This is a genomic window from Polaromonas sp. OV174 (assembly GCF_900112285.1).
Classification (GTDB): Bacteria; Pseudomonadota; Gammaproteobacteria; order Burkholderiales; family Burkholderiaceae_C; genus Polaromonas.
Map to the genome: position 1 here is coordinate 55,539 of NZ_FOKZ01000006.1, position 52,959 is coordinate 108,497.

A 52,959-nucleotide genomic window follows, 5' to 3' on the forward strand; every position below is an offset into this window, starting at 1 on the left:
GGCTGGATTTTTCTGGCTGCCGCCGTGCTGGCACTGGGGCAGTTCTGGGGTGGCGTTGCCACTTATGTCGCGGCGCTGCTGTCCTGCGCGCTGACCTTCTGGGTGATACGTCTGCTGGGCGGCGATGCCTTGCGCCAGTTGCGCGGTCGGTGGGCCGGCCGGCTGCTGGCGCAGCTCGATGAGCATCCGGTGCGCAGCGTGGTGATTTTGCGAACCCTGTTCCAGACCGTGCCGGCGCTCAATTACGCCCTGGCCATGTCCGGCCTGAAGTTTCGCAACTACCTGCTGGGCAGCGCGCTGGGCCTGCCCTTGCCGATTGCCTTGTACTGCCTCTTTTTTGACTACCTGGCCAGGAGTCTGCATCTCACGACGTATTGAGCTGACGCCGTGATGGGTTTGTTTGCTATGAAATAAGTAGCTGGTAGCGACCGCTGCTATTGCGCTACAGGCCTTTTTTATGAGAATTTAAGCGAACAGGGGCGGGCGCCAGGCCCGCCCGGCTGCTTACAGTACCTTGCTCAGGAACTTGCGCGTGCGCTCTTCCTGTGGCCGGTCAAAGATGTCGGAGGGCGAGCCTTCTTCGACCACCAGGCCTTCGTCTATGAACAGCACCCGGTCGGCGACCTGGCGTGCAAAGCCCATCTCGTGGGTGACGACCACCATGGTCATGCCTTCCTCGGCCAGGTTTTGCATGACGGCCAGCACCTCGCCAACCATTTCCGGATCCAGCGCCGACGTCGGCTCATCAAACAGCATGATGCGCGGCTGCATGGCCAGGGCCCGGGCAATCGCCACGCGCTGCTGCTGTCCGCCAGACAACTGATTCGGATAGGCATCAATCTTGTCGAGCAGGCCGACCTTGGACAGCAGTTCGCTGGCGCGGGTACGGGCTTGCGCGGCCGTCAGATGGCGCACCTTGGTGGGTGCCAGCGTGATGTTTTCCAGCACGGTCTTGTGCGGAAACAGGTTGAAGCGCTGAAACACCATGCCGATTTCCGAGCGCAGGGCATCGACGTCGGTTTTGGGGTCGTGCACGGACACGCCATGCACCAGCACTTCACCGGCGGAGGCATCTTCCAGGCCATTGAGGCAGCGCAGGAAGGTGCTTTTGCCCGAGCCCGAAGGCCCGATGACGCACACCACCTCGGTGGCCTTGATGCTGCAGTCAATACCGCGCAGCACCGGCAGCAGACCAAATTGCTTGGTCAGCCTATTAACGCGAATCACCTCGTCCATAACGGGCCTCCAATTTCTTTACTCCATAGGCCAGGCCCAGCGTCAGCACCCAGTACATGAGCGAAATCGTGAGGTAGGGTTCCCAATAGCGTGAGTAGGCGCCGGCCACGGTACGCGCGGCGTAAGCCAGTTCGGCCAGGCCGATCGCTGAAATCAGCGACGAATCCTTGAGCAGCGAAATGGCGTTGTTGCCCAGCGGCGGCAGCATGCGGCGAAACGCCTGCGGCAAGATGATGTGGTACATGGTGCGCGGAAACGACATGCCCAAAGAGCGTGAGGCTTCCACCTGACCGCGATCTATCGACTGAATGCCGGCGCGGAATATCTCGGAGATATAGGCCCCCGAATTCAGCGTGAGCGCCACCACGCCAGACAGGAATGCGCCGTAGTTTTGCTTCAGGTCGCGCGCTGTTTCACCCGAAATCAACAGCCCGTCGGTCGGGTTGATGAACAGCGGCAGTACCGCGAAGTGAATCAGCAAGATCTGCACAAACAGCGGCGTGCCGCGGAAAAAGCTGACATACACCGTGGCCGGCCAGCGCAAGGCGTACTTGCAAAGCTGGCGAGCTGGGGCGTGGCGGGCTTCGGCCACACGTGCCATGCCGATCGCCAGACCCAGCGCCGTGCCCTGCACGATGCAGATCAGGGTGACCATGATGGTCATCTGCAGGCCGCGCCAGAACAGAACGGCGTATTCTGAAATGATGTCCGGGCGGAACCACCCGAACCAAAGAACGTGTTCCATAAGAAACGTGCTGCCCGCTGATTATTGGGCTGGCAGCGTTGGTGCTTCGGCCTGGAACCACTTCTTGTAGATCTGGGCGTAGCTGCCGTCGGCCTTGACGGCGGCCAGGCCGGCATTGAGCTTGTCTTGCAGCGCCTTGTTGCCCTGCTTGACGACGATGCCGAAGTATTCCTTGGCAAAGCTGGCATCGCTCACGGTTTTCAGCTGCTTGTGTTCCTGGACACGGAAGGCAATCACGCCGTTGTCGCCAATGGCGGCATCCAGGCCGTTGTTGACCAGCTCGGAAATCACCACCGGCGTGCTTTCAAAGCGGCGGATGTCGGGGTTGGTCTTGCCGAATTCGCGCGAGGCGATGTCGTCGCCGGTGCTGCCGTTGACGACGCCGATTTTCTTGCCGGCCAGGTCTTTCAGGCCTTTAATCGGGCTGTCTTTTTGCACGGCGATCAGCTGGCGGGCCTCAAAGTAGGGCGCGGTGAAGTCGTAAGACTGCTTGCGCTTGTCATTGATGGTGACGCCGGAAATCACGAGGTCCAGGTCGCCGTTGTTGAGGGCGGCGAAGATGCCGGTCCAAGGCGTGTTGACGATCTTGATCTTCAGGCCGGCCTTCTGGGCGATGGCCTTGATCATGTCCACGTCGTAGCCGACGATTTCCTTGGTGGGGCTTTCGTAGGCAAACGGGCGGTAAGTGGCGCTGGAGCCGACCACCAGCTCCTTGTTTTGAGCCTGGGCGCTGCCCAGTGCGAAGGCGAGAAAGCCGGCCGAAGCCACGATTTTGTGCAAGAGTTTCATGATGACATCCACAAAGAGTAAGTGAGAAAAAGCGCTTACAAGTCCTAAAGAAGGACAAAACTGAAGTACGCCAATGGTAACGCCTGAGCGCCTCTGTGCCGCCGCGGTGACGGGCCGGCCGGTGAGCGGCCAAAGGCAGAGCTCGCCGATAGCGGGCCGTTTTTCAGGGGCTGGGGTTAAGGCCACAAGGCCAGGCAATTGCTATGATTAACATAGCTGTCGGCGTCCATTGTACGCCGCCAAAGCCCGCTTTTCATGGTAAAAGCGCTGTTGAATGGTCGCTTTGTGATGCGGCCTGCAAGGAGTGCTGATTTGAAAATGACTAAGCTGGACCCGGCGCGTCGCCGCCTGCTGCAGTTGGCTGCGGCCAGCGCCAGCAGTTTGTGGCTGCCACGCAGCGCCTGGAGCCAGGCCAGCCTCAAGAGCGATCCCTTCACCTTGGGGGTGGCCAGCGGTTCCCCGACGCAGGACTCGGTGGTGCTGTGGACGCGGCTGCTGTCAGAACAGCTGGGGCAACGCCGGGAGCCCGTGACGGTGCGCTGGGAAGTCGCGCATGACCAGCAGTTCAGCCGCATCGTGCAAAGCGGCCAGGCGCAGGCATTGGCCGAACTGGCGCATTCGGTGCATGTGGAGGTGGCGGGCCTGGCGCCGGATCGCTGGTATTTTTACCGCTTCATGCTGGGCGATGCCGTCAGCGCCACCGGCCGCACACGCACCTTTCCGGCACCCGATGCGATGGTGGCGCGCATGCGCCTGGCCTATGCCTCATGCCAGAACTGGCAGCAGGGTTACTACAGCGCCTACCGCCACATGCAGGGCGAAAACCTGGATGCCGTGCTGTTTCTGGGCGACTACATCTATGAGTACCCCGACAGCAGCAACCCGGTGCGGCCGGTGAGTGGCGGCTGGGTGGTGACGCTGGACGACTACCGCCAGCGCTACGCCCTGCACAAGAGCGACCCGGATCTGCAGGCCATGCATCAGGCCTGCCCCTGGCTGCTGACCTGGGACGACCATGAGGTGCAAAACGACTACGCCGGCCTGCATGAGGGGCGCAGCGGCGCTGCCGTGCCCGACTTTGCCGCCCGCCGCGCCGCCGCCTACCAGGCCTATTACGAGCACATGCCGCTGCGCGCCGCTGTGCTGACACGGGCCGTTGCCGGGCTGGCCAGCGGGGCCGAGATGCGCATCTACAGCCGGCTGCACTTTGGCCGGCTGGCCTCGTTTTATTTGCTCGATGCGCGTCAGTACAAGGACCCGCAGGCCTGCACCCGGGATGGTCAGAGGGGCTCCAGTACGCTGGATCCGGCCGGATGTGCGGCGTGGACAGATCCTGGCCGCAGCATGCTGGGGGCGCAGCAGGAGCGCTGGCTGGACGCCGAGTTGGGCCGGGCCGGCCGGCAATGGAATGTGCTGGGCCAGCAATCGCTGCTGGGCCAGCGCGATTTTCGCCCGGGGCCTAGCCGGCGGCTGTGGAATGACGGCTGGGACGGCTACAGTGCCGCGCGCACCCGGCTGACGGATTCGCAGCGCAAACATGCGGTGAACAATGCGGTGGTGCTGGGCGGCGATGTGCATGAAAACTGGGTTGGCCATATCAAGGCCGACTACGGAGTGGCGGCCAGCCCTGCGGTCGGTGTCGAGTTTTGCGGCACCAGCATCACCTCGCGCTCGGGCGGCAACGAGAAAACCGCCGAGCGTCTGGCCGAGAATCCGCATTTTGTTTTTGCCGATGCCGAGCGCAAGGGCTATGGCGTGGTGGAGCTGACGCCGGGGCGGTTGACCACCAGCTTGCGCGTGGTCAGCGATGTCAGGCAGCCGCACGCGACGCTGCAAACCCTGGCGAGTTTTACGGTGCAGGCCGGGCGGCCGGTGCTTGAAAAGGAATGAAAGCGATCACTATGGAAATGCCATCATGAGCCGTCTGGGCCTGACCCGCGACAAGATTTATAAAACCGTGGCGCGCCAGCTTCACGGCCAGGTGCCCTGCTGGGTTTGCGGCCAGCATGTGATGCCGCAGGCGGCCACGCTGGAGCATATTCAAGCCTTGAGCGACGGTGGCAACAGCCACGCCGAAAACCTGGCCATCAGCCACGAGGTTTGCAATGGTCAGCGCCATGCCCAGGGCCGGGTGCCGGTGTCGGCCAGCGCGCCCGGCCAGGTCGGGCGCAAGGCCGCCGGCTAGGGCGCTGCCGCGCCCTTATTCCTCGATCTGGTCGGGTAGGAAACCGCCGCTCTGGTGGGCCCAAAGCCGCGCGTATACACCGCCGTGGGCCAGCAAGCTGCGGTGATCGCCTTCTTCCACGATGCGCCCCTGGTCCAGCACGATCAGGCGGTCCATGGCCGCGATGGTGGACAGCCGGTGCGCAATGGCAATCACGGTCTTGCCTTTCATCAGCGTGTTCAGGCTGCTCTGGATCGCCACCTCCACCTCGGAGTCCAGGGCGCTGGTGGCCTCGTCCAGCAGCAAGATGGGTGCGTCTTTGAGCATCACGCGGGCAATCGCAATGCGCTGGCGCTGACCGCCAGAGAGCTTCACGCCGCGTTCGCCGACATGGGCGTCATAGCCCTGGCGGCCCTGCAGGTCGCTCAGACCGGCAATAAAGCCGTCGGCCTCGGCGCGTTCGGCGGCGAGCTGCATGTCCTCGTCGCTGGCGCCGGGCCGGCTGTAGGTGATGTTGTCGCGCACCGAGCGGTGCAGCAGCGAGGTGTCTTGCGTCACCATGCCAATATGGCTGCGCAGGCTGTCTTGCGTGACCTCGGCAATGTTCTGTCCGTCGATCAGAATCCGCCCGGCTTCCAGGTCGTGAAAGCGCAGCAACAGATTGACCAGCGTGGATTTTCCGGCACCCGAGCGGCCTATCAGGCCGATTTTTTCGCCGGGTTTGACCGTCAGATTGAGTCTGTCGATCACCGGTTTTCCCTGGCCGTAGCTGAAGCTCACGTCCTCAAAGCGCACTTCACCGTGCGGCACCTTGAGCGTGCTGGCCTGCGGCTTGTCTTCAATCACGCGGGGCCGGGACAGGGTGTTGATGCCGTCCTGCACCGTGCCCACGCTTTCGAACAGGCTGGTCATTTCCCACATGATCCAGTGCGACATGCCCTGCAGTCTGAGCGCCATGGCGGTGGCCGCAGCGACCGCGCCCAGGCCGACCTGGCCAAGCTGCCACAGCCACAGGGAGGTTCCGGCCATGCCCAGGATCAGGCCCATGCTCAGTGCATGGTTGACGATTTCAAATGAGCTGACCAGCCGCATCTGGCGATAGCCGGTGTTCATGAACTCCTGCATGGCCGAGCGGGCAAAAGCGGCTTCGCGGTGGGTGTGGGAAAACAGCTTGACGGTGGTGATGTTGGTATAGGCGTCGGTGATGCGGCCCGTCATCAGCGAGCGGGCATCGGCCTGCTGTTTGCCTATATGACCCAAGCGGGGCACGAAGAAAAAGAGCGAAGCCAGGTAGAGCGCCAGCCAGACCAGAAAGGGCAGAACCAGCTTGATGTCAAAGGCGCCCGCCAGCACCGTCATGGTGGCGATGTAAACCACCATGGCCACCAGCACGTCGGCCAGCACAAACAACGTATCACGCACCGCCAGGGCGGTCTGCATGACCTTGGTGGTCAGGCGTCCGGCAAACTCATCCTGGTAAAAAGCCATGCTCTGGCCCAGCATCAGGCGGTGAAAGTTCCAGCGCAAACGCATGGGAAAGTTGATGGCCAGGGTCTGGTGCTTGATGATGGTTTGAAAGGCCACCACCGCAATGCTGGCCACCACAATACCGGCCAGCACCTTAAGCGTGGTGCCCTGTTCAATCCACAGGCGCTCCGGTTGTGTGCGGCCCAGCCAGTCCACCACGCGTCCCAGCATGGCGAACAGCATGGCCTCGAAAGCGGCCAGCAGACCTGACAGCAGAGCCATCAGCAAAATGTAGCCGCGCGCCCCTCGGCTGCAGGCCCAGATAAAGGCGACAAAGCCCTTGGGTGGCAGTGCTGGCTCGGCGTCGGGGTAGGGGTGTAGCCGGGTTTCGAAGGTCTTGAATAAGGCCATGGGGGGCGTCACTCTTCGCCTCAGCGAAGCAGCTCCAGCAGGCGATCCAGCCCGCCCTGGTTGATGGCGACCATGGCTTGTTCGCGCACCTTGGGCTTGGCGTGATAGGCCACCGAGAGGCCGGCCACGCCCATCATGGGCAGGTCGTTGGCGCCGTCGCCCACGGCAATCGCCTGCAGTGGGTTGATGCCGAGTTGGCCGCAGGTCTGTAGCAGCATCTTGCGTTTTTCCTCGCCGTCGCAGATGTCACCCCAGGGCTGATCCACCAAGCGCCCGGTCAGCACGCCGTTCTCGATGTCCAGCACATTGGCGCGCAGGTAGTCTATGCCCAGCTCGTCACGCACGCGGTCGGCAAAAAAGGTGAAGCCGCCGCTGACCAGCAAGACCTTCATGCCAGCAGCCTTGCAGGCATGCACCAGCTCGGCCGCGCCCGGGTTGAGCTTGAGGCGCTCGTGATAGACCTGGTCCATGCTGGCCACGCTCACGCCCTTGAGCAGGGCCACGCGGCGGCGCAGGCTTTCCTTGAAATCCGCGATTTCACCGCGCATGGTGGCCTCTGTGATGGCCGCCACTTCGGCCTTGCGGCCGGCAGCATCGGCAATTTCGTCCACGCACTCGATGTTGATGAGGGTGGAGTCCATGTCAAAGGCGATCAGCTTGAAGTCGCCGAGTTTGAGGTCTGGCGTGGCGATGTTGGTGACAAGGCCGGGGGAGATTTCTGCAGCAGTCATGCGGGAGTCGTTTCTGTTTTGGGTTGTCCGAGCGAGCGCAGCACGTCGCGCACCATTTGCGCGCGGTCTTTGGGGTTTTCGAGTGCGCGCTCAATGCGCAGCTTGTCGTTGCCGGCCAGCTTGATGTGTTTGTTTTTCTGGATCAGGTGGATGATGGCCATCGAGTCTATGGGCGGGTCTTTCTTGAAGGTGATCGCGATGGCGCCAGGCGCGGCATCGACCTTGACCACCCCATAGGGCTTGGCAATTACGCGCAGGCGGTGCACGTCAATCAGCGTCTGCGCCTGGGCCGGCAGCTTGCCGAATCGGTCGACGATTTCTTCCAGTAGGGCGTCGATCTGGTCGGTCTTTTTGGCGGTGGCCAGCTTTTTGTAAAAGGACAGGCGCAAATGCACGTCGCCGCAGTAGTCGTTGGGCAAGAGCGCCGGAGCGTGCAGATTGATTTCGGTGGTCACGCTGAGGGGCGACAGCAGGTCGGGCTCGCGGCCGGCCTTGAGCGAGGCCACGGCCTCACCCAGCATCTCGTTATAGAGCTGAAAGCCGATCTCCAGCATGTTGCCGCTCTGGTTTTCGCCCAGCACCTCGCCGGTGCCGCGAATTTCCAGGTCATGCATGGCCAGGTAAAAGCCCGAACCCAGTTCCTCCATTTGCTGGATCGCGTCCAGGCGCTGGTTGGCCTGCTTGGTCAGGCCCTCTATGTCGGGCACCATCAGGTAGGCATAGGCTTGGTGGTGGCTGCGGCCGACGCGGCCGCGCAGCTGATGCAGCTGGGCCAGGCCGAACTTGTCGGCGCGGCTGATCAAGATGGTGTTGGCGCTGGGCACATCAATACCGGTTTCAATGATGGTTGAGCACAGCAAGATGTTGTAGCGCTGGGCCACGAAGTCCTTCATCACGCGTTCCAGCTCGCGCTCGGGCATCTGGCCGTGGGCCACGGCAATGCGCGCCTCGGGTAGCAGCTCTTCAAGCTTCTCGCGGCGGTTTTGTATGGTTTCGACTTCGTTGTGCAGAAAGTAAACCTGGCCGCCGCGCTTGAGCTCACGCAGTACGGCCTCGCGAATGACGCCGTTGTTTTCGCTGCGCACAAAGGTTTTGATGGCCAGGCGACGCTGCGGCGCGGTGGCAATCACGCTCAGGTCGCGCAGGCCTTCCAGCGCCATGCCCAGGGTGCGCGGAATCGGCGTGGCGGTCAGCGTGAGCACATCGACCTCGGCGCGCATGGCCTTCATGGCCTCCTTGTGGCGCACGCCGAAACGGTGTTCCTCGTCAATGATCAAGAGGCCCAGGCGCTCGAATTTCACGTCCTGGCTCAGCAGCTTGTGGGTGCCGACGACGATATCCACCGTGCCGTCGGCCAGGCCCTTGATGGCGGCGGTAATTTCCTTGCCCGACCTGAAGCGGCTCATCTCGGCGACCTTGACCGGCCACTTGGCGAAGCGGTCCACCAGCGTCTGGTAGTGCTGCTCGGCCAGCAAGGTGGTGGGCGCCAGCAGGGCCACCTGCTTGCCGCCCGTGATGGCGATGAAGGCGGCGCGCAGCGCGACTTCGGTTTTGCCAAAGCCGACGTCGCCGCAGACCAGCCGGTCCATGGGGCGCGGGCTGATCATGTCCTGGATCACGGCATGGATGGCGGCGCGCTGGTCGGGCGTTTCGTCAAAGCCGAAATCGTTGGCGAACACCTCATAGTCACCGGGAGAGTAACGGAAGGCGTGGCCTTCCCTGGCCGCACGGCGGGCGTAGATGTTGAGCAGCTCGGCGGCGGAGTCGCGGATTTGCTCGGCGGCCTTACGCTTGGCTTTTTCCCATTGGCCGCTGCCCAGCTTGTGCAAGGGCGCCTCTTCGGCGCTGACGCCGGTGTAGCGGCTGATATGGTGCAACTGGCTGACCGGCACATAAAGCGTGGCCTTGTCGGCATATTCCAGGTGCAAAAATTCCTGCAGTGCGGGTGATCCGTCGGGGTTTTTCTCACCCAGGTCCAGATTGATCAGGCCCCGATAGCGGCCAATCCCGTGGGCGCTGTGCACCACCGGATCACCGACGTTCAACTCGGAAAGATCCTTGATCAGCGCTTCCACATCGCTGACCTGTTCCTGCTTTTTATTGCGCCTTCGCGTGGTCATGCCGGCGGCAAACAGCTCGGTCTCGGTGACGAGATCGATGCTTTCTTCCAGCCAGCTGAAACCGGTATTGAGCGCCGCCGTGGCAATGCCCAGCTTTTCGTCGCTGCTCAGGAAATCTTCCAGCGAGTCAAAAGCCGGCGGGCTGACATGGCTGGCACGCAGGAAGTCCAGCAGGCTTTCGCGCCGGCCGGCACTTTCGGCCAGCACCAGCACGCGGTGGGCGGTATTGCGGGCATGCTCCTTGAAGCGCGCCAGCGGGTCTTCGGCGCCGCGCACCACGGCCATTTCGCCGAGTTTCTGGAACTGAGCGTTGTCGGCCACGTCTTCGACCGTGCCGCGCAGCGCCAGCTGGGCGTAGTCATTGGCGCGCGCGTAAAACTGTTCGCTGCTCAGGAACAGCGACTCGGGCGGCAGCGCCGGGCGGTCGGGGGCGTCCTTGACGAGGCGGTAGCGGTCCTTGGTGTCTTGCCAGAAGCGCTGAAAGGCTGGCTCCAGGTCGCCATGCAGCACTATCGTCGCGTTCTTGCCCAGATAGTCAAAGACCGTCGCCGTGTCTTCAAAGAAGAGCGGCAGGTAGTACTCGATGCCGGCGGTGGCGACACCATTGCCCATGTCCTTGTAGATGCGGCTTTTGGTCGGGTCACCGTCGAGCAGCTCGCGCCAGCGGTTGCGAAATTTGGCACGCGCGTCGTCGTCCATCGGAAATTCGCGGCCCGGCAGCAGCCGCACCTCGGGCACCGGGTAGAGGCTGCGCTGGCTGTCCGGGTCAAAGGTGCGGATGCTGTCGATCTCGTCGTCAAACAGGTCCACCCGAAACGGCACCAGCGAGCCCATGGGAAACAGGTCAATCAGGCCGCCGCGCACGGCATATTCGCCCGGGCTGACCACCTGCGAGACATGGCTGTAGCCGGCCAGCGTGAGTTGGGCCTTGAGCCGCGCCTCATCAAGCTTTTGCTTGACCTTGAACTCAAAGGTGTAGCCGGCCAGAAATGCCGGCGGCGCCAGCCGGTAGAGCGCGGTGGTGGCGGGAACGATGACCACGTCGGCACCGGTTTCCTTGTCGCGTTGCGAGATGCGCCACAGCGTGGCCAGGCGCTCACTGATCAAATCCTGGTGCGGCGAAAAGGTGTCGTAAGGCAGGGTTTCCCAGTCCGGGAACATCGCGCAACGCAGATCGGGCGCAAAAAATGCGATCTCTTCCATCAGGCGCTGGGCCGTGCTGGCGTCCGAGGTGACGATGGCGCTAAGTTTGCCGGCGGCTTTCTCGCGTTGCCCCAGGCGGGCCAGTAGCAATGCATCGGCGGAACCGACAGGCTGGGGCAGGGTGTAGCGCTTGCCGGTAACAAGTGAGGGAAGGTGCATCGGCCCGATTTTAGAATCTATGATGAAGCGATGATGACCAAGAGCGCCAATATCCGTTCCAATGACCGTTTTTTTGCCCTGATTCCCTGCGCCGGACAGGGTAGCCGTGCCGGCACCCGGCCCGATGGGCTGGCCAAGCAATACCAGCCAGTTGGCGGGCAAGCCATGGTGCTGCACACGCTGGCGGCTTTTGCTGCGCTGGAGCAGCTCTCACTGACGCTGGTGGTGGTGGCGCCTGGCGATGGTTTTTTTGATCAGTTGCCGGACAAGCCCTTCAGTGTGGCGGCCTGCGGCGGTGCCAACCGGGCCGACAGCGTGCGTAACGGGCTTGACGCGCTGCTCAAGGCCGGCGCCAGCGCCCAGGATTGGGTGTTGGTGCACGATGCCGCACGCTGCCTGATTACCCCGGCGCAGGTCCGCCAGCTCATGGCGGCCTGCGAGAACGACGAGGTGGGCGGCCTGCTGGCCCACAAACTGCCGGATACCTTGAAGAGCGAAACCGGCGGGCGCGTTGGCGGCACGGTTGACCGCAGCGACAAATGGCTGGCTCAGACGCCGCAGATGTTTCGCATCGGCATCCTGATGCAGGCACTGGCAGCGGCGGGCGCCGGCGTCACCGATGAGTCCAGTGCCATCGAGGCCCTGGGCCTAGCGCCCAAGCTGGTGGCCGGCAGCGCACAAAATTTCAAGGTGACTTACCCGGAAGACTTTGCGCTGGCCGAGGCGATTCTTCTGCACCGGCGTCAGCTGAGTTGATGCCGGCAACCCTTAATTTTTTTACACGCGAAAGCCCATGACATGAATTCTGTACCGCTCCCCCCATTTCGTATTGGCGAAGGCTGGGACACGCACGCACTGGTGCCTGGGCGCAAGCTCATTATTGGCGGCATCGAGATTCCCTTTGCGCTGGGCCTGCTCGGGCATTCGGATGCCGATGTCTTGCTTCACGCCATCACCGATGCCCTGCTGGGCGCGGCCGGGCTGGGGGATATCGGCTCCCATTTTCCCGATACCGATGCCCGCTTCAAGGGTGCAGACTCGATACTGCTGCTGACGGAGGTTGCTCGCCTGCTGGCCGAACGCGGCCTGCGCATTGGCAATGTTGACAGCACCGTGGTGGCTCAGGCCCCCAAGCTGGCGCCGCACATTCCCGCGATGCGTGCGCGTATCGCGCAGGCTCTGGGCCTTGAGGTGGGACGGGTCAATGTGAAGGCCAAGACAGCGGAGAAGCTGGGGCCGGTCGGGCAGGGCCTGAGCATGGAAGCCAGAGCCGTGGTGCTGCTGTTTTGATGCTATTATTTTAATAGCTGGCGGCGCTTTCCCTGATTGAGCTGGAGCCTCTTTTTCATCTGATTTACGGAAAGAGCCGGGTCAAAGCCGCAATGGCCGTGACCTTTTCCATCCAGCGCTTCAGCTTTTACGCAGCTTGATATGCGCGGCCAGTCCGCCTGAGGTCGTGTTGGACAGGCTGAACATGCCGCCCATGCGCTGAATCGTTTTGTCGACGATGGCCAGGCCCAGGCCTGCACCTGTGGCTTCGGTGCGGGCCGTATCGCCCCTGAAAAACGGGCTCGTGAGTTTGGACAAAATCGCTGGCGCCACGCCTTCGCCGTGATCGCGCACCTTGATCAGCACCCATTCGTCGCGGGTCTTGGCAACAATGTCCACCTGGGCGATGCCGTTTTCTGGTGTTTTACCGTAACGCCTGGCGTTTTCCAGCAAATTGGCAATGACGCGGGACAACTCGACTTCATCGGCCATGACTTCGATGTTTTCGGGAATGTTGACCGCCACATGCATGTCCTGATAGTCGGCCACGGCATACACCGCAGCATTGATCACGGCGTTGAGCGAGACCGGCTCCAGGCGCGCCGGCTCGGGTCTGGCGTAGTCGAGGAATTTGTCGATGATGGCGTCAAGCTGGGCAATATCGGCGGCCATGTGCAGGCGCGCATCGGGGTCGGCCACGCTCATCTCGGTTTCCAGGCGCAGGCGCGCCAGTGGCGTGCGCAAGTCGTGGGAAATGCCGGCCATCATGATGACGCGGTTTTGTTCGATTTTTGACAGCTGCTCGGCCATGCGGTTAAAGCCGATATTGACCTCGCGAATTTCACTGGTGGAAACTTTTTCGTCCAGCAAGCTGGCATCGAAGTCGCCGTCGCGCATGCGGCTGGCCGCAAATGAAAGTTGCTTTAGTGGCTGGTTGATCAGGCGCGCAATGACGGCTGCGCCGGTCAGGGATAAGGCCGCCGCGATGATGAGCCAGATCAGCCAGGTGCTGCCACGCGAGGGGCCTAGTCTGGACGGGTCAGTGAGCAGCCAATAGGAGTCGCCGTCAATGGCGAAGCCGACCCACAAGCCTTTGTTGCCATTGACCGAACCTGCGACCACCGTGTCATCGCCCAGTCTGGCCTTGAGTTCCTCGGCAATGCGCTCGCCGAACTCGTCGTTCTCATAGGGCTCGAATTTGTCTTTGGGCTCGCGGGGCGTGATGCGTACACGCTCTTCATCGGCCAGCGTCTTGATCAGCGAAACGCGTGCGATGGAGTCGGAGTAGCGAAGGGCGGCACGGCTCAGGTTGACCATGGAAGCCAGTTGCTGCGCACTTTGAATGGCACGCGGTTCGGATTCCAGTGCGCGAAAGGTTTGCAGCCAGGCGACGATGGAGCCAAATAGCAGCAAGGCCAGAAAAAAGAAAGTGCGCCAGAACAGGTTGATACCCCGGCGTGGCCGCATCTCCAGCGGTGCCGGCGCGGTTTCAAGTTGCGTCGTATGGGAATCTTGCATCGCAGAAGTGAGCCGGCCGTGGCGGCAAAGTAGTAAAAGTGCTTGGAGTGTGCGCTAGCCATGGACACCGGCAGTCGTCGGTGTCCATGGTGCGCGAACCCTCTATCTTAGTTGTTGCCGTCCGGCACAAACACGTAGCCAATACCCCAGACAGTCTGGATGTAGCGAGGCACGGCGGCGTCGGTCTCTATCAGCTTGCGCAGGCGCGAGACCTGCACGTCAAGGCTGCGGTCAAAGGGCTCGAACTCGCGTCCGCGTGCCAGTTGCGCCAGTTTTTCGCGCGACAGTGGCTGGCGCGGGTGGCGCACCAGGGTTTTCAGCATGGCGAACTCGCCCGTTGTCAGAGGTAATTCTTCGCCATTTTTGTGCAGCGTGCGCAGGCCCATGTCAAAGGAGAAGGGGCCGAAGGTAATCACTTCCTGGTCGCTGGAAGGCGCGCCCGGCACTTCGGCCGTGGGCCGGCGGCGCAGCACGGCGTGGATGCGGGCCAGCAATTCGCGTGGGTTGAAGGGCTTGGACAGATAGTCGTCGGCGCCGACTTCCAGTCCGACGATGCGATCCACATCTTCGCTTTTGGCGGTCAGCATGATGATGGGCGTGCGGTCGTTGGCGGCGCGTAGACGGCGGCAAATTGACAGGCCGTCCTCGCCGGGCATCATCAGGTCGAGCACGATCAGATCGACCGCGTCACGCAGCATGATGCGGTTCAGGGCCTTGCTGTCTTCCGCGAGGATGACTTCAAAGCCTTCTTGTGCCAGGTAGCGGCGCAACAAATCGCGAATGCGGGCGTCATCGTCAAGAATCAAAATCTTGTCGGGGCGGGCGGTGGATTGTGCTTGGGTCATAGTCGTCGGTTGATTTGTAACAGTGCCATTTTGAGCGCTGAAAACCAAATATGTCGCATTTTTCAGTCACTTTGACACACTGTTACAAACATTTCGTAAGAATGCAAGCGAATTACAAGCGGGATGTATGCGCTGCATCATCGCGATACGTTGCTATTTGAAAGTCAGCGTCTTGACCCCGCGACCTGGTTCGGTTCGGGCCTGGCGCGGTGCCGGTCGCCCTCGAAACGCCGCCACACGGAATGCATTTATGACGCCCCTCAAAATTATTGCTTCCTGCGCATGGCTGCTGGCCTCGGTGTGTAGCCAGGCGGCCGTCCCGGAGCAGTTTTCGGCGGATCAGGCCCGGTATTTTTTGACGCGTACCGGATTTTCGCCGGATCAGGCCGAGGTCGACGCCTTGACAGGACGACCAAGCCGGCAGGCAATTTCCGAGTTGATTCGTCAGGCGAAAGCGGCCAAGCCGGTTTATCCCGCGCCTACTTTTGTGGCGCAGCCGCCGCCAGTTCCTTACCGCTCGCTCAAGAGCAAAGAGGAGCAGCAAGCCTGGCGTCAGCAGCAGCTGCTTGAGGGGCTGGAGCTCAAGACCTGGTGGATGCGCGAGATGATCGCGTCGCCCACGCCGCTGCAAGAGCGCATGACACTGTTCTGGCATAACCACTTCGCCACCTCGCAACAAAAAGTCTATAACGCCCAGGCCATGTGGCGCCAGCAACTGCTGCTGCGGGCCGATGCGCTGGGCGATTTCCGCAGCTTGCTGCACGCCGTCGCCAAGAGTCCGGCCATGCTGGTTTATCTGGATGGCGCCAACAGCCGCAAGGAGTCGCCCAATGAAAATTTTGCGCGCGAGGTAATGGAGCTGTTCACCCTGGGCGAGGCGACTCAGGGCGGCCACTACACCGAGCAGGACATCCGTGAGGCGGCCAGAGCCTTCACCGGCTGGAGTGTGGATCGCGAAGACTTCAGTTTCAAATTCCGTCCCGTTTTTCATGATGGCGGCAACAAGACGGTGCTGGGCCACAGCGGCAATCTGGATGGCGACGCCGTGCTGGACATCTTGCTGGAGCAGCCTGAAGCGGCCCGCTTTATCGTTGGCAAGCTCTGGAAGGAATTCGTCTCGCCGCAGCCCGACAACGCGCAGATCGAGCGCATTGCCCAGCGTTTTCGTGCCAGCGGCTACGACATCGGCGTGGCCCTGAATGAGTTGCTGCTCAGCGATGCCTTCTGGGCCGACAGCAACCGCGGTAGCCTGATCAAGTCACCGGTCGATCTGGTGGTTGGCACCGTGCGGCAGTTTGACTTCAGCTATAGCGATGCCATGCCCTTTGTGCTGAAGGCGGCGCAACTCGGCCAGAACCTGCTGGTGCCGCCCAACGTCAAGGGCTGGCCCGGCCAGAACGACTGGATCAACGCCACCACTTTGCTGGAACGCAAACGTTTTACCGAGCAACTCTTTAGGGCTGTTGAGTTCAAAGGCCAGTCCGCTATGGCGCCGGGCGGCCGCACGGCTGACGAGGCCGTCACTTCGATGGCAACCATGCGTCCCTTGCGCCAAATGCAAGCCGAGTTTGCCGGCGGCCAGAGTGGCGCGGGCAGCAACCAGCAGGCGCTCAGGCTGCTGGGCCGTGAAGGCGTCATACGGGTGGCCCAAGGTCTGGCCACTATCAGCTTTGATCCCGAGCGCTGGCTGGCGCAATATGGTGGGGCCGCCGATCGCGAGCCATCCGATGAGCTAAAAGCTCGCCTGGCCCAGACACTGCTTGCGCTACCTGCTACGCAAACGATAGCAAGCGGAACGGTGGGGGTGGCTTATTTGCGCAATCTCACGCTAGACCCGGCTTACCAGCTCAAATAAGAAAGGCCGCCATGCAACGCCGACACTTCACCAGCCTGATTTCAAGCGCCACCGGCGCGGCGCTACTGGCCGCCCATGCGCCCGGTTGGGCCCAGGCGATGAGCCAGCGCGCGGCCTTGGCCGCCGACCGCATTCTGATTTTGGTGGAACTCAAGGGCGGCAATGATGGCTTGAACACCGTCGTGCCTTATGCCGACGCCAGCTATTACCAATTGCGCCCGGTCATAGGCATCAAGCCTGATGCGGTGATCAAACTCGATGCGCAAGCCGGCCTGCACCCGGCCTTGCAGGCGCTGCTGCCGCTGTGGGAACAAGGCGAGTTGGGCATTGTCCAGGGTGTTGGCTACCCGCAGCCCAATCTGTCGCATTTCCGCTCGATCGAGATCTGGGAGACCGGCTCCAAATCCAGCGAATATCTGCAAGAGGGCTGGGTGACGCGCGGCCTGAAGGCCGGCCTGGCGGGCAGCGCCAACTTCAGCACCGAAGGCGTGCTGATAGGCAGCAGCGAGTTTGGCGCGCTGGCGGGCGCCCGCGCCGTCAGCCTGAACAATCCCGAAGCCTTCGTCAACCAGTCACGCTTGGCCCACGGCATGGATCAGGCGCAGGCCAAAGGAAATGCGGCTTTGCAGTATGTGCTGCAGGTTGAAAACGACATCAACCAGGCGGCGCAGGGCTTGCGCGGCGAAAAATACAGCTTCCTCACGCCTTTTTCGCCGGGCGCTTTTGGCAATGGCGTGAAGGCTGCCGCCCAGGTGGTGGCCTCGCAAAAGGGCAAGGGCGGCGTGCCCGTCATCACGCTCACGCTGGGCAGTTTTGATACCCACCAAAACCAGCCGGGAACGCACGCCAATCTGCTCAAGCAACTGGCCGAGGGCCTGGCCGCGTTAAAGGGTGCACTGACCGAGTTGGGCGCCTGGGATCGTACCCTGGTGATGACTTTTTCCGAGTTTGGCCGGCGCCCGCGTCAGAACAACTCCAATGGCACGGACCACGGTACGGCGGCGCCTCACTTCGTGGCGGGCGGCGCCGTGCGCGGCGGGCTTTATGGCCAAGCACCAGACCTGAGCCGCCTGGACGGCACGCAAAATGTCAGCTACAGCACTGATTTTCGTCAGCTTTATGCTAGCGTGGCCAAAGACTGGTGGGGTGTGAAACCCGACACCGTGACAAGAGGGCACTTTGAGCCCCTCAAATTTCTGAAAACCTGAACCCCGTTTTTTCAACCGCTTTCTTTTGACTGCCCGAAAGGTGAATTTTTCATGCGTACTATAAAATTGATAGCTGCCTGCGTCCTTGCTACTTGCGCTACAGGCGTATTTTCTCAAACTATTGAAAACGCCAAGCTGCAAAACGTGGCCCAGCTCTCGGCCAGCGGCTCGGTCGAAGTGCAGCAGGATTTGCTGTCGATTTCAATGAACACCAGCCGCGACGGCAGCGATGCGAGCGTGGTGCAGGCCCAGCTCAAGCAGGCGCTCGATAGCGCGCTGGCGCAGGCCAAGCAGGCGGCCAGCCCGGGCCAGATGGAGGTGCGAACCGGCAATTTCAGCCTGTATCCGCGCTATGGCAAGGACGGCAAGATCAATGGTTGGCAGGGCTCCACCGAACTGGTGCTGGAAGGCAAGGATTTTTCTCGTATCACCAGCACGGCCGGCAAGATTCAGTCCCTCACGCTGGCCAATGTCAGCTTTGCCCTGAGCCGTGAACAGCGCGCCAAAGTGGAGGGCGAAGCCCAAACCCTGGCGATTGCGAGTTTCAAGCTCAAAGCGGGCGAGATCGCCAAAAGCTTTGGCTTTGCCGACTACAGCCTGCGCCAGGTCAGCATCAACGCCAACGACCAGAGTTATGGCCCGCGTCCCCGCATGATGGCCATGAGTGCCAAGGCTGACATGGCGGAGTCACCGATTCCCGTGGAGGCAGGCAAGAGCACGGTCGTGGTGAATGTGAGCGGCTCGGTGCAGATGAAGTAAGGCTTGCCGCACTAAGAGCAGGGCATGGAGCGCGGGGTCCATGCCCTGTTCTTTTTCAGGCCTTCAAGCGTCGGCCAGACGTTTTTTGCCGGCCCGGCGAGCGACCACTGCGGCGCGAATATGATCGTAGCTCCAGTTGAAGACAAAGGTGTAGGGCATGAAAAACAGCGCAATGCCGATGTCCAGCCAAAAAGCTTCCCACAGGCCAATGCCCAGCCACCAGGCGGCCAGAGGAACAATGGCCAGCAGCAGGCCGATTTCAAACAGCACGGCGTGCACGGCGCGGGCCACCATCGTGCGCTGAAAGCCCATTCTGAGCTGAGCGCGGTCGAACAGCGCGTTGAACAGCATGTTCCAGCCCATGGCGACCAGGGAAATCATCACCGTCAGCATGCCGATTTGGGCCAGTGACTGGTTGAGCAGCCAGACGCCCAGGGGGGTACAAATGGCAATCGCCAGTACCTCGAAGCAGAGGGCATGGAAAAAACGTTCTTTGGCTGATTTCTGGAGACTCATGGTGAGGTGCCTGATGGAAATTTGGAAATTGAGTCTATTTTCATCGTTTATTTGTATAGATTAAAATCAATAACCATCTAAAAAATCGATAGATTGAGGCGAATCATGCGTCATTCCCCGGAAGCCCTGACCGCTTTTGCCGAAGCCGCCACCCTGGGCTCGTTTTCTGCGGCGGCCCGAAAACTGGGCAAAAGCCAGTCCACCATCAGCAGCGCCATTGCCAATCTGGAGATCGATCTCGGGCTGAGCCTGTTCGATCGCAGCAGTCGCAAGCCCAGGCTGACCGAGCAGGGCCGGGTGGTGCTGGGCAAGGTGCAGGAAATACTCGCCGCCAGCGACCGGCTCGACCGCGTGGCCAGCCAATTAGGCGGCGACCTGGAGGCCAAGCTCAGCGTGGTCTGGTCGGATACCTACCAGTCTGACCGCTTCGAGGAAATACTCATTGCCTTTGAGCAGCGCTTTCCCGACCTGGAGTTCGAGTGCCTGATTGCCGAACACCTCGATCTGGTTTCGCTGGTGCAAACCGGACGCGCCCATATTGGTGTGGTGGCCGCCCAAAGCATTTATCCCCCCGATGTCGGTTCGGCCACGATCGCCGAGCAGTCGGAAATCACGCTGTTCGTGGCCAAGAACCATCCCTTGGCCGGTCTGCAAGACATCACGCCCGAGTTGCTCGCGCATTACCGCGAATTGCGGTTGGACACTTATCTGGAGCGGGTGGGTCAGGCCATGCCGGCGTCGCGCCGCGCCTGGTCGGCGCCTAGTTATCTGATGCTGCTGGAGATGGCGGTGCTGGGCTTTGGCTGGGCCGCGATTCCGCGCTGGATGGTGACGCGCTTTGCCGCCGACAGCCTGCATGAGTTGCAGGCGCGCGGCTGGCCGCGACGCGTTCCGGTGGATGCCGTCTGGTCTCGGCAAAAGCCTTTGGGTCGTGCCGGTACCTGGCTGCTGGAGGAGATGCTGGCGCCGCCAAGTAAGCCAGAAATTTAAGAAAAATCGGGCTCTGGCGCAACAGGGACGGGCGCTGGTAGCTATGGATCTTGTAGCGGTTTGGGCGTTGGTGCTGAGCCATCGTGCCGTGCGCTTCTTGGGCGCTGCTGCTATTTAGAAGCGGTAGCGCAGGCCTACGGTAGTGGAGCTAACTCGGTCGCGGCCAGTACCGGAGAATTTCAGCTTGTGTTCATCCCACTGCAGCACAGCCGACCAACTGGGGGCAAAGGCATACTCGGCCCCTATGCCGTAAGACAGACCAAAGCCGTTTTCGCTGCCCGAGGCAATGCCCGAGGCAGGATCTGCGGACACGTTGCTATGGCCATAAGTGGTGCCCAGTTTGCCCAGCAGATTGACCGATGAGCCGAGCGGCACTTTGCCGACCAGGCTCAGGTTGAAGCCTTCAGCCTTGGTGGTGCCGCCGGCGCGATTGATGCGGCCGAAATCGGTATAGCCCAATTCCAGGCCCATGTAGTTGTTGAAATAGCCGCCACCGTAAATGTTGTAGCTGGTGTGTTTACTGTCGTTAAGAAAGGCCGCGGCACCGCTGCTCAAGGAGTAGTCAGACTTGCCGACGTTAAACCCAAAGTAGGTAGAGCCGGGCGCATACCAAGCGGAGCCACTGCTTTGGGCTCGTGCAGCCCCAGCAAGCGTCAGCGCAACGATTACCACGGCGGAACCTGAAGCAATTCGGGTCAACGGTTTCATGGTGTCTCCTTTGATCTGCACAGTGATATGACTTCGTTTTACATCATGTCGAGGCTGAATTCAAGCTGGTTGCGGCCCTCATGGGGCTGATATGAAATGACATGTAAGGATGGTTTATTTCGGTGTCTGATCTGGCCAGGTCGCGCCCGCCGGCCTGCGCAGGGCGCCGACCCGGTCACAATGAAAGCCATGACCTCACTCGTTCGCTATTTACCGGGCGCAAGCCCGCTGGTGCTGGATTCGCCGCATAGCGGCACTCACTATCCGGCCGATTTTTTATATGCCTGCGACTTGTCGGTGTTGCGGCATGCCGAAGACACGCATGTTGAAAAACTCTATGACTTTGCACCGGCATTGGGTGCGCACTGGATCGAAGCCTATTTCCCGCGTAGCTATCTTGACGCCAACCGCAACACCACCGAGATCGACGTCTCGCTGCTTGACGCGCCCTGGCCAGACGCCATAGCCACCGATCCCAAGGTACTTTCCAAGGTGCGTCTGGGCAAGGGGCTGATCTGGCGCACCACTGATGAGGGCGTGCCTATCTATGGCCGCAAGCTGGCGGTGGCCGAGGTGCAGGCGCGCATCAAGCAATGCTGGGAGCCTTATCACGCCGCCGTGGCGCAGGCCATTGATGCGGCCTACCTTCAGCATGGCTACAGCCTGCACATCAACTGTCACTCCATGCCGGCTTTTGCGTCCAGCCATGCCACCGACTTTCCGGGCGAGGAGCATGCGGATTTTGTCGTTGGTGATCGTGACGGCAGCACCGCCAACCCGGCCTTGTCACGTCTGGTGTGCCAGCACCTGGAGGGGCTGGGCTACCGGGTGGCCTACAACCACCCCTACAAGGGCGTGGAGCTGGTGCGCCGCTATAGCAAGCCGACTGAGCAGCGGCAGAGCATCCAGCTGGAAATCAATCGCAAGCTTTACATGAACGAAGAAACGCTGGCGATGACGCCGAATTTCAAGTCGCTCCAGGCCAGCTTGCGCTCGCTCATCGAACTATTGCTAAAAACCGATACGCGCAGGCTTTGAAGTTTGAGTTTTGTGTTGTCAGGCCGCAGGCATGCGGGACAATCGGCGCTGTTTTACGCTTACCAGCCTGCGCTGATTGCCCAATATGATTACTTTTTTCAACGACAGCCACCAGGCGCACGCCCCTGAATTCGAGTTTTTCCGGGGCGAGCGCGTGCCTTGTTTTGAGACCCCGGCACGCGCCGAATACGTCAAGGCCAGCCTGAGCGCGCGCGGCCATAGCCTGCGCCAGGCGCATATTGACAGCCGCGACATCCTGGCCAAGGTGCACACGCCGCGCTACCTGAGCTTTCTGGAGAATGCCTGGCGCGACTGGAGCGCATTGGAGGCCGGCAATGCGCAGCGCCAGCCTTTCCCCTCGGTCTGGCCGGTGCGCAGCCTGCGCAGTGATATTGAACCCGTCAATTTCATCGCCCGGCTCGGCCTGTATTCCATGGACAACGGTTCCCCGCTGGCCGCGGGCACCTGGCAGGCGGCCAAGGCCGGCGCCGACGCCGCCGCCAGCGCCGCGGCCTTGCTGGCCGGAGGTCAGGGCGCTGAGCGGGCGGCGTTTTGCTGCAGCCGCCCGCCTGGCCACCATGCCGGCGCTGACTTTATGGGGGGTTACTGCTTTTTGAACAACGCCGCCGTGGCGGCCCAGGCCTTGCGCGATGGCGGCGCGGCGCGGGTCGCCATTCTGGACGTGGACTACCACCACGGCAACGGCACGCAAAGCATTTTTTATGAGCGCTCCGATGTGCTGTTTGTCAGCTTGCACGGCGATCCGCAGACCGAATACCCGTTTTACCTGGGTCATGCCGATGAAACCGGGGCAGGTGCGGGCGCCGGCTTCAACCTGAATTTGCCGCTGCCGGCTGGCTGCTCCACGGCGCGCTGGTTCGAGGCGCTGGAGCAGGCTTGCTTGCGCATCAGCAGCTTTGGTAGCGACGCGCTGGTGATTTCTCTGGGCCTGGACACCTTCGCCGAAGATCCGATTTCAAAATTCTCCCTGCAGCCCGATGACTTCAGCCGCCTGGGTCAACGCCTGGGCGCGCTCGGCCTGCCGACGGTGTTTGTGCTGGAGGGCGGCTACGCGGCTGCGGCCCTGGGCAGCAACGCGGTCAATGTGATTGACGGTTTCGAGGGGGTTTGAATGGAGCAGGTCGATTGCGTGGTGATAGGCGCCGGCGTGGTGGGGCTGGCGGTGGCGCGGGCTTTGGCCTTGCAGGGCCGGGAGGTGATGGTGCTGGAGGCGGCCGATGCCATAGGCACGGGCACCAGCTCGCGCAACAGCGAGGTGATTCACGCCGGCATTTACTACCCGCAGGGCTCGCTCAAGGCCAGGCTTTGTGTGGCGGGCAAGCAGCAGCTCTACGCCTACTGTGCCGAGCGCGGCATTGGCCATAGCCGCTGCGGCAAACTGATCGTGGCCAACAGCGAGGCGCAACTGGCGCAGTTGCAAGCCATGCTTGCCAAGGCGGCCGCCAATGGCGTGCATGACCTGGTCTGGCTCACGCGTGAGCAGGCCAGGGCGCTGGAGCCGCAGCTGGAATGCGTGGCGGCGCTGCATTCACCGAGCACCGGCATTGTGGACAGCCATGCCCTGATGCTGGCGCTGCAGGGCGATTTGGAGGCCGCTGGCGGACTTGTGGTGCTAAATTCGCCTCTAGCCCATGCCAGGCGCGCGCAAGGCGCTATTGTTTTGGTAGCTGCTGATGGCACGGAGCTGCAGGCCAGGAGCGTGGTCAATGCCGCAGGCCTGCAGGCGCCAGCGCTGGCGCGGCGCTTTGCGGGACTGGCGGCGGAATGGGTGCCGCCCAGCTACTACGCCAAAGGCAGTTACTTCACCCTGTCGGGGCGCTCACCGTTTTCGCGGCTGATTTACCCGGTGCCCGAGGCCGCCGGCCTGGGCGTTCACCTCACCATCGATTTGGCCGGGCAGGCCAAGTTTGGCCCCGATGTGCAGTGGGTCGATTCGTCCGATGACCTGGTGGTCGATGCGGCGCGGGGCGACGCCTTTTATGCCGAGGTTCGCAAGTACTGGCCGGCACTGCAGGACGGCGCGCTGGCCCCGGCTTATGCCGGCATACGCCCCAAGCTACAGGCGCCTGATGAGCCGGCCAGGGATTTTCTGATTCAGGGTCCGGCCCAGCACGGTGTGGCCGGGCTGGTCAATCTTTTTGGGATTGAATCGCCTGGCCTGACCAGTTCACTGGCCATAGGCGAGCACGTCGGCCGGCTGCTGTAAAAAAGCAACCTATTGCGCGGCCCAGCCGCCGTCCATGTTCCAGGCCACGCCGCGCACATTGTTGCCAGCCGGCGAGCAGAGAAATACCGCCAGTGCGCCCAGTTCTTCAGGGGTGGTGAACTGCAGCGAGGGCTCTTTTTCACCCAGCAGTTGTTGCGTGGCCGCGGCGTTGGAGATGCCGCCGGCAGCTGCTTTGGCATCGACCTGTTTTTGCACCAGTGGCGTCAGCACCCAGCCCGGGCAGATCGCGTTGCAGGTCACGCCGGAGGTTGCGTTTTCCAGCGCGGTAACTTTGGTCAGGCCAACAATGCCGTGCTTGGCGGCCACATAGGCCGATTTTTCGGCCGAACCGACCAGGCCATGCACCGACGCCACGTTGATGATGCGGCCCCAACCCTTGCCCTTATCGGCGGCCTGCATGGCGGGCAAGGCCAGGCGGGTGGCATGAAAGGCGCTGCTCAGGTTGATGGCGATGATGGCGTCCCATTTCTCGGTTGGAAAGTGCTCGATGCGGGCCACATGCTGGATGCCGGCGTTGTTGACCAGAATGTCGACCCGCTCAAACTGGGCGGCGGCATAGCGCATCATGTCTTCGATGTCGGCGGGCTTGCTCATGTCGGCGCCGTGGTAGGCGACCCTGGCGCCCAGCGCCTCAAGCTCGGCCTTGGCGCCGTCCACATCGCCAAAGCCGTTCAGAACGATGTTGGCGCCTTGCACGGCCAGGGCTTTGGCAATGCCCAGGCCGATACCACTGGTTGAGCCGGTTACGAGGGCTGTTTTACCTTTGAGCATGAAGTTTCTCCGAATGATTTACGATGCCATCAGCGCACTGCGGACAGTGCGCTCCAGAAAATTCCTAAACAATTATCAAGCCTTATCAGGTCTTTTATGTCGACTGCCAGCACCATGAGCCAACCCAGCCTGAACTACGTGAGCTGCCCCGACGCCGCTGGCGGCCACCGCATGGCCTATTGGCAATGGGGACAGCCTGACAGCGCCCATGTGGTGTTGTGTGTGCATGGCCTGTCGCGCCAGGGGCGTGATTTCGATGTGCTGGCGCAGGCGCTGTGCGAACTCGCGGCCCGGCAACCGGGCGGGATTCGTGTGATCTGCCCTGACGTGGCCGGCCGTGGTGAAAGCGACTGGCTGAAAGATCCCATGGGTTACCAGGTGCCGGACTATGCGGCCGACATGTTGGCTTTGTTGGCGCAGCTGCAGGCCCAGGCCCCCATTGCCAGCCTGGACTGGGTCGGTAGCAGCATGGGCGGCTTGATAGGCATGGTGCTGTGTGGACAGCCGGGCTTGCCTTTGCCTGTTACTGTGCGACGCTTGGTGCTGAACGACGTCGGACCGACCATCGAGTGGCAGGCGATTGTGCGGATTGGCGCCTATCTCGGCGAGGCCGGACATTTCAGCAATCTGAAAGAGGCCGCCGACGCCATGTGGGCGATCTCCAAAAGCTTTGGCCCCCACACGCCGGAGCAATGGTTGGCGCTGTCGCGCCCCATGCTCAAACCGGTGTCGACGGCCGCTGGCAGCCCGCTGCGGTTGCATTACGACCCGGCGATCGCCGTGCCCTTCAAGTTGGCGACCGAGGAGTCGACGCGCCAGGGCGAGGCCATGCTTTGGCAGCTTTACGACAACATCAAGGCCCGCACACTCTTGTTACGCGGCGCGCAGTCCGATTTGCTGAGCCCCGAAACGGCCCGGGCCATGACGCAGCGTGGCCCGCAGGCCAAGCTGCTTGAGTTTGCCGGCGTCGGGCATGTGCCCACGCTGATCGCGCAAGACCAGGTCGTTGCAGTGACTAGTTTTTTGCTGGACTGACGCACGCAAAAATTTGACTGAGATTTCATGAAAAGCAATATGGTCGGACCGGAAGGCCCGACAGCCTCTCAAGAGCCCAATGCCTCCATTGTGACGGCCACGGCCGACAGCCTGCCGGAGCAGCCCCATGCCCTGGCGCGCGCGCGCGCCTTTGCCGAGCCACTGATTGCCAGTGAAACCCTGGACACCGGCGAAAACATCCTGGCCCATGCAGATGCGGTGGCGGCCATCCTCAAATTGATAGGTGGCTCGCCCGCCATGCAGGCCGCCACCTATCTGGTGTATTCGTGCCAGCACCTGAATAAGCCTCAAGAGGTGATTGCCAAGGCTTTTGGCGCCAACTATGCCGCGCTGGCCATAGAAACGACCAAGCTGGTGCAGGTGCAGCGCCAGGCGCGCAGCGCTAACGCCAAGGCGCAGCTGCTGGACGGCTCGGCGGTGCAGACGGAAAACGTGCGCAAGATGCTGCTGGCGTTTTCGCGCGATTTGCGCGTGGTCATGTTGCGTCTGGCATCGCGCCTGCAGACCTTGCGTTATTACGCCACTACCCGGCAGGCCGCCCCCGCAGCCATTGCACACGAATCGCTGCATGTGTTTGCACCGCTGGCCAACCGTTTGGGCATCTGGCAGATCAAATGGGAAATGGAGGACTTGGCCTTCCGTTTTCTGGAGCCCGATACCTACAGGAACACGGCCCGCTTGCTCGATGAGAAGCGCGTGGAGCGCGAGGGTTTCATGGAAGCCTTGCGTGCGCAGCTCGAACGCGAACTCAACCAGAATGCCATTGCCGCCCTGGTGCAGGGCCGGCCCAAGCACATCTACAGCATTGTCAAGAAGATGCGCGGCAAGTCATTGGACTTCGAGCAGGTGTTTGATATACGCGCCCTGCGCGTGATTGCCGCCGATGTCAGCGGCTGTTATGCCGCGCTTAGTTTTGTGCATTCGCGCTTCACGCCGATAGAGGGCGAGTTTGACGACTACATCGCCAAGCCCAAACCGAATGGCTACCAGTCATTGCACACCGTGGTGCGCGATGAGGCGGGTCGGGCGGTCGAGGTGCAGATACGCACCCAGGCCATGCATGACCATGCCGAGCACGGCGTGGCGGCGCACTGGGCTTACAAGGAGGCAGGCACCAAGGGATATGGCGGCGTATCGGCCAGCAGTGAATACGATGCCAAGATCGCCGTGCTGCGTCAATTGCTGGCCTGGGAGCGCGATTTGTCGGGGCCGGCGGCGCAGCGGGCGCGCGATGCCAATCAGGGGCTGTTTGAGGACCGCATTTATGTGCTGACGCCGGACGCCGCGATTGTGGAACTGCCGCAGGGTGCCACGACCGTTGATTTTGCCTATAGCGTGCACACCAGCCTGGGCCACCGTTGCCGCGGCGCGCGCGTTGACGGGGTCATGGTGCCGCTCAACACGCCGCTGCAAAACGGCCAGACGGTGGAGGTCATCACCGTCAAGGAGGGCGGCCCTTCGCGTGACTGGCTCAACCCGGAGCTGGGCTTTCTGTCCAGCCACAGGGCGAAATCAAAAGTGCGGGCCTGGTTCAATGCGCTGGCCATGGAGCAAACCGTGGCCAAGGGGCGGGAGGCGGTCGAGAAGCTGCTTCAGCGCGAGGGCAAGACCGCCATGAAGCTGCACGACTTGGCGCTTCAGCTGGGTTTTAAAACCGCCGATGACTTGTTTGAAGTTGTCGGCAAGGACGAGTTGTCCCTGCGCACCATTGAAAACATGTTGCGCCCCCCCGAGCCGGTGCAGACGCCAGATGAATATCTGCTGGCAAAAAAAACACGGCAAGCCGATCGCTCCAGCCAGCGTGGCAAGGGCAACGTCCTGGTGGTCGGCATCGATTCGCTGTTGACTCAACTGGCGAGGTGCTGCAAGCCAGCGCCGCCAGACAGGATTCTCGGTTTTGTCACCAAAGGGAAGGGCGTGAGCATTCATCGCAGCGACTGCAGCAACTTTCGCAACATGGCCAGCGGGAGCCCTGATCGTGTCATCGAGGTCGAGTGGAGCTCACCCAAGGCGCCGGATGGCTCGGTCTATCCGGTCGACGTCGCGGTGGAGGCCGCTGACCGGCAAGGCTTGTTGCGTGATATTTCCGAAGTATTCACCAAGGAAAAGATGAACGTGATCGGTGTGCAGACGCAATCGGTCAAGGACAACCGTGGCGGCACGGCATGGATGACCTTCACCGTGGAAGTGGCGCAATCGGGACGGCTTAACCAAGTGTTGGGTATCGTCGCCGAAGTGCCCGGGGTGCGATCAGCCCGAAGGCGCTGATGGGCGCTGTTGATTATTTTTCGAAAATTTCATGAGCAGGCTCAGACAGGCGTTTTGCCCTGCTACAATAGCTAGATCGAACAGTCCTTAGGCGCGTAGCTCAGCTGGTTAGAGCACCACCTTGACATGGTGGGGGTCGTTGGTTCGAGTCCAATCGCGCCTACCAAATATCAAGTCCTGTCATTTGTTGATTCTCAACAAATGACAGGACTTTTTGGTTTTTGTCGACGATGTTGAGGTGAGTCTGGATCCATGCCAGCAACGCAACAACTGCTTCAGCTCATTATTGACACTGCGCAAGATTTGGGTGGATCATGTCAGCGTGCCAAGCCAAAGCTTTTGGATGATTTCGGTTTTTGCAATCCTTTGGCGGCACAACCATGGAGGGTTGTCATGAGATTTCATCTGTTTGAACAACACGCTGACGCTCATCTTCGCAAATCCCGTGAGTATCTGGAAGAAGCGAATCTGGCCCGGGTCGAGCACCAGGCAGCGGCAGAGCACCATGCCGCCCTGGCTCAAATGTATGTCGAGAGAATCGCCAGAATTGAAGCCGAAATCAATAGCGCGCTGCAGCCGCGCTCGTTGGTGACGCGACCAGCGCCCGAAGAAGATGAGCGTCCCAAGACTGAGTCTGTGGTGGTCTATCCCGCGCGTGTCTCGCGTACCTGATCGGGTCGGGACAAGCTCCTGATTTGACTGGGCTGCGATCCACTGCTGCTCTTCTGATATCCGGCCTTTTCGTGGCAGCTTGCAGTAGCTTGTTGTGATACCACTGTTTCGGACAGGGTAAACCAAGGGAGGTGCACGTCCGCATACTTCATAGAATGTAGTCAATCCTGGCGCTTTGACGCAGGCGGCCATTCAGAGGAGTTATCAGTGCAAAAAAAGAAATCCGCTAGTTCGAAATCCGGCGAACAGCCCTCATCGGGGCATTCGTCTGCGGATGCTAATCCGGGCGAAAAGGGCGGCCCGGCTGAAATGCTCCGTGTTATCAAAAAATATCCGAACCGGCGGTTGTACGACACCGAAACCTCGACCTACATCACGCTCACTGACGTCCGGCAACTGGTGATGGCTAGCGCGCAGTTTGTGGTCCGCGATGCCAAGACCAATGAAGATCTGACGCGCAGCATCTTGCTGCAGATCATTCTGGAGGAGGAAACGGGTGGCGTGCCTATGTTTACCGAGGCTGTGCTAGCCAACATCATCCGCTTTTACGGCAATGCGATGCAGGGTTTCATGGGCGCTTATCTTGAGAAAAACGTCCAGACCTTCATGGATTTGCAAGTCAGCATGGCGGAGCAATCCAAAGGCTTGACGCCTGAAATGTGGGCGCAATTCATGAATACCAAGTCGCCCATGATGCAGGGAATGATGGGAAATTATGTGGAACAGTCCAAAAATGTGTTTACGCAAATGCAGGAGCAAATGCAAAAACAAAGTGAACAGATGTTGTCGGCCTTTGGCCTGAAGCGCTAAAAAATTCTTTTTTATAGTCTCTTGGACTTGGGGTATTGAGGGCTTTTATTCGCGGTTTTGTCTGCTCTGAGACAATAGGGGCTATGAGCGATGTTTTCTCCCCGACCCCCCTTGCCCCTGCCTCCCCTGCCAAGCCTGCGCCGCGCGTAGGCTTTGTGAGTTTGGGCTGCGCGAGTGATAGTTTATATATACCGCTCTGACAGACGTAAAAAAAGCCCGCAACTAGCGGGCTTTTTGTTGACGCTGCACAGCGTCAGCCGGGGATGATGGGCTTACTCAGCACCTTCAAAAATCCTTTTCCCTGTAAGAACCCGCGATAGGCATTAACGGCCACTGCCTCGGCCTCGCGGGCTACCTGGTCGCCGCTGGCCACGACCTGGCCGTCATCCGTCACGATGGCCAGACGAGCTGGCTTGCCGTTGACTAGGACACGCAAGCCCTCGTGAGACACGGAGCTGATGACGACGCCGGCGAGCGCCCCTATAGGCTGCTGGCCGATCATGATGATTCCTTCTGCGTTGCAGTGATGCCCTGGGCGGCAGCAAGTACCTCCAGCAGTTCGCGGGCGTGTCTTTTGATGAGCATGGCGTCGGCTGGATGCGCATCGAGTGCGCGCTCGCCCCAGCGCATCAGCAGCGCGTATTCTCCACTCAAGGCGGATCTTCCCACCGGCTGCGCTGGTGCGGATGCGCGGTCAGCTTCAACATAGGCCTTCATTTGATCGGCGGTGTACCACTCCTTGCCTAGGCCGTGAATTCCTCCGATGGCCCAGCACTCGCTGACCGGCAGCGGTGGAAATTGTTTATCAGTCATTGGGAAGGCTCCTGTTCGTGGCCACAGAAAAGCCGCTGCATGTGCGCAACTGCTGCCTGGGCCTGCTGCTCTGATCGCAGTCCGCTGATGGTCATCTGCGCTTTGTAGGTTCCGTCATCTGCCTTATCCCATGCCAAAGTGGCTACAGGCTCCAGTTCGGTGTTGGTATCAGTCATTGGCCTGACTCCCCTGTGCGTTCATCTTGGCGTTGTGTTCTTGGCCGATACGGGCATTGAACTCATAGAAAGTTTCCAGTGGAAGCCTGATAAGCTCGTTTCCAAGGGCGAGGCAACCGAAGGACGTAATGCTGTAGCGGCCACCGCCGTTGTGGCGGATGACGCCAAGCTCACACAGCCGCGCCATGCGCTCCTTCGGCAAGTCCCAGCCCTCGCCATCACTAAAGACTTCATCGAGGTGCCTCAGGTCAGTCAGGTCTCCACAGTTAAGGTACTGTGCCTTCGATGTGGGGTCATCGTCTGGCGCCTCGGTTGGCTGTGCGGGAGTGGCTGCAAGGGTGTCGATCTCGGCCATGATCTCGTCGATTAACATCCCGCGTACCGCCTCCTGGACATGTGCGACGGCTCGTATTTTCTGTTTGAGGTCAGTGGTGTTGCTCATAATTATTCCTTCCAGGCATTGACTGAAGCGGACGGCATGGTGCGACCGACGATGGAGAGGGCAACCAGGCCGCCGGCATTGAGTAGCGCCAGTTCGCTGGCATCAGGCCGCCAGAATGAGATGACGCAGTTAACGCCGTCCTGCTGGGCGTCGGTGATGGGCAGGGCACCGCAAGGCGTTTCGCCTTGCTTCCAGCCTTCAGGTGCGCCAAGCACGCGGTTGTTTGTCTGATGTTGGGTGGGTCTCATGCTGGTTTCATCCTAAAAATCTTCGTCAAATCCGGTTTAAAGCAGTGGCCGCGCTTGCGCAGCACATTGATTACGGCGGCCTGGTCGTGGTGGCTGTGGCTGGCCTGGCGTAACAGGCCTAGATAGCTATTGCCTGCGGTGTGGAGGTCTGCTGCGGGCATGTCCTGCAGCCGGCGCACGGCGGTGGCCACGGTGCGCTTGCGGGTGGTCCTGCGCCAGGGCTTGATGACGTGGCCGACAAAGTCGATGCCGCGCTCCAGTGGCTGCAGGATGGTCTTGCGTGGGTTGAGCTGGGCGCCCAGGCGCTGCGGCACGAAAGCATTGATGCTGGCCAGCGCGTCATTCAGCCATTGGGCCGATTCGTGCAGCAGGTAGAAGTCGTCAACGTAGCGGCCGTAGTACTTCCCGTGCAGCTGGTGCTTGGCAAACTGGTCCAGAGCGTTGAGGTGGACGTTGGCGAAAAACTGGCTACTCAGATTGCCGATGGGCAGGCCGGTATCTGCGGGCGCGTTAATCAGCCGCTTGTGGGCCGGCACACGCTGCAGCAGTCGGGCATCGCCGCGCAGCTCGAAGTCGGTGCGCGGGTCGTGCATCAGCACCGTGTCGGTCAGCCAGCGCCAATAGGGCTCGCGCACTTTGGCGTGCAGCTGGCGTTGCAGCACCGGCTTGTCGATGGCGACAAAGAAGTTAGCCAAATCCATCTTGAGGTAAAAGGCTGGCCGGCTCCAGTTCTGGGTGATGCTGCGCACGTCGTGCTCCAGGCGTTGGGCGGCGTACAGCGTGCCGCGCCCGGGGATGCAGGCGGCGCTGCCGACGTCAAAGCTGGCCGTAAAGCGTGGGCCGATGGCGTTGTAGAGCAGGTGGTGCACCACGCGGTCGCGGAAGTCGGCCGCCCACACCTCGCGTGGCTTGGGGTGGGTGACGACAAAGCAGATCGAGCGGCCCGGCTGGTAGGTCTGGCTGAGCAGCTCGGCGCGCAGCGCGCACAGGTTGCGCTCGGCATTGGCCTCAAAGGCCTGGGCGCTGGCGCTTTGGCGCTTGTTGCGGCGGCAGTCCAGCCAGGCCTGTACCAGGTCGGCCATCGCAAAGGGAAAGTGGGGTGCCCCCGAGGGGGCGATTGAATCCGCGGAAAGCACGAACGCGCCGCTCGTTGTCCTTGTCGTTCCAGTTGCTGTTGCCGTTCTCGAAGTCCTGGACAAAGGCGTTGTTGCGCGAGTTCTGCGGGGTGCCGAGCTATCGACGTCGCCGGGCCAAAGGTTCAAATTGCTTTGAGTGCCGATCAGCCCGGAAACTGCGCCAGACCATAACGCGAGCTGGTGTTGCTCGCCGGTATCTGCGATGCGCATGGCGGTGGGCGTGTGGCCCAGCGGCTCGACCGGATTCAATAAACGCACGGGCATGATGGCCTTGACCGTCATGCAGCAGGCGCTGCGGAAAGGTTGCCAACGGTCTGCTTGCGCCAGCCGCCGGCCTGGGAGCCGACGGCGTCCAGCAGTTCGACCGACTCGGCCCAGAGCTTGGGTGAGATCAGCCGCTTGTTGTGGCTGACTCGCAGCATGGCTGTGGTGGCGCGTAGGTGCTGCAGCAGCGTGTCGAGCTGCTGCACCCTGTCATTGCCCCGCGATGCATTGGCCATGGCCATCGCCTCCAGCATGTCCACGCACAGGGCGTGGATCTTCTCGCCCAGGCTGCGCTTGAAAATGCGCGGCATCTGGGTTTGCACGTCAAGCGCCAGCGAGAGCAGATCGCAGCCGTGTTTGTAAATGGGAAGGTCGGAGTAGAGGGCCATGTCAATCTCAAAAAAAATCGCGGACCAGCGCGCACGCTGGTGAAGGGTTTAAGTGGTCAAGGCGTCAAGTGGAGTCCGGCGGAAAGCACGAACGCGCCGCTCGCCGCCCTTGTCGCCCCAGGTGCTGTTGCCGTCCTCGAAGTCCTGGACAAAGGCGGTGAGGCGCGAGTGCTGCGTGCTGGTCCAGTAGTAGTCCTCGGTGCTGAAAAGCTCGGGCACGTTGGCTGCGGCGGAATTGAGCTCGCCCAGGCTGGGCAGATACCAGTCACTGTGGCCGTCGATCACCAGTTCGCGCACGCGCAGGGCGGCTGGGCAGTTGGTCAGCGCCATGGCCTCGGTGTTGGCCTTGCCGTCTGTGCGGCTGCTGGTGCCGGGCACGTCCTTGCCGTACTCGCCCCAGGCGATGTCTTCAAACTCGCCTTCGGTGGCGTCGGACACCAGCAGGGCAAAAGGCGGTTGCTCGATGCCATCAACGATGGGGCCGCGCAGGATGGCGGCCAGCATGCCGCCCTGGCCAGCGATGACGCTGCCAAAGGCTGGCAAGACGGCCGGCAAGGTGTTGGGGTGTACTTTCATGGGGTGCTCCTCGGGTGGTGAAAAAAAAATCGTCGACCGGCGCGAACGCCGGTGAAGTGTTCAAGGTGTCAAGCGTTCAAGTGAACCCAGCGGAAAGCACGAACGCGCCGCTCGTTGCCCTTGTCGTCCCAGGTGCCGTTGCCGTTCTCGAAGTCCTGGACAAAGGCGGTGAAGCGCGAGTCCTGCGAGCTCGACCAGTAGTAGTCGTCCTCGCTGAAATGGTCCTTGGCGTGGATGTAGGCGAGCAGCAGGTCGTGCCGGCTAGGCATGTGGAAATCGGTGTGTCCGTCGGCCGTGTAGGCGGCGGCCCATGCGGCGGCGGGATGGTCTTTGCCGGTGGCCAACAGCGCGGCGGTATTGGCCGGGCCATCGAGCTGGCTTGTGGCGCCGGGCACGTCAAGGTAGGGTCCAAAGGCCAGGTCTTCTGCCTCTTCCGTGCTGCAGATCAGGTGCCGCTCGGGCAGGCCGGCCGAGGCGGCGACGGTGCAGATAAAGCGCCCGCCCTGGCCCGGCCATATTTCACCGTGGGCGGGCGGGGTGTTGGCTTTTGATGCGATGGCCTGGGTGGTTGCGGTAGCTGATTCCATATTCATCCTTGGGTAAAAAAATCGCGGACCGGCTGCGCCGGCGTGAGTGGGAAAAGTGTTTAAGTGGTCAAGCGTTCAAGTCCTGAACCCAGCGGAAAGCACGAACGCGCCGCTCGCTGCCCTTGCCGTCCCAGATGCTGTCGCCGCCCTCGAAGTCCTGGACAAAGGCGTTGGTGCGCGAGCTCTGCGTGCTGCTCCAGTACCAGCTGCTTTTCTCAAAAAGCTCCGGTGCGCAGATATGCGCCATCACCAGGTCTAACCGGCTGGGCAGGAAGAAATCGGTGTGGCCATCGGCGGCGTAGGCGGTGGCCCACTCTGCGGCAGGGTGGTCTTTGCCGGTGGCTAGCAGGGCTGCGGTGTTGGTGCGACCGTTGAGCTGGCTGCGGGCGCCAGGCACATCGATGCTGGGGCCGTAGGTGATCCGGTCTTCGGATTCGGCGGCGCCGGCAATCAGGTGGCGCGCAGGCGCGTCCAGTAGGGCGGGCAGGGTGCAGACGTAGTAGCCGCCCTGGCCGAGCCAGTACTCGCCGTGGGCAGGTGGGGTCAGGGTATTTCCAGCTGCGGCCGGTTGGATGGTGGCCGTGGTGAACGGCTCGAAATTCAGCAGCTCGCTGGGGATGCCGGCCATGCCTTGCGGCAGGGTCAGGTGGATGGTGGCGTTGGCGATGTGCATTTGCATGGGGACTCCTTCGGGTTGAGGTGAAAATCAGGCGGCCAGTGCTGGCGCGGTGGTTGCGGTGCTGGACTTTTCCGCGGCGGTGTGCGCCTTGCGGATGGCGGCTACATCGATGCCGTAGTGCTCGGCTGCGGTCAGCAGATCGTCTGGTTTTTGATTGCTGTACGAGGCTCTGACGTTGGTGATCAGCACGCAATCCAGCATGAAGAGCTCAAGCTCGGGCAGGCTCATCTCGATGATTCGTTCGTCGATGTCTTCCACTCTGTATAGGGCTTCGATCTCTTCCCCGTCATCCCAATTGATGTTGGCCCAGACGCTTTGTGCGATCAGCAGCATTTCTGGGGCGCTGCGTGGGGTACTCGCAGCTTTTTCGCGCACCAGGCGGAATGCTTCCGCATGAATAGAGTTTTCCAGTGCCAACGCTTTCTCGTCTTCCAGGCGACGGGCTTCGTAGGCCTTACTTGAGTTGTCTTTGCTGCTGCTCATTTCCTCGACCTTGACGCCAGCGGCTTGCAGGTCTTGGCGCTTCACCACCTCGATGGTTTTGCCATCCCTTGGGTTCTGGATCGTCACGGTCTCGATCTGGGTGCCGCCATTTGCGCCGATTTTCTTCAGCTCAGCCTTGACGTCCTTGAGCGGGATGTAATCACCCTTGAGCTGGCCATACGCGCTGATAGCCTGACGCGCCTTGTTGCCGGCAATCACCGTCTTGCCTTTGGCCTCCAGCGCGGCCTGGTTGGCCTTGAGCTGGGCGGTCTTCTTGGTGTCGAAGCAGGCGGGGTCGGTGCAGACGTTGTCTCCGCGTGGCGGGCCGTAGTGGCCTTTTTCGCCCAGCAAGTCGACGAAAAGCACCGGGTCTGCGCCTGAGCGCTTGGGGCAGGCCGTGCAGGCGCCTGCACTCTCGACCAGTGTGGCGTCGTCGAGCGCCCACAAGGCGTCTTTCAGGCCTAGGGTGAACTTTTCGCGCAGCAGGCCTTGTGCCTTGCGCGTCGTCATCAGTTCGTCGGATGCGCCGCTGCCGTAGGTGCCGTCCAGGATAAGTTTCAGGCCGTGTGCCTGGTGTTTTTCGCCGGGCACGCGGGCGAGCATCGTGGCCACTTCCTGCTTGATCTTGCCGTCGCGCAGTGCCTTGACGCCAGCGTCGTGCAGCGTGGCCAGCTTAAGGCGGTTGTAAACCAAGGTGCGGCTCAAGCCAGTGCGGCGGCAGAATTCGTCCTTGGTGACGTTGTGGGCCTTGATGTAGGCGGCGAAGCTTTGCGCTTCGTCGAAGGCGTCGAGGTCTTTGCGCTGCAGGTTTTCAACGGCCTGCAGCTGGGCACTCTCGGCGTCGGTCAGGTCGCGCACGAAGGCCGGGCCGTGCGTCATGCCGGCCAGCCTGGCGCCGCGCTTGCGGCAGTGGCCGAAAACGTTCTCATACCGGCCATCTGCCTTGGGGCGCAGCAGCATGGGGGAGATCATGCCGACGGCCTTCATGGCTTCGGCCAGGCCGGTGATATAGGCCTCGGGGTAGTGGGTGCGCGGCTGCGACGGGGAGTCGTCGATCAGATCGAGTGGGATCAGCTCAGCAACGTTTAGCGCCGGGTCGGTGTAGAGGTTGATCGTCTGCAGCTGCTCGGTGAGTCCGGCTAATGCGCCGGATTGCGGTGTGGCAATGATCTTGAGCATGTCGGCCTCGGTGGGACCCCAGTCCTCCTCGTGCACCACGATCACGGTGTTATCGGGTGTGCTGACCTTGTAGCTGCTCTTGCCGGAGCGGTCCATGACGGTGATTTCCTGGCCTGCATGGGGGTGTGGCTCGCCGCTGATGTCGAGCAGACTGTGCAGCAGGCGGAAGGTTTTGCCGATGAGGGCGGTGGCGAGTTTTTTGGACATGGTGAATGGCTCCGGTGAGGTGGCGGGTGGGGCGCTGCGGACTCAGGCTGTGCGCCAGATCCGGGTCTTGCCTACGGCGTCAATGCCGACCTTGTAGGTGCCCTGTTTGAGCTTGTTGCGGCTGAGTGCTGCGGCGGCCAGGGCGCCCTTGATGGGGTCTGGAACGATGGCACTTTGGCCGGCTTGGTTGAGTTTGAGGAAAACGGGCTCCCACTTGCATACGCCGACTTTTTGCTTGGGCGCGTAAGGCACGTTGTGCTCGACCTTGAGGGTGTCCGCGTCGATGATGTGGCGTGGGCTTTTAAAACCACGGGGCGCGGTCTTGCGGGCGGCTTGGAGCGCTGCTGGTGCTGGCTCGGCCTTGGCCTGTTGGTGCTGCAGGATGGCGCTGCCGGCGCTGTAGGTGTAGTCGCCGTCTATGTCGCGGTCGCGCTTCAGCAGGCCGGCGTCCATGGCGGGGCGCAGCATGCTGTGGATGTTGCCGCGTACGCAGTCAAATTTTTCAGCAATGTCTTCCAGCGTGAGGTGCTCGTCCGGGTTGTTTTTGAAAAAGCCGATGCAGCTGGATGCGAGGCTGTCGGAGCGTGGGATGTAGGGGGTGTGGAGGCTCATTTTTTATGGCGTGTTGTGCGCAGCAGCTGCGCGGTGATGGGGTGGCGGTAAACAAACATGCTGGCGACGATGCCGAATGGCCCGCCCGCGAGGTAGGCGGCAATTTCCCAGCCGCTGGCATTGGGCGCGAGCTTGAAAAGCACCAGGTTGGCGGCGCCGATGGCTAGTGAGTTGCAAAAGGCTGCGATGCCGTGGCCGTTGTTGACCAGCTGGCTCTGCAAGCCCAGGCAAAACACCAGGGCAAAGGTGCTGAGCAATAGGAGGAGGGCGGCGGCGGTCATGACCGCGACCTGTTGCGGGAGATGAGATGCGATTCGACGGCGGGCATGCCCAGGCACAGCCTGGCGCGGTCGCGGACTTCGGGTGTTACGGCATGGCCGAGCTCCTCAGGGTGCAGCATGTCATTGAGCAACTGCTTGACCTGGTTGGTGCATGGCGTGTTGTGCTGTACCTTGTTGGCCTGGGCCCTGCATGTGCGCAACAGGTCCATGGCCAGGCTTTGGGCAGGGGTGCGCGGCTGGCCGATACAAGGGGAGTCGGCATCGGTGATGACTGCAACGCCTGCACCCTTGGGTAGATCGGTCAAGACAATGGTGATGGTCTTCATGCTGAAGCTTGTTCCTGGTCGGTGGTGGGGATGGATGGGGTGGTAGGGGTAGCTGCTTGCTGGCGCTTTTCTTCGTGGGCGATCCAGCTGGGGGCGAGGGGGGCGAGTTGGCACGACTTGATGCGTGCGCGCAGCTCGGTGTTGACGGGGCGGACGTGGTAAATCTCAAGGTCCACGCAGCGGCCGGGTATCAGCTCTGCGCGGTGTGCCTCAAGGAACTGCAAGGCCTCGGCGCCTAGCCACTGGGCGCTAAAGCCTTGTGGAAAGATGCGGCCAGCGATATCGCGCCCTACCAGCACGAAGCCTCGCTCTGCATCAAGGCTTGGGCCGGTGGTGCAGTTGGCCGGCCCCATGGTCAGAAAGGCCCGAAGTTTGATGACGGCATCTAGCGAAGACATGGCGGGCCCCTTACTGCGCGACTTGGAAGACAACCAGGGCGATCAGTGGCGCCAGTACCAGTACGCAAAAAAGGACGGTCAGCACCGTAAAGATGGCCGAGCGGATCGGGCCGGGGGCGCGGCGGAAAGGCCCCTCTATGGTGATCTGCCGGCGCGTGTCCACGCGGTAGTAGCCTGGGCGGGTGTTGAGGCGATTCATGGCAGGCCTTTCAGCGCCACATGCATGGTGGTGGCGGGTGGTGCGTCAGGAAAGCGGCGTTCTGCGTCGGCTGCGGCCTGCAGCTGGCCGGGGAAGACGCCGATGTAGGTGGTCACGCCGGGGACGATGATGCGAAAGGTCAGCATGTCGTGCCCTCCGGCTTTTTGGCCAGCGCATTTTCAACGGCCTCATCGATGCGGATTTGGATGGAGCGTTCTGACGGCCACGGCTGCGTGGCCAGGCCTTTGCTGCACACTCGGCGCATGACGTCGATATCGATGTGTTGGTCCTGCGCCGCCTCTTCGATCAGCAGCTCGAACGACTCCGAGCCGGGGCCAATGAGGTAGGCAAGGCGCGGGTCGCGGTGCATTTGACGCAGGATGTGAAATGCGGCTTTGGTATTACTCATGCCGGCACCTCGACCAGATTGCCGAAATCGTCGCAAACCAATCTGCCGACAGAGGACGACCAGCTTCTGCCCTGCTGATCGACGCGACTTTCCGAGCCCCACCAGGTTCCCGGGCGGAAATCTATCTCATCGACGGGCTGGTAGTCGCGGTACAGGCGCGCTTCACCCATGGACCCCTCAATGATCATTGCGATGCTGTGGCCGCCAAACGCGCTATGAAAGCGTAAACGCCCGTCGCATATGGGCATCAGAGTTGTGCAGGCGTCTGCACTGTGGGTGAGCGTGTTCAATTCGGCCTCCTGGTGAAAAGTTGGCGTAAAAAAGCCGCATCAGGGCGCGGCGGTGGTCATTCACATTCAGCAACGCCCCGTGGGCGCTCTTGAATGAAAAAGCCCGTGATCAGACGGGCTTTAGTGGCTTGTAGTGATGGGTTATTTGTGCATGGGTGCTCCTGTTGTTGGCGCCTGGTTGGCTTGCGGCGCTTCGCCGGAAGGGGTGAAAAACATCAGCACCCTCACACGATGCTGAAGTTTTGGCCCTCTTGCGAAGGCCGTCACGGGTACTCAATCCGTGTCCATTCAGGAAGCATTCGTGCCCAGGCTATGACGCCCTGAGGCGGTCAGTCGTTACCGCGCCACGACATATCGGCGTCCCCCTTGTTGGGGAGCCCGGCCCCTGGGGTCAGCGCATGCCACGCGGCATGCTCGCCCAGGGAGTTCGGGATTTAGCGTCTTGATCTGCCGACGCTGCGGGAGCAGGGCGCCCTGCGTGCAGGGTGGGCCGTGAATCCTGTGTGTTGTTAAGGGGCCATGCGGGCCGCCGGTGCGATGACTGACGGGTGGCGCAGAGGGTTTCTGCGGCATGGGTGAATTATCACTAATGTGATTTATCGTGTCAACACGAACGTGATATTTGTTTGCAATAATGCAACTGCCCGCATGGTGTGAGGTAAGGGAATTGCAAATGAAGGACGAAAAAAAACCGCCTCAAGGGGCGGGGGTGGTACAAGGCGGAATGGATTCACTTGACTACATTGAGGCGCAGGCGGGCAAGAATGCAGCCTTCAGGCTTGAGACGATGGAGCTGCTCAACAAGCGGGGCCATGCCATGCTGGCGCTGCTTTTGGGTGGCGCGGGCGCTGCGGGTGCTTATGCGCTGGGCCGGCTGGGTCAGCCTGATGCGCTATGGTCTTTCAGCGCGCTGGTGCCGGTGGCACTGTGGTGGTTTGGGCTTGCCGCCTGGGTAGCTGTGAAGATATGCCGCACGCAGGAACTTTATCCGCCCACTAATGAGCCCCAAAAACTGCTTGAGTACATGGAGGGTCCGCTGGAGGTTTACCGCGCGGAACTGACTGCCGAAGGCCGGCAGCCTGAGTCGGCCCTGGTGATGCTGCGCCGCAGCGAATTGTTATCACGGCAAAGCCGGATCGACGGCTATGTGAAAAATAATATGACGGTGGCGGCCCGCCTTGACAGGGCCTACCTATGTGCCGCCGCGACGCCTGTTTGGGCGCTGGTCGGCATCCTCGTTGTTGTGGTGGTTAAGCGCTGCGCCTGAGGGCCGGCTGGGCGCGCCGTGGAGGGTTTTGCGGCAGGTCTTTGCGCTCGGGTTGTGGTCCGGGGTAGTCGGGTAGCGTGGCGTGGGTATAGGGTATGTTTATCTCCATTTTTTTGGGGGTACGCTGGCTTGTTCGCGGCGCTCCGGCGCAGGTTGCGGCGCTGCGGGTTGGGTGGCGGTGGGGGTCATTTTTAACAGCTGCTCAGAGTTGTGTCGTGTCACAAGGCTTGTCGCGCATGACTGTAGTCCGTGCCGGTTTTGCCGCCGCAGAACTTGTTCCAGTCGCGCCCTTCTTGCGTGGCCTTGTTGTTTTGGGTGATGACGAGCTTGCCAGGAACCACTGCATTGAAGCTATTGGTTGCACGGTACTCATAGCAAATGGAGCCGTCAGCCATCAGGACGGCTGAATTGAGGCTAAATGAGTTGGGGTTTTTTGCCCCTTGTTTGATGACCTTGGCGCCTGCGACGATGCGCTGAAATTCAGCCTCTTTCTTCACCTTTTCTGCCGCCTCGGCAATCTTCTGCTCTGGCGACTTTTCGGCTTCTACGGCGGCGAGTTTGGTAGCGCGTTTGTCCGCAGCGTCTTGCGTGTTGGCGATGCAGGAGACGATGCCCACGGTTGCCAGGCCGATGAATAGCCACTGGGCTTTGCTGTGGCGTTTTTTGATTTTGGCTCCGCATTGAGGGCATGCCTTGGCTGCGGTGCTGACCTGGTTGCCGCATTCGTGGCACTTGACTAAAGCCATTTGTACTCCCAGTTGATTTATATTTCTCGTCGCCCCATGGGGAATGGTGCTCTGTGGTGTGCTTTTGATCTCAATCGGGTGTCGCGCCCAGGGGCCTTAGGGCAATTCCACAGTGTTTGCAGACTCGTGCGTCCATCCTGACCAGCTCCCGGCAATCCGGGCATCGGACATGTGTTTTCGGGCTTATGGCTTCACCGGCAATTAGGGCCGCCTGTTCTTTGAGGCTGGGTAGCGCCAATACCAGTATGCCGGCAATGAGCGGGGATAGGATCATGGACAAAACGAAGTAGCCGAATCCATGCCTATCCTTGCTGCTGGCAATGATGCCGACCACAATTGAGGCGGCAAACCAAAAAATCAGCACTTCCATGCTTTTCCTTTAATTCGGGACAATCGATATCACCTTGTCCATGCGGATGATGTTTTCCACTGGCTCGGTGATTTTTTCATGCAGGGCGCTGATGGACTCCAGGCACACCATGCCGCCTCGCAGCCACGTCAGCTTCTTGATCGCCTTGCGGCCATCGGTGAAATGGACGACACACAAGTCAGGGGGGTCGGCTGGGCGGTTGGGTGAGGCGACGACGTCCCAGCCGGCCATGATGGCGGGCTCCATGCTGTTGCCGCGCACCTTGACGGCGTAGGCTTGGTCATCGAGCAGGGTAGAGGCGTAATAGACGGGTTCTGCCTCCTGGGCGGTGGGTGCGGTATAGGCTTCGATGAAGCCATTGTCGCCACCCTGGACGACGCCGACGCGAAAGGCGTACTTGACTTCGGTTGGGCGAGCGCCGTCTGGTAATTCGTTGGGGAATAGGCGCCGCTCTCCCTTGCCGCTCTCCAGCCACTCGGCATGCACATTCAAGGCACGGGCGATGGCCAGGAGTTCCCTTGGTTTTTTTCTTAGGCCACCTTCAACGTTTGCAATAGTGCTTTGTGTCACCTTGGCGACTTTGGCTAGTTCTTCTTGTGTGAGCCCGGCGTCTTCGCGAGCTGATTTGAGTCGGTCTGCAATTGTAATCACATTAGTGATTGAACCAGACAAGCCAATCACGTTGGTGGTTGATTCATTATCACGAACGTGATTTAATAGGGTCATGGATGGACTAAACAAAGCAATTGCAATCGCTGGAAGCCAGCGAGCCCTCGCTGAGGCGATAGGCCTTGGCCAAACGGCGGTGGCGAACTGGATAAAGCGCGGTGGACTGGTTCCGGTTGAGCATTGCGCGCCAATTGAAACGGCATTTTCTGGCGCCGTTACGCGCAAGGAACTTCGCCCCGACGATTGGGAAATACATTGGCCCGAGCTGGCCGTTCCCGCCACCTCCCCGCCCATCCCCCGCGCCATCGAGGCCCTGGCCGCAGCCCCTCTGACCACCGACGTTGCCCTGGAGGCCGACCTCGAAAAGGCCGAGCAGGCCGGCCTGGTTCACCTTCCCAAGAGGGCCCCCATCTGGAACGGTGCCGAGCGCCGCGCGGCACTTGTCCAGCGTCGTTCCGTTGACCGTGAGCAGGCGGATATCGATGCCGCAGGGCCGGGGGCGGCGGACGTTTAGTGGGACTACCCCTGCAATTTGTCTGTCGATATCTGGTTTTCCATGGGCATCCCTTTCAGTGGCCATTGTTGTGTGAGAGCTGCACGCTCCACTGGCTGTGGACGCCCGCCATTTTCCGCCCCGCACCACTTGCCCAACCGCCGCACGGCGTGGTTTCACTCCTTCCCATATGGCCGCCACATGCAGGCAAGCGTGCGGTGTTTCGTGCGTCGGGATGGTGCGGGGTTTTTTCTTTTTCGCCATGGCCGTAGTTTGCTTTGCAGCTTCGGCCCTGTCAGTAACAACATTTCCTGGAGTCTGTGATGAATGAAATTGATGCGGCCTACAACCTGGTACACGACTACAAAGGGGGGGCGGATTCGCTAGGTCCTAGGATCAGTAAGAGCGCAACCACGTTGTGCCATGAGGTGGCAGAGGTCGGTACGGCAAAACTGGGCCTGAAGACGGCGGTGAAGATTTCCGTCATCTCGGGTGACAAGCGCATTCTGGAAGCTTTTGCCGTCCAGATGGATTGCATGGTGTTGCCGCTGCCCTCGGCTTTGCAGCTGAAGGGTGACAGCTGCATGGTGCGCTTGAGCGATGTGCTTCGCGATTCGAGCGAGTTGGTGCGGGAGTCGATGGCCGACCTGGAGGATAAAGCCCTTACTGACAATGAGCGTGCGCGTCTTGAGCGCATTTGCGCACAAATGATCAGTTCGGTGTCGGCTTTCATGGGGGCCGTGAATAAGTGCCACCTTGAAGGCAAGCGGGTGGAGAAGGATGGTGCGCTGTGAGGCCCGTTAACGAAGTGACGCAGGCGTTGCTGCAGGCGGCGCGGGGTGCAAGCAAGGCAGGGCAGCAGTGGAGGGCGGCAGCATGAGCGTACTCAATACCTCGGCGCAGGCCTTGAAGGGCCTTGCCGCCCGCGACATGGGCCGCAAACAGCGTGAAATCTTTGACGTGGTGCTGGACAGCCAGCGCAGTGGCACGCAGGACATGAGTCTGAATGAAATCAGGGATATCTATGAGAGCCGCCAGGGCCGGCGCATTGAGCTGGGCTTTGTCAGTGCTCGGGTGTCTGAGCTGGTGGCGGCCAAGCGTCTGGTGCGGCTTGACGATATCCGGGCGTGCAGCGTGACAGGTAGCGCGGTGAGGCCTGTGTGCGTGCCGTCGGAGCAGGCGGGGTTGTTCGCATGAGCTTCATGATCTCGACCGCATGCGTCCGGCTGAAGATGCCCGGCGTTGCCAAAAATGTGCTGATGCAGCTGGCAGAAATTGCCAATGATCATGGGTTTGCCTTTCCCTCGATTGACTACCTGTGCATGCGCACCTGTTGGGGTCGTTCGGCGGTGATTGAGGCGCTGAAATATCTTGAGGAAAAAAAGGTCATTTGGCCGGACCGGGCCAGCGGGCGCAACACCACATACTGGGTCACGCCCGCCAACTGGGAGGGTGAAATCTACCCGGAAAAGGATACAGACCCGTCCGCCACCCGGACCGGTCCGCCAGCCGGACGGGTCCGCCAAACGGACTACCACCCGTCCGCCAGCCGGACCCCACCCGTCCGCCAAACGGACCCCACCCGTCCGCCAGCCGGACCCGACCCGTCCGCCAGCCGGACACTAGTATCAATTAACACCATTGAATTGAACACCCCCCTACCCCCCAAGGGGGATGCGAGTGGGTTTGATGACTTCTGGAAAACCTTTCCAAAGAAATCGGCGGAAGCCCGGGCTCGCCGGCAATGGGCTGAGCTGGCGCCTGATGCGGCGCTGCGGTTGCGGATCGTTGATGCGGTGCGGGCGCAGGCGGCCAGCGATGCCTGGCAACGCGATGGCGGCCGGTGGGTGCCACTGGCGTCGTCGTGGCTGCGTGACCAGCGCTGGCAGGACGAGGTGGCCGAGGGTGGTGACGCCAACGGCGCGGCCAGCGACGGGGATAGCCGGGCCAGTGTCGAGCGAACGGCGGCACAGCTCGGCATCGCGGCGTGGGATTCGCTGGATGGGCCATGGCACGTCTACAAGGCGCGGGTGCATGCCGAGGTGGCACGGCAGGCGCGGGCCTGACGTGAGCGCAGGCAGGCAAGACAACTTCAAAACCACAACAAGGAATACCGTGAGCGATACGCCAACCACCGAAGAGAAATATTTGTCAGCCATCCATTCCTCCAACCTGCGCATGGAGGCCGACGCGGAGCGGCGCAGCAATGCCGATGTGCTGGTGGCGGCTGGTTGGTCTGCATCCCGGGTGGGTATGGCTCTGTTGCGGCTGCATTCGGAGTGGGACGCGGCAGCAAAACCTGTGAGGCCTACGCAGCAGGCCATCCGGTTGCTGGCGGAAACCATGCCTCGCATCGAGAAAGGGCGGGTTACGAAGAAAGGCAAGGATGGCGTGATGACGAGGCAGGCTAACACGGTTGTGGATATTGCCGGTGCGACGCGACTGGCTGGGCAATGGCATTTGAGCGAGTTGTACAAGCTGATCGACAAGCTCGGGATGTTGCCGGATGTGCGGCGCGAGTTGCTTCGGCAGGCTGGCAAGTGGCGCATTGCCAATGCTCCGGAGGTGGTGCCGTCGGTCATCAAATACTGGCTTGAGCAGAATTGCAGCGTGTGTTCTGGATTGAAGTTCAAGCCAGTTTCCGGTACGCCGACTCTGTCCAATCGGCAGTGTCACGGTTGCCATGGCTCGGGGGTTGGTGCTGTGCCGCATGGTCAGGATGGCAAGCGGCTGTGCAACTACATCGATGATTGTGTGATGTGGGCTCGGCAATCACTTCGATCACGCTTGCGAAACACAAAATAGGCTGTATCATTGCCGCCAAGGATTGCAGAGGCTGCTTAGCCTCTCGTACCTGGAATCTCTGTCCAATGTCCAAACAGGTTAGTCCTGTGCGGTAGATGTCGATGGATAAACTCGCCCCGAATTTATAGCCACCCACCGAGGTGGCTTTTTTGCGTCCATGCACCGGAGAGGAGGGTGAGCTTATGCCGAAAGCTGCCCCGCGTCCTTGCTCGATGTTTGGTTGCCGCGCACTGTCTGTAGCTGGTGGCCGGTGTGCCGATCACCAGCGTGAGCAGTGGCGCAAAAAGCCCTTTGCCACCAAGCGCATCACAGGCAGACGGCTGCAAGCAATGCGAGCCGCGCTGTTTGATCGGTGCCCGTTATGTGTGGCTTGCGATGCCAAGGGCTTTGTGGTTGCTGCCACCCAGCGTGACCACATCAAGCCGCTCTCCGAGGGCGGGCTGGACGACGACAGCAACGTGCAGGGTCTATGCGATGCCTGCCACGAAGAAAAAAGTCAGGCTGAAGCTAAGCGTGGCCGTAGTCGCTGACCGCTGAGAACTGCCTGAATTTTTCAGCAGCGCCGAGGGGGTAGGGGGGGGTGAGAAGTTTGGGTGCGCCCACCGGAAACCGAACGCTTAACTGTTATTTTATGGAGCGTGAAAACTACCCCCTGGGGGTTAACGAGAGGTAGTGAGATGGAGCAAAAACCAAACTTCGCCGCTGCGCTTCCCGCTGTTGGTGGGGAGCGGATCGCATCCGCCTCGGCTGAGATCGTGTCGCCAAAGCCGCCGCCCATGTTTGGGCTGTCTGCTGATGAGCGGGGACTGTACGACCACATTTGCCAGACGCTTCGCCTGGCAGGCGTCGAACACATGACGGCAGGGATGCCGATCGCGATCATCGTCCGCACTTTTGCCGACTGGCTCAAAGCCAGTGCAGAGTGCGAAGAAAAGGGCCGCACTCAAACGTCAAAGACCGGGTGGGCCACGCCAACGCCCTGGGCCGATGACGAAAAACGACTGAAGATGGAGCTCGGCCAATGGCTACCAAAAGCTTGCTTGACGATACCGTCGCTGGCCAGGGTGAGGAAGGACACGGGAGAAAAGGGCGGGCAGGACGACCTGTTCGCCGATCTCGTAAACCACGCTGGCACCTTACCCGCAAGCGCATCGAGGCACTGACACCTCCAGCGCTTGAAGAGTGGGATGACGGCTACGGACTGCCCGTGCTGCGTGGTGACATCGTCACCGGCAAGCTGGTTTATCTTGCGGTGCTTCGGCATTACCAGGACTTGATCGACGGCCCCAAGCGCGGCCTGGTGTTCAGTGCAGCGCATGGCTGGCACGTCATCAGCTACATCGAAAAGTTCTTTGTTCATACCAAGGGGCCGCTGGCACGCCAGCCAATGCTGCTGGACCCGTGGCAAAAGTTCTGGACCGCCGTGTTGTACGGCTGGCGCAAGGCTGATACCGGCCTGCGCCGATTCACCAGGGCCTACGAAGAGGTGGCCCGCAAGAACGGCAAGAGTACATGGAAGGCCCCGCAAGGGGCCTATCTTTTTTCCATGGACGGCGAGGTGGGGGCCGAGGTGTACGCCATGGCCACGACGCGCGCCCAGGCCATGACGGTGTTCAAGCCCGCATTTGAAAACATCAAGCGCTGGGTGCGCAACTCGCCAGGCATTGCCCGCTCATTCAAGGTGTACGCCGGGCTGAATCAGGAAAAGATCGAGATGACCGATGGCAGCGTCTTCGAGCCACTGCCATCCAACGCCGAGAACCAGGACGGGCGCAACCCATCCGCCGTGCTGTACGACGAACTCCATGCCGCCAAAACACGGGACGTGTGGGACGTGATGGAGTCTGCGTTTGGTGCACGCGCCCAGCCTTTGCTGTCCGCCATCACCACAGCCGGCTTCATCCTGGACGGCATCTGCACCGAGGTGCGCGGCTACTTGATCTCCGTGCTTGAAGGAAAACGAATCGACGATTCATTTTTCGGCTACGTCTACACCCTGGACGAGGGCGACGATCACTTTGATGAGCGCAACTGGATCAAGGCCAATCCTGGTCTGGGCAAGTCCAAGACGCTCGACTACATGCGCGGCGTGGCTCGCAAGGCCGCAGCCCTGCCGGGTGCGCTGGTCAATTTTTTGACCAAGGATTTAAACATCTGGTGCAACGGCGCCGATGGCTGGTTTGCCCTGGACGTGTGGAACAAAGGCGGTGCCAAGTTTGACTCCGCCATGCTGCGTGGTCGGCGCTGCTTTGGTGGCCTGGACTTAGCCAGCACCCGCGACTTGACGGCATTCGCCCTCGTGTTTCCGCCCGATGAACCGGGTGGGATGTGGTACGTCCTGGTGCAGTTCTGGTGCCCGCAAGAAAAAGTCACCACGCAAGAGCACGACGACGTTGCGCCCTACCGGCGCTGGGAAACCGAGGGTTGGCTGACCGCCACTGAAGGCAATGTGACCGACTACGGTCCGGTGCGTCGCGCCGTCCAGCAGGCCATGCAGGACTATGACGTGCAGGACATCGGCTTTGACCGCTGGAACGCCCAGCAGTTGTGCAACGAGTTGCTCGATAACGGCGTGCCGCTGGTCGAGGTGCCGCAGAACACCGGGGGCATGTACCCCGGCTCCAAGTGCCTGGAAGAGCTGGTTTACGGCAAGCACCTGCAGCACGGCGGCAACCCCGTGCTCAGGTATTGCGCCATGAATGTGGCGCTGCTGTTTGACACCAACGGCAACTTCAGGCCCGACAAAAAGAAGAGCAATTTAAACGGCCGTATCGACGGCATCGTCGCTTTGACGATGGCGCTGAGCCGGTGTGTGTTGACGGATGGTTCCGATACCTATTTTGAGAGCTTTGCAAAATGAATGTAATCCGTCGCACGATGCTTCGCCTGGCCTTGAAGGGGGTAGAACTATCCCCTTCGATGCCCGAGGGTTGGAAGTTCCTGGGGGGTGGTGAAACGTGGGCCAAGGTCAATGTTGATGAGGTCACGCAGCTGCAAATTTCAGCAGCGTTTTCAGCCATCCGTCTGATCGCCGAAACGGTAGGCACGATGCCCTTGCATCTGTACCGAAAGACCTCGAAAGGCCGGGTCCGTGCAACCGATCACCCGCTCTATGCCCTGGTGCACGATCAGCCTAATGAGTACATGACCGCGGTCGAGTGGAAAGAGGCCATGGTGGTCAGTCTGACCACCATGGGCCAGTCTTACAACTATGTTGACAAGTTTGAGTCAACGGGCCGAATCATCAGTATTCAGCCGGTGCACAAGAACCGCGTCAAGCCAGAGATTGATATGGCTGGTGGGTTGACCTACTGGTTGACCATGCGCAACGGCCAGCGCCTGCGGCTCAAGCGCCCCCAGATTTGCCCAATTCGCGGCTTCGGGGGTGTGGGAGACCTGGAAGGGTACGCGCCGCACAAGATCCACGCCAACAGCATGGCGCTGACGATTGCGGTGGAAAAATATGGCGCTGAATTCTTTGGAAGTGGTGGCCGTCCCAGCGGCATTTTGACGACAGACCAAGAGTTCAAAGCGGTCCAGCGGGATTCGATTCGAGAGAACTTCCAGAAATACCTGGCTGACAGCTGGCGCACCAACAGACTCCCACTGCTAGAAAACGGGACCAAATACCAGCAGGTCACGACGCCCAATAACGAGGCGCAGTTCATCGAGACACGCAAGCAGCAGATCGCGGAAATGGCCCGCATCTACCGCGTGCCCCTGCATATGCTGATGGAGATGGACAAGGCCAGCTACGCCAACACCGAGCAGGCCAATAAGCATTTTCTGGATTACACGCTGCTGTCTTATCTCAAGCGGATCGAGCTAGCGCTCAACAGTTGCTTGTTAACGGCGGCTGAGCGGGTCGATCACTATTTTGAATTTGATGTGCGCGGCCTGCTGCGCGGCGACAGCACCCAGCGCGCCGCGTACTACGTGACCATGCGCAACGCTGGCGCCATCACCCAAAACGAAATCCGTGATCTGGAAAACATGCCACAAATCGAAGGCGCAGATGACCTGCACGTCCCTCTCAACATGGCGCCCAGCGACATGCTGGCCTCCATCCTTGGCGACAAGAACAAAGGAAATTGAACATGGAACGCATCACTGCACCCATTGAAATCAAGAGCGCAGGTAGCGACGGCACCTTTACCGGCTACGCCGCCGTTTTTGGCAACATCGATCTGGGCTATGACGTGATCGAGCCTGGCGCATTCGTGCAGGCCAAGACCACCCGCGACGGCATGTTGCGCATCGCCATCGGCCACCGACTCGACCAGCTGGCTGGCAAGGCTACTTTTCGCCAGGATGATCGCGGCCTCTACGTCGAGGGCAAGCTCAGTCTGGGCGTCAGCTACGTGCGAGACCAGTACGAGCTGATGAAAGACGGCGTTCTTGATGGCTTGTCGGTCGGCTTCAACATTCTTCGAGATGGCGCCGACTACGAAGAGCGCAGCGGAAAACACGTTCGCATCATCAGGGCCGCCGAGCTTTGGGAGTTTTCACTTGTGCCCTTTGGCATGAACCCGGAGGCCCTTGTCGATTCCGTCAAGGCCGCTTCCGTTCGAGATTTCGAGTCCCAGCTCCGGGGCCTCGGATACAGCCAGACCGAGGCCAAGAGCCTGGCGTCTGGCGGTTACAAGTCGCTGGGCCACCGGGATGGTGGCTCGGACAGCGGGACGCTGGCAGACGCACTTCAAGACCTTCGTCAATCATTTAACTGGAACTGAAACACCATGAAAAAATCATTCACCATTACCCGCCAACACGTCACCATCGTGTTTTTGCTGGCCGCTGCTGTCCTTGCCGCCTTAGCCCTGATGGGGCATCCGCTCATCCCTGCCGAGGCCTTCGCGGGCTTGGGCATGGTCCCTATGGCCATGTCGGGCGAAATCGATGTCAAAAAGCAAATGGAGCAATTGACCGATGTTGCCAAGGCCGCCAAGGATGCCATTGACCAGGTTAAAAAATCACACACTGATCTGGACGGCCGGGTAGCCAAGCTGCACGAGGAAATCGCCTCTGGCAAGGCGGATTCCGTCACTAAGTCTGCATTCCAGGATGCCGTGGTTCGGGTGGAGAAAGCTGAGGCCATGCTGAGCAAGACGAATGCTGAGCTGACCGAGCTGGCCCAAAAGTCGGCCAATCTGCTGGGCAGCGGTAACCAGCACAAAAGCCTGGGGCAAATGGCCGCTGCATCCGACGCTGCCAAAAGCTACAAGGGCGGCACGGTCGAGCTGTGCGCCATGGCCGCCCCTTTGTTTGGCAAGGCCGCAGTCACCTCGGGCGCGGCCAGCGCGGGCGCCTTGATAGAGGCCTACCGCGTGCCCGGCATCATCGTCGGCCCTGACGCGCCGCTGACCATCCGCGACCTCTTCATGGCTGTATCGATCAGCAGCAACGCCATCGAATGGGTGCGCGAATTGCTGTTCACCAACGCCGCCGGCGCGCAAAACGGCGAAGGTACAGCCAAGAACGAAAGCGGCCTGACCTTCGAGAAAAAAACCAGCCCGGTCGAAACCATCGCCCACTGGATTCCGGCCAGCCGCCAAGTGCTGTCCGATGTGCCCCAGCTCAGCGGCATCATCGATGGCAAGCTGCGCACCGGTCTGAAGCTCAAGGAAGATGCCGCCCTGATGTTTGGCGACGGCACCAATGGCAACTTGCTGGGCCTGGTGCCCCAGGCCACCGCGTTCAACGCTCTGCTGAGCAAGGTCGGCGACACCAAGATCGACATGCTGCGCCGCGCCATCCTGCAGGTAGCCAAAGCCCAGTACCCGGCTACCTTCCAGGTACTGAGCCTGGAAGACTGGGCCGAAATCGAGACCATGAAGACCACCGACGGCGCCTACATCTTCGGCAGTCCGACCAATGGCACCGCCCCGCGCCTGTGGGGCAAAAGCGTGGTTGAAAGCCACGGCCTTGAAACGGGTGACTTTCTCGTGGGCTCCAGCCTGGCCGCCACAATCTGGGACCGCGAAGACGTCACGGTGCGCGTGGCCGAGCAGCACGCCGATTTCTTCATCAAGAACATGGTCGCCATCTTGTGCGAAGAGCGCTTGGGCTTCACGGTCGAGCGCCCTCAAGCCATCGTGTCAGGCGCTTTCGCCTGATTTTTTAACCCCGCAGCGGCCCCCTTTGCGGGGTCGCTGTATAGGAGTGAACCCCTATGCAAGTACTGAAATCTTTTGTTGATGGCCAGGGTCGTCGAATGAAGCCAGGCGCGGATTTGCCTACCGACTACGACAGCGTCACGCTAAAGCACTACCAGCGTTATGGCATGGTGGGCGAGGCGCTGGCAACTGCCAAGCCTGTGAAAGGGTCGCCTGCCAAAGCGGCTAAAGGTGAAAAGGCCAAGGGTGGTTCGCCCGGCAACCCTGATCCGGCGGCGACTGACACCGTGCAGGCAACTGCACAGATCGGCGCCTTTGGGCCGTCCGAAACCAAGCCTGCCGGCCCCGATGAAACCAAGGCGCCAGTTAACACTGACGCCGATCCGGCGGCCTGACTCTTCTCTGTGTGATGCGCCCCGGCCTCGGGGCGCATTGCATGGCGACGCCCATCATCCCCAAACGAACACACCATGCCAATCAAACCCACCGTCGAGGAGGCCCAGCGCCGCCTGCGTATCGACGCTGACCTGGCGGCCGATCTCGAATCGGCGATCGACCAGGCGCATGCCGAAGCCTTGGCCTTTCTGGATCTCAGCCTCTATGCCGATGACGCGGCCCTGGCTGCTGCGGCGGACGCCAGCGGTATTGTGGCCACTGCGGACATCATTGCCGCCCAGCTGCTGCTGACCGACGCGCTCGTGGGCAACAACAGCCTACAGGACCGAGAAAGCAAGCGAGAAGCCGCGCGCAACATGCTGCGCCCCCACCGTCGCATGGGGGTCTGAAGGATATGCACTCACAGCAACTCGACAAGTTGATCGAGATCCAGCAGCACCAGGTGAGCAAAGGCCGCTCTGGCGGCATCGTCAAGAACTGGGGCGTGTTCCTGCCGTCCGTGTACGCGGCGGTGCGCCACCTGAGTGGCAACGAACGGCAGGCCACTTCGGCGGCGGGCGGGCAGGTCGCCGTGGCGCGCACCGAATTTCGTATCCGTTTCCGGCCAGGCATCACTGGCTTGATGCGCATCAAGCATGGCGAGGCCATTTACAACATCGACCATGTCAACCCTTTGAACGAGGGTGGCGACTGGCTCATCCTCACCAGCTACACCGGAGTCAACAATGGCTAAATCCGAAGTCATGGGCATTGGCGACCTGAAACAGCGCTTCGGCCAGCTGAAGAGCGGCATGGAAACGCGCACCAGTCGGCTCATGGTGGTCGCTGCCGGCGGAGTACTCAAGGC

General features: G+C 61.0%; 65 protein-coding genes, 1 tRNA gene and 1 pseudogene (2 of these 67 running past the window's edge). 33 read left to right on the forward strand and 34 right to left on the reverse strand.

Annotated features, from left to right (window positions below; genetic code table 11):
* Positions 1–378, forward strand: partial view of a TVP38/TMEM64 family protein gene (locus BM160_RS07290; RefSeq protein WP_092002808.1) — the 3' portion only. Its footprint begins 189 nt before the window's first position; only the last 378 of its 567 coding nucleotides appear in the window; its start codon lies off the left edge, out of view; the stop codon is at positions 376–378.
* Positions 379–504: 126 nt separating this feature from the next.
* Here BM160_RS07290 and BM160_RS07295 read toward each other — a convergent pair whose 3' ends face one another.
* Genes BM160_RS07295 through BM160_RS07305 form a run of 3 tightly spaced genes read right to left on the reverse strand, consistent with a single transcriptional unit; the run spans position 505 to position 2,770 of the window.
* Positions 505–1,236 (reverse strand): amino acid ABC transporter ATP-binding protein, encoded by a 732-nt coding sequence (locus BM160_RS07295; RefSeq protein ID WP_255368716.1) that lies wholly within the window; start codon positions 1,234–1,236, stop codon positions 505–507.
* Positions 1,214–1,981 carry an amino acid ABC transporter permease gene (locus tag BM160_RS07300; protein WP_092002811.1) on the reverse strand — a complete coding sequence of 256 codons (768 nt, stop codon included), beginning with the start codon at positions 1,979–1,981 and terminating at the stop codon, positions 1,214–1,216. The genes BM160_RS07295 and BM160_RS07300 overlap by 23 nt, the downstream gene beginning before the upstream one ends.
* Before the next feature lie 21 nt (positions 1,982–2,002).
* The gene (locus tag BM160_RS07305) at positions 2,003–2,770 is read right to left on the reverse strand and encodes a basic amino acid ABC transporter substrate-binding protein (RefSeq protein ID WP_092003192.1); all 768 of its coding nucleotides are present in this window, start codon (positions 2,768–2,770) and stop codon (positions 2,003–2,005) included.
* Between the two features lie 318 nt (positions 2,771–3,088).
* On the opposite strand from BM160_RS07305, the gene BM160_RS07310 reads away from it, so the two are divergent.
* Positions 3,089–4,660, forward strand: a complete 1,572-nt coding sequence (locus tag BM160_RS07310) for an alkaline phosphatase D family protein (RefSeq protein WP_092002815.1) — start codon at positions 3,089–3,091, stop codon at positions 4,658–4,660.
* Between the two features lie 25 nt (positions 4,661–4,685).
* Positions 4,686–4,955 (forward strand): HNH endonuclease, encoded by a 270-nt coding sequence (locus BM160_RS07315; RefSeq protein ID WP_092002818.1) that lies wholly within the window; start codon positions 4,686–4,688, stop codon positions 4,953–4,955.
* A 15-nt stretch (positions 4,956–4,970) separates the two neighbouring features.
* On the opposite strand, the gene BM160_RS07320 is transcribed toward BM160_RS07315, so the two are convergent.
* From BM160_RS07320 to mfd, 3 genes are read right to left on the reverse strand one after another with little or no spacing between them, the layout of a single operon-like run.
* On the reverse strand, positions 4,971–6,812 hold the full coding sequence (locus BM160_RS07320) for an ABC transporter ATP-binding protein (protein WP_092002820.1): 1,842 nt from the start codon (positions 6,810–6,812) through the stop codon (positions 4,971–4,973).
* A 20-nt stretch (positions 6,813–6,832) separates the two neighbouring features.
* Positions 6,833–7,543, reverse strand: a complete 711-nt coding sequence (gene serB / locus BM160_RS07325) for a phosphoserine phosphatase SerB (RefSeq protein ID WP_092002823.1) — start codon at positions 7,541–7,543, stop codon at positions 6,833–6,835.
* The gene (gene mfd, locus BM160_RS07330; protein ID WP_092002826.1) at positions 7,540–11,025 is read right to left on the reverse strand and encodes a transcription-repair coupling factor; all 3,486 of its coding nucleotides are present in this window, start codon (positions 11,023–11,025) and stop codon (positions 7,540–7,542) included. Before mfd ends, serB begins: the two co-directional genes overlap by 4 nt.
* Positions 11,026–11,055: 30 nt before the next feature.
* Between mfd and ispD the strand changes: the two genes are divergently transcribed.
* Both ispD and ispF read left to right on the forward strand, forming a co-directional pair.
* The gene (ispD, locus tag BM160_RS07335; protein ID WP_369821758.1) at positions 11,056–11,781 is read left to right on the forward strand and encodes a 2-C-methyl-D-erythritol 4-phosphate cytidylyltransferase; all 726 of its coding nucleotides are present in this window, start codon (positions 11,056–11,058) and stop codon (positions 11,779–11,781) included.
* A gap of 42 nt (positions 11,782–11,823) precedes the next feature.
* Positions 11,824–12,315 (forward strand): 2-C-methyl-D-erythritol 2,4-cyclodiphosphate synthase, encoded by a 492-nt coding sequence (gene ispF / locus BM160_RS07340; protein ID WP_092002829.1) that lies wholly within the window; start codon positions 11,824–11,826, stop codon positions 12,313–12,315.
* 120 nt (positions 12,316–12,435) lie between these two features.
* Here ispF and BM160_RS07345 read toward each other — a convergent pair whose 3' ends face one another.
* Entirely contained in the window at positions 12,436–13,812 is a 1,377-nt protein-coding gene (locus tag BM160_RS07345) for a sensor histidine kinase (RefSeq protein WP_092002832.1), read from the reverse strand.
* A 107-nt stretch (positions 13,813–13,919) separates the two neighbouring features.
* Positions 13,920–14,657 carry an osmolarity response regulator transcription factor OmpR gene (ompR, locus tag BM160_RS07350; protein ID WP_092002835.1) on the reverse strand — a complete coding sequence of 246 codons (738 nt, stop codon included), beginning with the start codon at positions 14,655–14,657 and terminating at the stop codon, positions 13,920–13,922.
* A gap of 250 nt (positions 14,658–14,907) precedes the next feature.
* Here ompR and BM160_RS07355 point away from each other — a divergent pair, with 250 nt between their 5' ends.
* Genes BM160_RS07355 through BM160_RS07365 form a run of 3 tightly spaced genes read left to right on the forward strand, consistent with a single transcriptional unit; the run spans position 14,908 to position 18,479 of the window.
* Positions 14,908–16,512, forward strand: a complete 1,605-nt coding sequence (locus tag BM160_RS07355; protein WP_092002838.1) for a DUF1800 domain-containing protein — start codon at positions 14,908–14,910, stop codon at positions 16,510–16,512.
* Between the two features lie 11 nt (positions 16,513–16,523).
* Positions 16,524–17,720: a DUF1501 domain-containing protein gene (locus BM160_RS07360; RefSeq protein ID WP_092002841.1), complete on the forward strand. Its 1,197-nt coding sequence runs from the start codon at positions 16,524–16,526 to the stop codon at positions 17,718–17,720.
* A 51-nt stretch (positions 17,721–17,771) separates the two neighbouring features.
* Complete coding sequence (locus BM160_RS07365; RefSeq protein ID WP_092002843.1) at positions 17,772–18,479, forward strand: SIMPL domain-containing protein; 708 nt, start codon at positions 17,772–17,774, stop codon at positions 18,477–18,479.
* 63 nt (positions 18,480–18,542) lie between these two features.
* Here the strand turns inward: BM160_RS07365 and BM160_RS07370 are convergent, their stop codons facing one another.
* Positions 18,543–18,995, reverse strand: coding sequence for a multidrug/biocide efflux PACE transporter (locus BM160_RS07370; protein WP_092002846.1), 453 nt, complete (start codon positions 18,993–18,995; stop codon positions 18,543–18,545).
* Between the two features lie 105 nt (positions 18,996–19,100).
* Between BM160_RS07370 and BM160_RS07375 the strand changes: the two genes are divergently transcribed.
* Entirely contained in the window at positions 19,101–19,985 is an 885-nt protein-coding gene (locus BM160_RS07375) for a LysR family transcriptional regulator (RefSeq protein ID WP_092002850.1), read from the forward strand.
* Between the two features lie 114 nt (positions 19,986–20,099).
* On the opposite strand, the gene BM160_RS07380 is transcribed toward BM160_RS07375, so the two are convergent.
* A complete protein-coding gene (locus BM160_RS07380) occupies positions 20,100–20,693 on the reverse strand; it encodes an outer membrane beta-barrel protein (RefSeq protein ID WP_092002853.1) in 594 nt (197 codons plus the stop codon).
* A gap of 189 nt (positions 20,694–20,882) precedes the next feature.
* Here BM160_RS07380 and BM160_RS07385 point away from each other — a divergent pair, with 189 nt between their 5' ends.
* From BM160_RS07385 to BM160_RS07395, 3 genes are all read left to right on the forward strand, one after another.
* Positions 20,883–21,731, forward strand: coding sequence for an N-formylglutamate amidohydrolase (locus tag BM160_RS07385; RefSeq protein ID WP_092002856.1), 849 nt, complete (start codon positions 20,883–20,885; stop codon positions 21,729–21,731).
* A gap of 85 nt (positions 21,732–21,816) precedes the next feature.
* Positions 21,817–22,863, forward strand: a complete 1,047-nt coding sequence (locus tag BM160_RS07390) for a histone deacetylase family protein (protein ID WP_092002859.1) — start codon at positions 21,817–21,819, stop codon at positions 22,861–22,863.
* Positions 22,864–23,958 (forward strand): NAD(P)/FAD-dependent oxidoreductase, encoded by a 1,095-nt coding sequence (locus tag BM160_RS07395; RefSeq protein ID WP_092002862.1) that lies wholly within the window; start codon positions 22,864–22,866, stop codon positions 23,956–23,958.
* A gap of 9 nt (positions 23,959–23,967) precedes the next feature.
* Here the strand turns inward: BM160_RS07395 and BM160_RS07400 are convergent, their stop codons facing one another.
* Complete coding sequence (locus BM160_RS07400; protein WP_092002865.1) at positions 23,968–24,750, reverse strand: 3-hydroxybutyrate dehydrogenase; 783 nt, start codon at positions 24,748–24,750, stop codon at positions 23,968–23,970.
* Positions 24,751–24,864: 114 nt separating this feature from the next.
* On the opposite strand from BM160_RS07400, the gene BM160_RS07405 reads away from it, so the two are divergent.
* From BM160_RS07405 to phaR, 5 genes are all read left to right on the forward strand, one after another.
* The gene (locus BM160_RS07405; RefSeq protein ID WP_092003198.1) at positions 24,865–25,785 is read left to right on the forward strand and encodes an alpha/beta fold hydrolase; all 921 of its coding nucleotides are present in this window, start codon (positions 24,865–24,867) and stop codon (positions 25,783–25,785) included.
* A 27-nt stretch (positions 25,786–25,812) separates the two neighbouring features.
* The gene (locus BM160_RS07410) at positions 25,813–28,074 is read left to right on the forward strand and encodes a RelA/SpoT family protein (RefSeq protein WP_092002868.1); all 2,262 of its coding nucleotides are present in this window, start codon (positions 25,813–25,815) and stop codon (positions 28,072–28,074) included.
* Positions 28,075–28,163: 89 nt separating this feature from the next.
* Positions 28,164–28,240 (forward strand) — tRNA-Val (locus BM160_RS07415).
* Positions 28,241–28,326: 86 nt separating this feature from the next.
* Positions 28,327–28,746, forward strand: coding sequence for a hypothetical protein (locus BM160_RS07420; RefSeq protein ID WP_255368718.1), 420 nt, complete (start codon positions 28,327–28,329; stop codon positions 28,744–28,746).
* A gap of 309 nt (positions 28,747–29,055) precedes the next feature.
* Positions 29,056–29,556 carry a polyhydroxyalkanoate synthesis repressor PhaR gene (phaR, locus tag BM160_RS07425; RefSeq protein WP_092002875.1) on the forward strand — a complete coding sequence of 167 codons (501 nt, stop codon included), beginning with the start codon at positions 29,056–29,058 and terminating at the stop codon, positions 29,554–29,556.
* 253 nt (positions 29,557–29,809) lie between these two features.
* Here phaR and BM160_RS07430 read toward each other — a convergent pair whose 3' ends face one another.
* The 19 genes from BM160_RS07430 to BM160_RS07515 form a co-directional block, all read right to left on the reverse strand.
* Complete coding sequence (locus BM160_RS07430; protein ID WP_092002879.1) at positions 29,810–30,058, reverse strand: hypothetical protein; 249 nt, start codon at positions 30,056–30,058, stop codon at positions 29,810–29,812.
* Positions 30,055–30,369, reverse strand: coding sequence for a hypothetical protein (locus BM160_RS07435; RefSeq protein ID WP_092002881.1), 315 nt, complete (start codon positions 30,367–30,369; stop codon positions 30,055–30,057). The genes BM160_RS07430 and BM160_RS07435 overlap by 4 nt, the downstream gene beginning before the upstream one ends.
* Positions 30,366–30,545 carry a hypothetical protein gene (locus BM160_RS07440; protein ID WP_092002884.1) on the reverse strand — a complete coding sequence of 60 codons (180 nt, stop codon included), beginning with the start codon at positions 30,543–30,545 and terminating at the stop codon, positions 30,366–30,368. The genes BM160_RS07435 and BM160_RS07440 overlap by 4 nt, the downstream gene beginning before the upstream one ends.
* A complete protein-coding gene (locus tag BM160_RS07445) occupies positions 30,538–30,987 on the reverse strand; it encodes a hypothetical protein (protein ID WP_092002887.1) in 450 nt (149 codons plus the stop codon). Before BM160_RS07445 ends, BM160_RS07440 begins: the two co-directional genes overlap by 8 nt.
* Positions 30,988–30,989: 2 nt before the next feature.
* The gene (locus BM160_RS07450; RefSeq protein ID WP_092002889.1) at positions 30,990–31,235 is read right to left on the reverse strand and encodes a hypothetical protein; all 246 of its coding nucleotides are present in this window, start codon (positions 31,233–31,235) and stop codon (positions 30,990–30,992) included.
* Positions 31,232–32,317, reverse strand: a complete 1,086-nt coding sequence (locus BM160_RS07455; RefSeq protein ID WP_092002891.1) for an RNA-directed DNA polymerase — start codon at positions 32,315–32,317, stop codon at positions 31,232–31,234. Before BM160_RS07455 ends, BM160_RS07450 begins: the two co-directional genes overlap by 4 nt.
* A 332-nt stretch (positions 32,318–32,649) precedes the next feature.
* Positions 32,650–33,024, reverse strand: coding sequence for a four helix bundle protein (locus BM160_RS07460; protein ID WP_092002894.1), 375 nt, complete (start codon positions 33,022–33,024; stop codon positions 32,650–32,652).
* 48 nt (positions 33,025–33,072) lie between these two features.
* Complete coding sequence (locus BM160_RS07465) at positions 33,073–33,600, reverse strand: Lcl C-terminal domain-containing protein (protein WP_092002897.1); 528 nt, start codon at positions 33,598–33,600, stop codon at positions 33,073–33,075.
* Between the two features lie 68 nt (positions 33,601–33,668).
* Positions 33,669–34,187: an Lcl C-terminal domain-containing protein gene (locus BM160_RS07470; RefSeq protein WP_092002900.1), complete on the reverse strand. Its 519-nt coding sequence runs from the start codon at positions 34,185–34,187 to the stop codon at positions 33,669–33,671.
* 67 nt (positions 34,188–34,254) lie between these two features.
* Positions 34,255–34,866 (reverse strand): Lcl C-terminal domain-containing protein, encoded by a 612-nt coding sequence (locus BM160_RS07475; protein ID WP_092002903.1) that lies wholly within the window; start codon positions 34,864–34,866, stop codon positions 34,255–34,257.
* Positions 34,867–34,893: 27 nt separating this feature from the next.
* On the reverse strand, positions 34,894–36,735 hold the full coding sequence (locus BM160_RS07480) for a ParB/RepB/Spo0J family partition protein (RefSeq protein WP_092002906.1): 1,842 nt from the start codon (positions 36,733–36,735) through the stop codon (positions 34,894–34,896).
* Between the two features lie 42 nt (positions 36,736–36,777).
* Complete coding sequence (locus BM160_RS07485) at positions 36,778–37,347, reverse strand: hypothetical protein (RefSeq protein ID WP_092002908.1); 570 nt, start codon at positions 37,345–37,347, stop codon at positions 36,778–36,780.
* Complete coding sequence (locus BM160_RS07490) at positions 37,344–37,628, reverse strand: hypothetical protein (RefSeq protein WP_092002911.1); 285 nt, start codon at positions 37,626–37,628, stop codon at positions 37,344–37,346. The genes BM160_RS07485 and BM160_RS07490 overlap by 4 nt, the downstream gene beginning before the upstream one ends.
* Complete coding sequence (locus BM160_RS07495) at positions 37,625–37,954, reverse strand: hypothetical protein (RefSeq protein ID WP_092002914.1); 330 nt, start codon at positions 37,952–37,954, stop codon at positions 37,625–37,627. Before BM160_RS07495 ends, BM160_RS07490 begins: the two co-directional genes overlap by 4 nt.
* Entirely contained in the window at positions 37,951–38,352 is a 402-nt protein-coding gene (locus tag BM160_RS07500) for a hypothetical protein (RefSeq protein WP_092002917.1), read from the reverse strand. The genes BM160_RS07495 and BM160_RS07500 overlap by 4 nt, the downstream gene beginning before the upstream one ends.
* A gap of 10 nt (positions 38,353–38,362) precedes the next feature.
* The gene (locus tag BM160_RS07505) at positions 38,363–38,551 is read right to left on the reverse strand and encodes a hypothetical protein (RefSeq protein WP_092002920.1); all 189 of its coding nucleotides are present in this window, start codon (positions 38,549–38,551) and stop codon (positions 38,363–38,365) included.
* Positions 38,548–38,697 carry a hypothetical protein gene (locus BM160_RS22560; RefSeq protein WP_177218949.1) on the reverse strand — a complete coding sequence of 50 codons (150 nt, stop codon included), beginning with the start codon at positions 38,695–38,697 and terminating at the stop codon, positions 38,548–38,550. Before BM160_RS22560 ends, BM160_RS07505 begins: the two co-directional genes overlap by 4 nt.
* Positions 38,691–38,960, reverse strand: coding sequence for a hypothetical protein (locus tag BM160_RS07510; RefSeq protein WP_092002923.1), 270 nt, complete (start codon positions 38,958–38,960; stop codon positions 38,691–38,693). Before BM160_RS07510 ends, BM160_RS22560 begins: the two co-directional genes overlap by 7 nt.
* Positions 38,957–39,250 carry a hypothetical protein gene (locus BM160_RS07515; protein ID WP_143093197.1) on the reverse strand — a complete coding sequence of 98 codons (294 nt, stop codon included), beginning with the start codon at positions 39,248–39,250 and terminating at the stop codon, positions 38,957–38,959. The genes BM160_RS07510 and BM160_RS07515 overlap by 4 nt, the downstream gene beginning before the upstream one ends.
* Before the next feature lie 673 nt (positions 39,251–39,923).
* On the opposite strand from BM160_RS07515, the gene BM160_RS07520 reads away from it, so the two are divergent.
* A complete protein-coding gene (locus BM160_RS07520; protein WP_092002930.1) occupies positions 39,924–40,517 on the forward strand; it encodes a hypothetical protein in 594 nt (197 codons plus the stop codon).
* A 218-nt stretch (positions 40,518–40,735) separates the two neighbouring features.
* On the opposite strand, the gene BM160_RS22175 is transcribed toward BM160_RS07520, so the two are convergent.
* The 4 genes and pseudogenes from BM160_RS22175 to BM160_RS07535 all read right to left on the reverse strand — a co-directional run bounded on the left by BM160_RS22175 (position 40,736) and on the right by BM160_RS07535 (position 42,359).
* Positions 40,736–41,134: a hypothetical protein gene (locus BM160_RS22175; protein WP_255368720.1), complete on the reverse strand. Its 399-nt coding sequence runs from the start codon at positions 41,132–41,134 to the stop codon at positions 40,736–40,738.
* Positions 41,135–41,191: 57 nt separating this feature from the next.
* Positions 41,192–41,263, reverse strand: a pseudogene (locus tag BM160_RS23140) (zinc-ribbon domain-containing protein); the annotation flags it as partial.
* A 70-nt stretch (positions 41,264–41,333) separates the two neighbouring features.
* Complete coding sequence (locus BM160_RS07530; protein ID WP_092002933.1) at positions 41,334–41,633, reverse strand: zinc ribbon domain-containing protein; 300 nt, start codon at positions 41,631–41,633, stop codon at positions 41,334–41,336.
* Between the two features lie 9 nt (positions 41,634–41,642).
* Positions 41,643–42,359: an XRE family transcriptional regulator gene (locus BM160_RS07535; protein WP_092002937.1), complete on the reverse strand. Its 717-nt coding sequence runs from the start codon at positions 42,357–42,359 to the stop codon at positions 41,643–41,645.
* Here BM160_RS07535 and BM160_RS07540 point away from each other — a divergent pair.
* From BM160_RS07540 to BM160_RS07610, 15 genes are all read left to right on the forward strand, one after another.
* Positions 42,358–42,816, forward strand: coding sequence for a transcriptional regulator (locus tag BM160_RS07540; protein ID WP_092002941.1), 459 nt, complete (start codon positions 42,358–42,360; stop codon positions 42,814–42,816). The genes BM160_RS07535 and BM160_RS07540 overlap by 2 nt on opposite strands.
* 302 nt (positions 42,817–43,118) lie before the next feature.
* Positions 43,119–43,589, forward strand: a complete 471-nt coding sequence (locus BM160_RS07545; protein WP_092002944.1) for a phage regulatory CII family protein — start codon at positions 43,119–43,121, stop codon at positions 43,587–43,589.
* Between the two features lie 82 nt (positions 43,590–43,671).
* Positions 43,672–43,992, forward strand: coding sequence for a hypothetical protein (locus BM160_RS07550; RefSeq protein WP_143093199.1), 321 nt, complete (start codon positions 43,672–43,674; stop codon positions 43,990–43,992).
* Complete coding sequence (locus BM160_RS07555) at positions 43,989–44,861, forward strand: helix-turn-helix domain-containing protein (RefSeq protein WP_092002950.1); 873 nt, start codon at positions 43,989–43,991, stop codon at positions 44,859–44,861. The genes BM160_RS07550 and BM160_RS07555 overlap by 4 nt, the downstream gene beginning before the upstream one ends.
* A 49-nt stretch (positions 44,862–44,910) precedes the next feature.
* Positions 44,911–45,600 carry a hypothetical protein gene (locus tag BM160_RS07560; protein WP_143093200.1) on the forward strand — a complete coding sequence of 230 codons (690 nt, stop codon included), beginning with the start codon at positions 44,911–44,913 and terminating at the stop codon, positions 45,598–45,600.
* Positions 45,601–45,782: 182 nt separating this feature from the next.
* A complete protein-coding gene (locus BM160_RS07565) occupies positions 45,783–46,130 on the forward strand; it encodes an HNH endonuclease (RefSeq protein ID WP_092002956.1) in 348 nt (115 codons plus the stop codon).
* A 147-nt stretch (positions 46,131–46,277) separates the two neighbouring features.
* Complete coding sequence (locus BM160_RS22915; RefSeq protein WP_092002959.1) at positions 46,278–46,763, forward strand: P27 family phage terminase small subunit; 486 nt, start codon at positions 46,278–46,280, stop codon at positions 46,761–46,763.
* Between the two features lie 44 nt (positions 46,764–46,807).
* On the forward strand, positions 46,808–48,460 hold the full coding sequence (locus tag BM160_RS07575) for a terminase large subunit (protein ID WP_092002961.1): 1,653 nt from the start codon (positions 46,808–46,810) through the stop codon (positions 48,458–48,460).
* A complete protein-coding gene (locus tag BM160_RS07580; protein ID WP_092002964.1) occupies positions 48,457–49,695 on the forward strand; it encodes a phage portal protein in 1,239 nt (412 codons plus the stop codon). The genes BM160_RS07575 and BM160_RS07580 overlap by 4 nt, the downstream gene beginning before the upstream one ends.
* Before the next feature lie 2 nt (positions 49,696–49,697).
* Complete coding sequence (locus BM160_RS07585; protein ID WP_092002967.1) at positions 49,698–50,333, forward strand: HK97 family phage prohead protease; 636 nt, start codon at positions 49,698–49,700, stop codon at positions 50,331–50,333.
* A gap of 6 nt (positions 50,334–50,339) precedes the next feature.
* Positions 50,340–51,716, forward strand: coding sequence for a phage major capsid protein (locus BM160_RS07590; RefSeq protein ID WP_092002970.1), 1,377 nt, complete (start codon positions 50,340–50,342; stop codon positions 51,714–51,716).
* Between the two features lie 56 nt (positions 51,717–51,772).
* Positions 51,773–52,111 carry a hypothetical protein gene (locus BM160_RS07595; RefSeq protein WP_143093201.1) on the forward strand — a complete coding sequence of 113 codons (339 nt, stop codon included), beginning with the start codon at positions 51,773–51,775 and terminating at the stop codon, positions 52,109–52,111.
* A 75-nt stretch (positions 52,112–52,186) separates the two neighbouring features.
* Positions 52,187–52,501: a head-tail connector protein gene (locus BM160_RS07600; RefSeq protein WP_092002976.1), complete on the forward strand. Its 315-nt coding sequence runs from the start codon at positions 52,187–52,189 to the stop codon at positions 52,499–52,501.
* A 5-nt stretch (positions 52,502–52,506) separates the two neighbouring features.
* Positions 52,507–52,845, forward strand: coding sequence for a head-tail adaptor protein (locus tag BM160_RS07605; RefSeq protein WP_092002979.1), 339 nt, complete (start codon positions 52,507–52,509; stop codon positions 52,843–52,845).
* Positions 52,838–52,959, forward strand: the start of a protein-coding gene (locus BM160_RS07610) for an HK97-gp10 family putative phage morphogenesis protein (protein WP_092002982.1). 514 nt of this gene lie beyond the right edge of the window; 122 of the gene's 636 nt are visible here — the first part of the coding sequence; the start codon lies at positions 52,838–52,840; its stop codon lies off the right edge, out of view. The genes BM160_RS07605 and BM160_RS07610 overlap by 8 nt, the downstream gene beginning before the upstream one ends.

Coding starts and splice junctions, on each gene's coding strand:
- BM160_RS07455 (WP_092002891.1), bottom strand. CDS start 32,317: ATGGCCGACCTGGTACAGGCCTGGCTGGACTGCCGCCGCAACAAGCGC.
- BM160_RS07490 (WP_092002911.1), bottom strand. CDS start 37,628: ATGACCGCCGCCGCCCTCCTCCTATTGCTCAGCACCTTTGCCCTGGTG.
- BM160_RS07470 (WP_092002900.1), bottom strand. CDS start 34,187: ATGGAATCAGCTACCGCAACCACCCAGGCCATCGCATCAAAAGCCAAC.
- BM160_RS07495 (WP_092002914.1), bottom strand. CDS start 37,954: ATGAAGACCATCACCATTGTCTTGACCGATCTACCCAAGGGTGCAGGC.
- BM160_RS07365 (WP_092002843.1), top strand. CDS start 17,772: ATGCGTACTATAAAATTGATAGCTGCCTGCGTCCTTGCTACTTGCGCT.
- BM160_RS07295 (WP_255368716.1), bottom strand. CDS start 1,236: ATGGACGAGGTGATTCGCGTTAATAGGCTGACCAAGCAATTTGGTCTG.
- BM160_RS07300 (WP_092002811.1), bottom strand. CDS start 1,981: ATGGAACACGTTCTTTGGTTCGGGTGGTTCCGCCCGGACATCATTTCA.
- BM160_RS07535 (WP_092002937.1), bottom strand. CDS start 42,359: ATGACCCTATTAAATCACGTTCGTGATAATGAATCAACCACCAACGTG.
- ompR (WP_092002835.1), bottom strand. CDS start 14,657: ATGACCCAAGCACAATCCACCGCCCGCCCCGACAAGATTTTGATTCTT.
- BM160_RS07345 (WP_092002832.1), bottom strand. CDS start 13,812: ATGCAAGATTCCCATACGACGCAACTTGAAACCGCGCCGGCACCGCTG.
- BM160_RS07595 (WP_143093201.1), top strand. CDS start 51,773: ATGCAAGTACTGAAATCTTTTGTTGATGGCCAGGGTCGTCGAATGAAG.
- BM160_RS07360 (WP_092002841.1), top strand. CDS start 16,524: ATGCAACGCCGACACTTCACCAGCCTGATTTCAAGCGCCACCGGCGCG.
- BM160_RS07405 (WP_092003198.1), top strand. CDS start 24,865: ATGAGCCAACCCAGCCTGAACTACGTGAGCTGCCCCGACGCCGCTGGC.
- BM160_RS07520 (WP_092002930.1), top strand. CDS start 39,924: ATGAAGGACGAAAAAAAACCGCCTCAAGGGGCGGGGGTGGTACAAGGC.
- BM160_RS07395 (WP_092002862.1), top strand. CDS start 22,864: ATGGAGCAGGTCGATTGCGTGGTGATAGGCGCCGGCGTGGTGGGGCTG.
- BM160_RS07380 (WP_092002853.1), bottom strand. CDS start 20,693: ATGAAACCGTTGACCCGAATTGCTTCAGGTTCCGCCGTGGTAATCGTT.
- ispD (WP_369821758.1), top strand. CDS start 11,056: ATGATGACCAAGAGCGCCAATATCCGTTCCAATGACCGTTTTTTTGCC.
- BM160_RS07430 (WP_092002879.1), bottom strand. CDS start 30,058: ATGATCGGCCAGCAGCCTATAGGGGCGCTCGCCGGCGTCGTCATCAGC.
- BM160_RS07385 (WP_092002856.1), top strand. CDS start 20,883: ATGACCTCACTCGTTCGCTATTTACCGGGCGCAAGCCCGCTGGTGCTG.
- BM160_RS07540 (WP_092002941.1), top strand. CDS start 42,358: ATGGATGGACTAAACAAAGCAATTGCAATCGCTGGAAGCCAGCGAGCC.
- BM160_RS07460 (WP_092002894.1), bottom strand. CDS start 33,024: ATGGCCCTCTACTCCGACCTTCCCATTTACAAACACGGCTGCGATCTG.
- BM160_RS07590 (WP_092002970.1), top strand. CDS start 50,340: ATGAAAAAATCATTCACCATTACCCGCCAACACGTCACCATCGTGTTT.
- BM160_RS07480 (WP_092002906.1), bottom strand. CDS start 36,735: ATGTCCAAAAAACTCGCCACCGCCCTCATCGGCAAAACCTTCCGCCTG.
- BM160_RS07585 (WP_092002967.1), top strand. CDS start 49,698: ATGGAACGCATCACTGCACCCATTGAAATCAAGAGCGCAGGTAGCGAC.
- BM160_RS07605 (WP_092002979.1), top strand. CDS start 52,507: ATGCACTCACAGCAACTCGACAAGTTGATCGAGATCCAGCAGCACCAG.
- BM160_RS07435 (WP_092002881.1), bottom strand. CDS start 30,369: ATGACTGATAAACAATTTCCACCGCTGCCGGTCAGCGAGTGCTGGGCC.
- BM160_RS07550 (WP_143093199.1), top strand. CDS start 43,672: ATGAGCGTACTCAATACCTCGGCGCAGGCCTTGAAGGGCCTTGCCGCC.
- BM160_RS07580 (WP_092002964.1), top strand. CDS start 48,457: ATGAATGTAATCCGTCGCACGATGCTTCGCCTGGCCTTGAAGGGGGTA.
- BM160_RS07370 (WP_092002846.1), bottom strand. CDS start 18,995: ATGAGTCTCCAGAAATCAGCCAAAGAACGTTTTTTCCATGCCCTCTGC.
- BM160_RS07320 (WP_092002820.1), bottom strand. CDS start 6,812: ATGGCCTTATTCAAGACCTTCGAAACCCGGCTACACCCCTACCCCGAC.
- BM160_RS07475 (WP_092002903.1), bottom strand. CDS start 34,866: ATGCAAATGCACATCGCCAACGCCACCATCCACCTGACCCTGCCGCAA.
- BM160_RS07545 (WP_092002944.1), top strand. CDS start 43,119: ATGAATGAAATTGATGCGGCCTACAACCTGGTACACGACTACAAAGGG.
- ispF (WP_092002829.1), top strand. CDS start 11,824: ATGAATTCTGTACCGCTCCCCCCATTTCGTATTGGCGAAGGCTGGGAC.
- BM160_RS07305 (WP_092003192.1), bottom strand. CDS start 2,770: ATGAAACTCTTGCACAAAATCGTGGCTTCGGCCGGCTTTCTCGCCTTC.
- BM160_RS07510 (WP_092002923.1), bottom strand. CDS start 38,960: ATGAGTAATACCAAAGCCGCATTTCACATCCTGCGTCAAATGCACCGC.
- BM160_RS07315 (WP_092002818.1), top strand. CDS start 4,686: ATGAGCCGTCTGGGCCTGACCCGCGACAAGATTTATAAAACCGTGGCG.
- BM160_RS07390 (WP_092002859.1), top strand. CDS start 21,817: ATGATTACTTTTTTCAACGACAGCCACCAGGCGCACGCCCCTGAATTC.
- BM160_RS07465 (WP_092002897.1), bottom strand. CDS start 33,600: ATGAAAGTACACCCCAACACCTTGCCGGCCGTCTTGCCAGCCTTTGGC.
- BM160_RS07505 (WP_092002920.1), bottom strand. CDS start 38,551: ATGAATCGCCTCAACACCCGCCCAGGCTACTACCGCGTGGACACGCGC.
- BM160_RS22915 (WP_092002959.1), top strand. CDS start 46,278: ATGGAGCAAAAACCAAACTTCGCCGCTGCGCTTCCCGCTGTTGGTGGG.
- BM160_RS07500 (WP_092002917.1), bottom strand. CDS start 38,352: ATGTCTTCGCTAGATGCCGTCATCAAACTTCGGGCCTTTCTGACCATG.
- BM160_RS22560 (WP_177218949.1), bottom strand. CDS start 38,697: ATGCTGACCTTTCGCATCATCGTCCCCGGCGTGACCACCTACATCGGC.
- phaR (WP_092002875.1), top strand. CDS start 29,056: ATGCTCCGTGTTATCAAAAAATATCCGAACCGGCGGTTGTACGACACC.
- BM160_RS07310 (WP_092002815.1), top strand. CDS start 3,089: ATGACTAAGCTGGACCCGGCGCGTCGCCGCCTGCTGCAGTTGGCTGCG.
- BM160_RS07485 (WP_092002908.1), bottom strand. CDS start 37,347: ATGAGCCTCCACACCCCCTACATCCCACGCTCCGACAGCCTCGCATCC.
- BM160_RS07400 (WP_092002865.1), bottom strand. CDS start 24,750: ATGCTCAAAGGTAAAACAGCCCTCGTAACCGGCTCAACCAGTGGTATC.
- mfd (WP_092002826.1), bottom strand. CDS start 11,025: ATGCACCTTCCCTCACTTGTTACCGGCAAGCGCTACACCCTGCCCCAG.
- BM160_RS07420 (WP_255368718.1), top strand. CDS start 28,327: ATGCCAGCAACGCAACAACTGCTTCAGCTCATTATTGACACTGCGCAA.
- BM160_RS07355 (WP_092002838.1), top strand. CDS start 14,908: ATGACGCCCCTCAAAATTATTGCTTCCTGCGCATGGCTGCTGGCCTCG.
- BM160_RS07445 (WP_092002887.1), bottom strand. CDS start 30,987: ATGAGCAACACCACTGACCTCAAACAGAAAATACGAGCCGTCGCACAT.
- BM160_RS07450 (WP_092002889.1), bottom strand. CDS start 31,235: ATGAGACCCACCCAACATCAGACAAACAACCGCGTGCTTGGCGCACCT.
- BM160_RS07530 (WP_092002933.1), bottom strand. CDS start 41,633: ATGGAAGTGCTGATTTTTTGGTTTGCCGCCTCAATTGTGGTCGGCATC.
- BM160_RS07375 (WP_092002850.1), top strand. CDS start 19,101: ATGCGTCATTCCCCGGAAGCCCTGACCGCTTTTGCCGAAGCCGCCACC.
- serB (WP_092002823.1), bottom strand. CDS start 7,543: ATGACTGCTGCAGAAATCTCCCCCGGCCTTGTCACCAACATCGCCACG.
- BM160_RS07555 (WP_092002950.1), top strand. CDS start 43,989: ATGAGCTTCATGATCTCGACCGCATGCGTCCGGCTGAAGATGCCCGGC.
- BM160_RS07600 (WP_092002976.1), top strand. CDS start 52,187: ATGCCAATCAAACCCACCGTCGAGGAGGCCCAGCGCCGCCTGCGTATC.
- BM160_RS07565 (WP_092002956.1), top strand. CDS start 45,783: ATGCCGAAAGCTGCCCCGCGTCCTTGCTCGATGTTTGGTTGCCGCGCA.
- BM160_RS07410 (WP_092002868.1), top strand. CDS start 25,813: ATGAAAAGCAATATGGTCGGACCGGAAGGCCCGACAGCCTCTCAAGAG.
- BM160_RS07440 (WP_092002884.1), bottom strand. CDS start 30,545: ATGACTGATACCAACACCGAACTGGAGCCTGTAGCCACTTTGGCATGG.